Origin of the sequence: Roseateles subflavus, assembly GCF_030285365.1 — a bacterium.
Classification (GTDB): domain Bacteria; phylum Pseudomonadota; class Gammaproteobacteria; order Burkholderiales; family Burkholderiaceae_C; genus Roseateles_B; species Roseateles_B subflavus.
Genome location: NZ_JASVDS010000009.1, coordinates 54,460 through 109,940 on the forward strand (window position 1 = coordinate 54,460; position 55,481 = coordinate 109,940).

Annotated in this window: 44 protein-coding genes and 1 pseudogene (1 of these 45 running past the window's edge); 36 read left to right on the top strand and 9 right to left on the bottom strand. The window is 70.6% G+C overall.

The genetic code is table 11. The annotated features are described in order from the left end of the window. From QRD43_RS21620 to QRD43_RS21695, 16 genes are all read left to right on the top strand, one after another. A protein-coding gene (locus tag QRD43_RS21620) for an anti-sigma factor family protein (protein ID WP_285984591.1) crosses the window boundary here: on the top strand, positions 1-77 show its final stretch. The gene continues 151 nt to the left of window position 1, outside the view; the window shows 77 of its 228 coding nt (coding positions 152-228); the start codon falls outside the window, past its left edge; the stop codon is at positions 75-77. A gap of 166 nt (positions 78-243) precedes the next feature. Then, positions 244-2,772 (top strand): GspE/PulE family protein, encoded by a 2,529-nt coding sequence (locus QRD43_RS21625; RefSeq protein ID WP_342399052.1) that lies wholly within the window; start codon positions 244-246, stop codon positions 2,770-2,772. A gap of 5 nt (positions 2,773-2,777) precedes the next feature. Continuing rightward, positions 2,778-4,529: a GspE/PulE family protein gene (locus QRD43_RS21630; RefSeq protein ID WP_285984637.1), complete on the top strand. Its 1,752-nt coding sequence runs from the start codon at positions 2,778-2,780 to the stop codon at positions 4,527-4,529. A 2-nt stretch (positions 4,530-4,531) separates the two neighbouring features. Continuing rightward, entirely contained in the window at positions 4,532-5,767 is a 1,236-nt protein-coding gene (locus tag QRD43_RS21635) for a type II secretion system F family protein (protein WP_285984592.1), read from the top strand. Positions 5,768-5,955: 188 nt separating this feature from the next. Continuing rightward, entirely contained in the window at positions 5,956-6,333 is a 378-nt protein-coding gene (locus QRD43_RS21640) for a type II secretion system protein (protein ID WP_285984593.1), read from the top strand. After that, on the top strand, positions 6,330-6,794 hold the full coding sequence (locus QRD43_RS21645; protein ID WP_285984594.1) for a pilus assembly FimT family protein: 465 nt from the start codon (positions 6,330-6,332) through the stop codon (positions 6,792-6,794). The genes QRD43_RS21640 and QRD43_RS21645 overlap by 4 nt, the downstream gene beginning before the upstream one ends. Before the next feature lie 38 nt (positions 6,795-6,832). Continuing rightward, positions 6,833-7,432: a type II secretion system protein gene (locus QRD43_RS21650; protein ID WP_285984595.1), complete on the top strand. Its 600-nt coding sequence runs from the start codon at positions 6,833-6,835 to the stop codon at positions 7,430-7,432. Further along, positions 7,413-8,264 carry a type II secretion system protein gene (locus tag QRD43_RS21655; RefSeq protein WP_285984596.1) on the top strand — a complete coding sequence of 284 codons (852 nt, stop codon included), beginning with the start codon at positions 7,413-7,415 and terminating at the stop codon, positions 8,262-8,264. The genes QRD43_RS21650 and QRD43_RS21655 overlap by 20 nt, the downstream gene beginning before the upstream one ends. Continuing rightward, positions 8,261-8,731 carry an agglutinin biogenesis protein MshP gene (locus QRD43_RS21660; RefSeq protein WP_285984597.1) on the top strand — a complete coding sequence of 157 codons (471 nt, stop codon included), beginning with the start codon at positions 8,261-8,263 and terminating at the stop codon, positions 8,729-8,731. The genes QRD43_RS21655 and QRD43_RS21660 overlap by 4 nt, the downstream gene beginning before the upstream one ends. Beyond that, positions 8,728-12,480, top strand: coding sequence for a LamG domain-containing protein (locus QRD43_RS21665; RefSeq protein WP_285984598.1), 3,753 nt, complete (start codon positions 8,728-8,730; stop codon positions 12,478-12,480). Before QRD43_RS21660 ends, QRD43_RS21665 begins: the two co-directional genes overlap by 4 nt. Before the next feature lie 45 nt (positions 12,481-12,525). Further along, a complete protein-coding gene (locus tag QRD43_RS21670) occupies positions 12,526-13,563 on the top strand; it encodes a type IV pilus biogenesis protein PilM (protein ID WP_285984599.1) in 1,038 nt (345 codons plus the stop codon). Between the two features lie 6 nt (positions 13,564-13,569). Next, entirely contained in the window at positions 13,570-14,313 is a 744-nt protein-coding gene (locus tag QRD43_RS21675) for a PilN domain-containing protein (RefSeq protein ID WP_285984600.1), read from the top strand. Next, positions 14,310-14,978, top strand: coding sequence for a hypothetical protein (locus QRD43_RS21680; RefSeq protein ID WP_285984601.1), 669 nt, complete (start codon positions 14,310-14,312; stop codon positions 14,976-14,978). Before QRD43_RS21675 ends, QRD43_RS21680 begins: the two co-directional genes overlap by 4 nt. Beyond that, positions 14,975-15,403 carry a hypothetical protein gene (locus QRD43_RS21685; protein ID WP_285984602.1) on the top strand — a complete coding sequence of 143 codons (429 nt, stop codon included), beginning with the start codon at positions 14,975-14,977 and terminating at the stop codon, positions 15,401-15,403. The genes QRD43_RS21680 and QRD43_RS21685 overlap by 4 nt, the downstream gene beginning before the upstream one ends. After that, positions 15,400-17,226: a pilus (MSHA type) biogenesis protein MshL gene (locus QRD43_RS21690; RefSeq protein ID WP_285984603.1), complete on the top strand. Its 1,827-nt coding sequence runs from the start codon at positions 15,400-15,402 to the stop codon at positions 17,224-17,226. Before QRD43_RS21685 ends, QRD43_RS21690 begins: the two co-directional genes overlap by 4 nt. Positions 17,227-17,385: 159 nt before the next feature. Continuing rightward, positions 17,386-18,636, top strand: coding sequence for a sigma-54-dependent Fis family transcriptional regulator (locus QRD43_RS21695; protein ID WP_285984604.1), 1,251 nt, complete (start codon positions 17,386-17,388; stop codon positions 18,634-18,636). Positions 18,637-18,729: 93 nt separating this feature from the next. Here QRD43_RS21695 and QRD43_RS21700 read toward each other — a convergent pair whose 3' ends face one another. Together QRD43_RS21700 and QRD43_RS21705 are read right to left on the bottom strand one after the other, a co-directional pair. Then, positions 18,730-20,088 carry a 3-deoxy-D-manno-octulosonic acid transferase gene (locus tag QRD43_RS21700; RefSeq protein ID WP_285984605.1) on the bottom strand — a complete coding sequence of 453 codons (1,359 nt, stop codon included), beginning with the start codon at positions 20,086-20,088 and terminating at the stop codon, positions 18,730-18,732. Positions 20,089-20,092: 4 nt separating this feature from the next. Beyond that, positions 20,093-21,481, bottom strand: coding sequence for a phosphomannomutase/phosphoglucomutase (locus QRD43_RS21705; protein WP_285984606.1), 1,389 nt, complete (start codon positions 21,479-21,481; stop codon positions 20,093-20,095). 207 nt (positions 21,482-21,688) lie between these two features. Here QRD43_RS21705 and QRD43_RS21710 point away from each other — a divergent pair, with 207 nt between their 5' ends. From QRD43_RS21710 to QRD43_RS21750, 9 genes are all read left to right on the top strand, one after another. Then, positions 21,689-22,837 carry a sensor histidine kinase gene (locus QRD43_RS21710; protein ID WP_285984607.1) on the top strand — a complete coding sequence of 383 codons (1,149 nt, stop codon included), beginning with the start codon at positions 21,689-21,691 and terminating at the stop codon, positions 22,835-22,837. A 78-nt stretch (positions 22,838-22,915) separates the two neighbouring features. Next, entirely contained in the window at positions 22,916-23,728 is an 813-nt protein-coding gene (locus tag QRD43_RS21715; RefSeq protein ID WP_285984608.1) for a LytR/AlgR family response regulator transcription factor, read from the top strand. A 121-nt stretch (positions 23,729-23,849) separates the two neighbouring features. After that, on the top strand, positions 23,850-24,995 hold the full coding sequence (locus QRD43_RS21720) for a sensor histidine kinase (protein ID WP_285984609.1): 1,146 nt from the start codon (positions 23,850-23,852) through the stop codon (positions 24,993-24,995). Between the two features lie 42 nt (positions 24,996-25,037). Further along, positions 25,038-25,814: a LytR/AlgR family response regulator transcription factor gene (locus QRD43_RS21725; protein ID WP_285984610.1), complete on the top strand. Its 777-nt coding sequence runs from the start codon at positions 25,038-25,040 to the stop codon at positions 25,812-25,814. 82 nt (positions 25,815-25,896) lie between these two features. Continuing rightward, complete coding sequence (locus tag QRD43_RS21730; protein WP_285984611.1) at positions 25,897-27,486, top strand: Ada metal-binding domain-containing protein; 1,590 nt, start codon at positions 25,897-25,899, stop codon at positions 27,484-27,486. 4 nt (positions 27,487-27,490) lie between these two features. Continuing rightward, on the top strand, positions 27,491-28,390 hold the full coding sequence (locus tag QRD43_RS21735; RefSeq protein ID WP_285984612.1) for a DMT family transporter: 900 nt from the start codon (positions 27,491-27,493) through the stop codon (positions 28,388-28,390). Between the two features lie 212 nt (positions 28,391-28,602). Continuing rightward, positions 28,603-29,745 (top strand): FIST signal transduction protein, encoded by a 1,143-nt coding sequence (locus QRD43_RS21740; protein ID WP_285984613.1) that lies wholly within the window; start codon positions 28,603-28,605, stop codon positions 29,743-29,745. 7 nt (positions 29,746-29,752) lie between these two features. Then, the gene (locus QRD43_RS21745) at positions 29,753-32,884 is read left to right on the top strand and encodes a PAS domain-containing protein (RefSeq protein WP_285984614.1); all 3,132 of its coding nucleotides are present in this window, start codon (positions 29,753-29,755) and stop codon (positions 32,882-32,884) included. Beyond that, complete coding sequence (locus tag QRD43_RS21750) at positions 32,881-33,963, top strand: HD-GYP domain-containing protein (RefSeq protein WP_285984615.1); 1,083 nt, start codon at positions 32,881-32,883, stop codon at positions 33,961-33,963. Before QRD43_RS21745 ends, QRD43_RS21750 begins: the two co-directional genes overlap by 4 nt. Before the next feature lie 54 nt (positions 33,964-34,017). Here QRD43_RS21750 and ligA read toward each other — a convergent pair whose 3' ends face one another. Genes ligA through smc form a run of 4 tightly spaced genes read right to left on the bottom strand, consistent with a single transcriptional unit; the run spans position 34,018 to position 42,414 of the window. Further along, positions 34,018-36,390, bottom strand: coding sequence for an NAD-dependent DNA ligase LigA (gene ligA / locus QRD43_RS21755; RefSeq protein ID WP_285984616.1), 2,373 nt, complete (start codon positions 36,388-36,390; stop codon positions 34,018-34,020). Between the two features lie 31 nt (positions 36,391-36,421). After that, positions 36,422-37,726 carry a polyamine export protein PaeA gene (gene paeA, locus QRD43_RS21760; protein ID WP_285984617.1) on the bottom strand — a complete coding sequence of 435 codons (1,305 nt, stop codon included), beginning with the start codon at positions 37,724-37,726 and terminating at the stop codon, positions 36,422-36,424. A 58-nt stretch (positions 37,727-37,784) separates the two neighbouring features. Next, positions 37,785-38,849, bottom strand: coding sequence for a cell division protein ZipA C-terminal FtsZ-binding domain-containing protein (locus QRD43_RS21765; protein WP_285984618.1), 1,065 nt, complete (start codon positions 38,847-38,849; stop codon positions 37,785-37,787). A gap of 52 nt (positions 38,850-38,901) precedes the next feature. Then, positions 38,902-42,414, bottom strand: coding sequence for a chromosome segregation protein SMC (gene smc, locus QRD43_RS21770; RefSeq protein WP_285984619.1), 3,513 nt, complete (start codon positions 42,412-42,414; stop codon positions 38,902-38,904). Positions 42,415-42,770: 356 nt separating this feature from the next. Between smc and queF the strand changes: the two genes are divergently transcribed. From queF to QRD43_RS21810, 8 genes are all read left to right on the top strand, one after another. Next, positions 42,771-43,199, top strand: a complete 429-nt coding sequence (queF, locus tag QRD43_RS21775; protein WP_285984638.1) for a preQ(1) synthase — start codon at positions 42,771-42,773, stop codon at positions 43,197-43,199. A 55-nt stretch (positions 43,200-43,254) separates the two neighbouring features. Next, a complete protein-coding gene (locus tag QRD43_RS21780) occupies positions 43,255-43,680 on the top strand; it encodes an SET domain-containing protein (RefSeq protein WP_285984620.1) in 426 nt (141 codons plus the stop codon). 25 nt (positions 43,681-43,705) lie between these two features. Then, positions 43,706-44,914, top strand: a complete 1,209-nt coding sequence (gene dapC, locus QRD43_RS21785; protein ID WP_285984621.1) for a succinyldiaminopimelate transaminase — start codon at positions 43,706-43,708, stop codon at positions 44,912-44,914. A gap of 71 nt (positions 44,915-44,985) precedes the next feature. Further along, complete coding sequence (gene dapD / locus QRD43_RS21790; protein WP_285984622.1) at positions 44,986-45,810, top strand: 2,3,4,5-tetrahydropyridine-2,6-dicarboxylate N-succinyltransferase; 825 nt, start codon at positions 44,986-44,988, stop codon at positions 45,808-45,810. A 125-nt stretch (positions 45,811-45,935) separates the two neighbouring features. Continuing rightward, a complete protein-coding gene (locus QRD43_RS21795; protein WP_285984623.1) occupies positions 45,936-47,096 on the top strand; it encodes a PilT/PilU family type 4a pilus ATPase in 1,161 nt (386 codons plus the stop codon). Between the two features lie 11 nt (positions 47,097-47,107). Then, positions 47,108-48,289, top strand: a complete 1,182-nt coding sequence (gene dapE / locus QRD43_RS21800; RefSeq protein ID WP_285984624.1) for a succinyl-diaminopimelate desuccinylase — start codon at positions 47,108-47,110, stop codon at positions 48,287-48,289. Then, a complete protein-coding gene (gene prmB, locus QRD43_RS21805) occupies positions 48,286-49,158 on the top strand; it encodes a 50S ribosomal protein L3 N(5)-glutamine methyltransferase (RefSeq protein WP_285984625.1) in 873 nt (290 codons plus the stop codon). Before dapE ends, prmB begins: the two co-directional genes overlap by 4 nt. Positions 49,159-49,165: 7 nt before the next feature. Beyond that, entirely contained in the window at positions 49,166-51,115 is a 1,950-nt protein-coding gene (locus QRD43_RS21810; RefSeq protein WP_285984626.1) for an ATP-binding cassette domain-containing protein, read from the top strand. 83 nt (positions 51,116-51,198) lie between these two features. Here QRD43_RS21810 and QRD43_RS21815 read toward each other — a convergent pair whose 3' ends face one another. Beyond that, positions 51,199-51,549 (bottom strand): DUF1304 domain-containing protein, encoded by a 351-nt coding sequence (locus QRD43_RS21815; protein ID WP_285984627.1) that lies wholly within the window; start codon positions 51,547-51,549, stop codon positions 51,199-51,201. Positions 51,550-51,783: 234 nt separating this feature from the next. On the opposite strand from QRD43_RS21815, the gene QRD43_RS21820 reads away from it, so the two are divergent. Together QRD43_RS21820 and QRD43_RS21825 are read left to right on the top strand one after the other, a co-directional pair. Beyond that, complete coding sequence (locus QRD43_RS21820) at positions 51,784-52,272, top strand: MarR family winged helix-turn-helix transcriptional regulator (RefSeq protein ID WP_285984628.1); 489 nt, start codon at positions 51,784-51,786, stop codon at positions 52,270-52,272. Positions 52,273-52,333: 61 nt separating this feature from the next. Further along, the gene (locus tag QRD43_RS21825) at positions 52,334-52,759 is read left to right on the top strand and encodes an organic hydroperoxide resistance protein (RefSeq protein WP_285984629.1); all 426 of its coding nucleotides are present in this window, start codon (positions 52,334-52,336) and stop codon (positions 52,757-52,759) included. A gap of 116 nt (positions 52,760-52,875) precedes the next feature. Here the strand turns inward: QRD43_RS21825 and QRD43_RS21830 are convergent, their stop codons facing one another. Further along, a complete protein-coding gene (locus QRD43_RS21830; RefSeq protein WP_285984630.1) occupies positions 52,876-53,829 on the bottom strand; it encodes an asparaginase in 954 nt (317 codons plus the stop codon). 114 nt (positions 53,830-53,943) lie between these two features. Between QRD43_RS21830 and lexA the strand changes: the two genes are divergently transcribed. Further along, positions 53,944-54,636, top strand: a complete 693-nt coding sequence (lexA, locus tag QRD43_RS21835) for a transcriptional repressor LexA (RefSeq protein ID WP_285984631.1) — start codon at positions 53,944-53,946, stop codon at positions 54,634-54,636. Between the two features lie 722 nt (positions 54,637-55,358). Here the strand turns inward: lexA and QRD43_RS21840 are convergent. Beyond that, positions 55,359-55,481 (bottom strand): annotated as a pseudogene (locus tag QRD43_RS21840) (branched-chain amino acid ABC transporter substrate-binding protein); the annotation flags it as partial.

Genomic DNA, 55,481 nt, shown 5'->3' on the forward strand with positions numbered 1-55,481 from the left:
TTCGCCAACAACTGTCGCTGATGAAGCAGGCCAGCGCGCGCTGGCGCCGCTACAGCGAGGACGAAGGGCTCGGCTGATGCCAGCCTGCCCCGTCTGCGCGGCGGCGGCGACACAACAGCCGCCCCATCGGCCGCCAGTTCCGGCTATGCCCTCCCCGCCCTAGCGATTAGCATGCAGCCGTGGCCCGCCGCTTGGGGCAGCCGCCGCCGGTGTGCACGACCACCCCGCCTCTGGAGCGCCTTGATGAACGACCTTTCCGCGACGATTGACTGGCCCGAACCGGGTCAAGGATCGGGCGCGGGTCCCGGTGGCGGCTCCGGCACCGTCTTCACCTGGCCCTCCCCGCCCTTCGCCGCCTACGCACCGATCGTCCCCAGCGAGGCCCCCCAGCCCTGCGAGGTGCTGGGCCTGAACAACAGCCGCACGCAGGGGCAGCTGCTGCGCATGCTGGCCCGCGAGCGTGCCGCCCAGCTGCTGGTGCCGCCGGCGCGCAGCCCGGTCGCGCTGAAGTTCACCCAGTTCCGCGCTCTGAAGCTGCAGCAGGTGATCCCTGCAACACCGCGCCAGGACGCCCCTGCCTCGGCGCTGGCCCTGGACGAGCGCCCGCGGGTGGAATTCCGGGTGCGCTTCGCGGGCGGCGGCGAGCTCAAGGGCATGACCATCGGCCACCACGAGGACGCCATGGGGCTCTTCCTCTTCGTGCCGGTCAGCGAGTTCGACGACGCGGTGCGCTGCGTCTTCCTGCCCACCGAGAGCATGGCCGGCTTCGAGATCGGCGAACGCCTGGGCGACGTGCTGGTCAAGGAGCAGCTCGTCCGCACCGAAGACATCGAGGCCGCGGCCGAGGAGCAGCAGAAGCTGCGCAGCCAGCGGGTGGGCGACATCCTGCTTGCACGGCAGATCGTGACGCCGGAGCAGCTCCTGCTGGCCATCGAGCAGCAGGCCCGCATGCCCATGGTGCGCATCGGCGAGGCCCTGCTGGCCATGGAGCTGATCAGCTACGACCAGCTCGAGGACGCCCTCGCCCAGCAGCGCAGCGACCGCTCGATCCCGCTGGGCGAGCTGCTGGTGCGCAAGGGCATCGTGACGCGCCAGCAGCTGCAGTCCGCCCTCGCCCGCAAGATGGGCTACCCGCTCGTGGACGTGGATCGTTTCCCCGTCGAGCCGGACGCCGTGCGCAAGCTGCCGTATTCCGTGGCCCGCCGCCTGGAAGTGCTGCCGCTGGTCCTGCGGGACGGGCGGCTGATCGTCGCGATGGAGGACCCCACGCGGCGCGACGCGCTCGACGAGATCGAGTTCGTCACCCAGCTCAAGGTGGCGCCGGCCCTGACCAAGGTCGGCAGCCTGCAGCTGGCGCTGCCCGGCACCTACGACCGCTTCGGCAATGACGCCATCACGCCGCGCGACCTGCCCCAGACGAGCCTGCAGCCCGATTTCGAGTTCGACAACACCGACAAGCTGATCGAGAGCCTCGAGCGCGAGGTCAGCGAGCGCGGCGGCCGGGACGACGAGCCGCAGATCGAGCAGTCGGACAACTCGCTGGTGCGCCTGATCAACACGATGATCATCGAGGCCAGCCAGCAGGGCGTTTCCGACATCCACATCGAAACCCATCCTGGGCGCGAGAAGCTCAAGATCCGCTTCCGGCGCGACGGGCAGATGCAGCCCTACCTCGAGCTGCCGCACACCTACCGCAACGCCATGATCGCCCGCATCAAGATCATGTGTGACCTCGACATCTCGGAGCGCCGCAAGCCGCAGGACGGCAAGATCAACTTTGCCCGCTTCTCGCCGCAGCACCGCCTGGAGCTGCGCGTAGCGACCATCCCGACGAACAACGGCCTGGAAGACGTCGTGATGCGGCTGCTGTCCTCGGCCCGGCCGCTGCCGATGGAGAAGCTCGGCCTCACGCCCGACAACATGCGCCGCCTGACGAGCGCCATTGAGCGCCCTTACGGCATGGTGCTGTGCGTGGGCCCCACGGGCTCGGGCAAGACGACGACGCTGCACTCGGTGCTCTCCCACATCAACACGCCCGAGCGCAAGATCTGGACGGCGGAGGACCCGGTCGAGATCACCCAGGCCGGACTGCGCCAGGTGCAGGTGAATCCCAAGATCGACTGGACCTTCGCCAAGGCGCTGCGCGCCTTCCTGCGCGCCGACCCGGACGTGATCATGGTGGGCGAGATCCGCGACGAGGAAACGGCGCAGATCGCCGTCGAGGCCTCGCTCACGGGCCACCTGGTGCTCTCCACGCTGCACACCAACAGCGCCCCCGAGACCGTCACCCGCCTGCTCGACATGGGCATGGACCCCTTCAACTTTGCCGACTCCCTGCTGGCCGTGCTCGCCCAGCGGCTGGTGCGGCGGCTGTGCCCGCACTGCCTCAAGAGCTCGCCCCTGCCGGCGGCCGACCTCGAGGAGCTGGTGGAGGACTTTCTGCACGCCTTCCCGCAAGACATCCGGCCGGGCCGTGACGGGCTGCTCACGGAATGGCGCCAGCTCCATGGCAGCCAGGGCCAGCTGATGCACTATCACAGCGCAGGCTGCCCCCAGTGCGACAACACCGGTTTCAAGGGCCGGGCCGGGCTGCACGAGCTGCTGAGCGTCTCGCGCGAGGTCCGTCGCCTGATCCAGACCGGCGCGCGCGCCGAGCAGATCCAGCACCAGGCGCTCCAGGAAGGCATGCGCACCCTGCGCCAGGACGGCATCGTCAAGGTTCTGCAAGGCATCACCACCCTGGGCGAGGTCCGCGCCACCAGCAACGCATGAACCCGATGGACAGCAACAGCACCGCCACCGCCTCCAACCCCGACGCCGAACGCAACAGCGGCCGGCCGCAGAAGCTGCGGCTTGGCGATGTGCTCGTCCAGCAGGAACTGATCACCCAGCAGCAGCTGGAACAGGCCCTCGAACTGCAGCGCAGCAGCGGCAAGAAGCTCGGCCGCCTGCTCATCGACGCCGGCCTGATCACCGAGGAGGCGCTCGCGCACGTGCTGGCCCGGCAACTGCGCATCCCCTTCGTCAACCTCAAGACCTTCCCGCTCAAGACGGAGCTGGTCCGCCAGCTGCCTGAGACGCCGGCCCGTCGTTTCCGCGCGCTCGTGCTGGAAGAGCGCAACGACACCCTGCTCGTCGCGATGGCGGATCCGCTGGACCTGTTCGCCTACGACGAGCTGTCCCGCCTGCTGAAGCGCCGCATCGCGATGGCCGTGGTGGCCGAGAGCCAGCTGCCGGCGGCCTTCGACCGCCACTACCGGCGCAGCGAGGAGATCTCCGGCCTCGCCAAGGCGCTGGAGCGCGACATCGGCGACGCCGTGGACTTTGGCGCGCTGCAGGCGAGCGTCGGCCAGGAAGGCGCGCCCGTGGTGCGCCTGCTGCAGTCGGTGTTCGAGGACGCCAGCCAGGCGGGCGCCTCCGATGTCCACATCGAGCCCCAGGAAAGCGAGCTGCTGATCCGCACCCGCATCGACGGCCAGCTCCAGGTCCAGACCCAGGCTGACAAGCGCATCGCCCCGGCCCTCGCCCAGCGCCTGAAGCTGATGGCCGCGCTCGACATCTCCGAGAAGCGCCTGCCCCAGGACGGCCGCTTCACGCTGCGCCTGCGCGACAAGACCATCGACGTGCGCCTCTCCACCCTGCCCGGCCAGTACGGCGAATCGGTGGTGATGCGGCTGCTGGGCCAGGGCACCGCCGTGCGGCGCCTGCACCAGCTCGACATGCCCGCGGACATGCTCGCCCGCTTCCGCGAGATCCTCACGCAGCAGGCCGGCATGGTGCTGGTGACGGGCCCCACGGGCTCCGGCAAGACGACCACGCTCTATGCGGCCCTGGCCGAGCTCGATGCCGAGAAGAGCAAGATCATCACCGTGGAGGACCCGGTGGAGTACCGCCTCCCGGGCCTGACGCAGGTGCAGGTCAACGACAAGATCGAGCTGGACTTCGCCCGCGTGCTGCGCGCCACCTTGCGCCAGGATCCGGACGTCATCCTCGTCGGGGAAATGCGGGACGCCCAGACGGTGGAGATCGGCCTGCGCGCGGCCATCACCGGGCACATGGTGCTCTCCACGCTGCACACCCGCGACAGCCTCAGCACGCCCTTCCGCCTGCTCGACATGGGCGCCCCGCCCTTCATGGTGGCCAGCTCGCTGCAGGCTGTCTTCGCCCAGCGGCTGTTGCGGGCCGTCTGCCCGCAATGTGCCGAACCCCACCACCCCAATGCGCAGGAGCGTGCCTGGCTGGAGGCCGTGGCCGGGCCCGAGGCAGATGCCGTGCAGAGTGTGCGCGGCCCCGGCTGCTCCCACTGCAACGGCACCGGCTACCAGGGGCGCCGGGGCATCTACGAGATGCTCGAGATGAACGCCGACATGTCCCTCGCCGTGCAGCGCGGGGACGCCGGCGGCTTCATGGCGGCGGCGCGGGAATCCCTGCGCGGCCAGACGCTCGCCGACCGCAGCCTGGCCCTCGTCAAGGCGGGCAAGACCACGCTGGCCGAAGCCATGCGCATCGGCGTCGACCAGGGCGACTGACGATGAAGAGCTTCACCTGGGAAGGCCGCAACGGCCGGGGCGAGCGGGTCCGCGGCAGCACGGATGCCGACAGCAGCGATGCCGTCGCCGCGCAGCTGATGGCCGGCGGGGTGATCCCCGTGACCATCGAGGCGAGTCCGCAGAAGAGCCTCGCGGACACCTCGCCATCGTGGTGGGACCAGCTTCGCCGGGCGCCGGTGAGCACTGACGACTGCCTCATCCTGACCCGGCAGCTCTACACCCTCCAGAAGGCCGGCGTGCCCATCCTGCGCTCGCTGGCCGGCCTCGAGGCCTCGACCTCACAGGCCAGCCTCATCGCGCTGCTGCAGGACCTGCGTGCCAGCCTGGACCAGGGCCGCGAACTGTCCGCCGCCATGGCGCGCCACCCCGACATCTTCAGCCCCTTCTACATCGCCATGATGCAGGTCGGCGAGATGACGGGCCGCATGCCCGAGGTGCTGCTGCGTCTGGCCCAGCACCTGGAGTTCGAGCTGGACACCCGGGCGCGCATCAAGCAGGCCCTGCGCTACCCGGTCATGGTGCTGGCGGCGATCGCCATCGCCATCGTCGTCCTCAACATCTTCGTGCTGCCCACCTTCGCCAACGTCTTCGCCGGCTTCAAGGCCGAGCTGCCCCTCATGACGCGGCTGCTGCTGGGCTTCTCGGCCTGGATGGTGCGCTGGTGGCCGCTGCTGCTGGCCGGCGCCGTGGGCCTGCTGCTGGCGGTGCGGGCCTGGCTGGCCACGCCGGACGGCCGCTATCGCTGGGATCGGCTCAAGCTGCGCCTGCCCATCGCCGGCCCCATCGTGCTCAAGGCGACGCTGGCGCGCTTCGCCCGCAGCTTCGCGCTGGCCACCAAGAGCGGCGTTCCCATCAGCCAGGCCATGCTCGTGGTGTCCCGGACGGTCGAGAACGCCTTCATCGCGAGCCGCGTGGAGCAGATGCGCGAGGGCGTCGAGCGCGGCGAGAGCATCTCGCGCTGCGCCACCGCCGCGGGCGTCTTCACGCCCATCGTGCTGCAGATGGTCGCGGTGGGCGAGGAGACCGGCGAGCTCGACCAGCTGCTGCTGGAAATCGCCGAGATGTACGAGCGCGAGACCGACTACGCCATCAAGGGCCTGTCCGCCGCCATCGAGCCGCTGCTGCTGTTCGTCATCGGCGTGATGGTCTTCGTGCTCGCGCTGGGCGTGTTCATGCCCCTCTGGAACCTGGGCCAGGCCGCCATGGGCCGCCACTGATATCGAAGCGGAGCTTGATCTGGCGCCAGGAATTGCGATGCTGGCGCAACAGCTTAGCTCCGTTCGTGAAAGAAGTCCTTCACCCTGCGGCATGATTGCCGCTACCGTAGTCCTACATCCGGTCTTGGAGTGGAGGCGTGGGCCGTCACGCCGGATGCAGGCACAGCCTGAACAACGGAGCTATTCGCATGCGCAAGAACAATCAAGCGGGTTTCACCCTCATCGAACTCGTGATGGTCATCGTGATCCTGGGCGCCCTCGCCGCCATCGCCCTGCCGAAGTTCGTCGATTTCGGCAGTGACGCCAAGGCCGCCGCCGTCCAGGGCGTGGCGGGCGCGCTGAGCTCGGCCTCGGCCATCAACTATGCCCAGCGCAAGCTCAATTCGTCGAACGGTTCCGCCGTCACGAACTGCACGAGCGTGGGCCCCCTGCTGCAGGCAGGCGCGCTGCCGTCCGGCTACACCATCACCTCCGCCCCCATCGCCGCCGACGCGACCAACGCGGGCTGCGTGGTGACCGGCCCCGGCCCGGCCAGCGCCGCCTTCACCGCCACCGGCATCCTGTGATCCCGGCGGGAGTCCGCCCGATCCGTCAGGCGGGCTTCACGCTGATCGAACTGATCATCACCCTGGTGCTCGTCGCAGCACTGGCGGTGGTGGCAGTGCCCAAGTTCGCCGACCTCGACAGCTGGCGCCTGCGGGCTTTCGGGGACGACCTCCGCTCGGCCTGCCAGGACATGCAGCGCCGGGCGATGAACCAGCGCCGCGCCATCGTGGCCACGTTCTCGAGCACCGGCGCGAGCTTTGCCTACAGTGGCGGCACCGTCATCGCCACGGTGAACTGCCCGGCACGCAACAGCCCCTGTCTCAGTCTTGCCAGCCCCGTCACCGCGACCTTCTTCGCCAGCAGCGACGGTCTGAGCAGCAACAGCGCCGGCGGGGCCCAGGACCTCACCGTCAGCCATGGCAGCTACAGCAAGGGCTACCGCCTTGAAAACGAAACGGGCCTCTTTCACGCGCTTCCTTGAGGCGCCAGCACCGGCCCGCATGCACTAGCATGCCCGCCATGCCCGCCATGCACGCGCGCCCGCGACTCCCCCCACGTTCGCACCGGTCGGCTGCCGGGCTGACCCTGATCGAGCTGCTGATGTTCATCATGGTGGTCGGCCTCGCGCTGGCCGCCGTGCTGCAGGTCTTCGCGCTGGCCACGAAGTCGAGCGCTGATCCGCAGGTCCAGCGTCAGGCACTGGCCATCGCCGAATCCCTGCTGCAGGAAGTGCAGCTGCAGCCCTTCACCTTCTGCGACCCGGACGATGCCAACGTGGCCACGGCCACGAATGCCGCCGTGGGGGCAGGCACGTTGAACTGCGCCACGCAGGCCGAAAGCGCCATGGGCCCGGAAGCCGGTGAGACCCGCAGCGGCGTGCCCCAGTTCGACAACGTGAACGACTACCACGGCTTCAGCATGAACGGCATTGCCGACATCACCGGCACTGCCGTGACGGGCCTGGCCGACTACAACGTGAGCGTCACGGTCGCGCCCGCGGGGCTGGGCGGCGTGGCCGCCGGAGACGCCCTGCGCATCACCGTGACCGTCACCGGCCCCGGCAGCACCTCCGTCACGCTGCAGGGCTACCGCACTCGCCATGCCCCGAATGCCGCCTGACCGCCGCTCCTCTCCCCGCCAGCGTGGCTTCACGCTGATCGAGGCCGTCATCGTCATCGTGGTGATGGGCGGGATCATTGCGGGCGTCTCCGTGTTCATCGGGCCCGCCGTGCGCGCCTACCTGGACAGTGCCGCCCGCGCCGATCTGGCGGCCCGGGCCGACCTCGCCCTGCGGCGCATGGCCCGTGACCTCGCGGATGCCCTGCCCAACAGCGTGCGCATCGTCTCCACTGCCAGCAGCACGACGATGGAGCTCATTCCCACGACGGGTGCCGCGCGCTACCAGACCGAGGGCCCAGGTGCCCTGGCTTTCGGTACCGCGGCCACCAGCTTCAATCTCGTCGGCGCGGGCCTCACGATGAGCGCCAACCAGAACCTCGTCTGGTACAACCTCGGGCCGCTGATCCCCGACGCCAACGCCTACGCCGCCGTCAGCAACACCAGCAACCGACGCATCGCCAGCAACGCCGCCGGCCCTGCCAACGCCATCACGCTGGTCAGCAACCCCGGCCTGCCCGTGAGCCTCATGGCACCGCCCTTCCGCGTCTATGCCGTCGGCACGCCAGTCACCTACCGCTGTGATCTGACGGCCCGCACCCTGACACGCTACAGCGGCTACGGCTTCGTGGCCGCCCAGCCGGATCCGCCCGCGGCGGGCAGCAGCGCCCTGCTCGCCAAGGGTGTGACCGACTGCAGCTTCACCTACGAGGGGCTCGTCGTCGCCTTCCGGGCCGGCACCGTGAACCTGCGCCTCTCGCTGCAGGCGGACACCATGCTGGGCACCGAAACCGTCCGCCTCTTCCGGGCCGTGCACGTGGACAACCTGCCATGACGCGCCACCGCCAATCCGGCTTCACCATGGCCTCGCTGCTCTTCATCCTGGTCGTGCTGGCCGCGCTCGGCGCCGCCATGGCCCTGTTCACGCAGCGCCAGCACATGGGCTCGGCCGCCGAGCTCGCCGCCTCGCGGGCCTACCAGGCCGCCTATGCCGGGCTGGAGTTCGGCAGCTTCCAGGCCCTGCGCAATCCCGCACCGCCCGCCGCGGCCCCCGCCTGCTTCTCCCAGACCAATCTCAGCTTCGCGTCGTCTACGGACCCGGCGCTCGCCGACTTCACGGTCACGGTCTCCTGCGTCCGCACGCCCGGGACGGGCACGGTCAGCGACGGCGCGACGACGCTGGTCTTCTACGACATCACCGCCGTGGCCTGCAACCAGCCGGCAGGCGGCGTCTGCCCGGCCGGCGCGACGCCTGCTGCCACCTATGTTGAACGCAGCCTCAGCCGGAGGGTGAGCCGATGAGCCCTTGCCTGCCCCTGGCTTCCTGGCCCGCCTGGTCCCGGTGGACGCCCGTCGTCCGTATCCTGCGGGCCTGCCTGGCTGCCGCGCTGCCCTGGGTCGCCCTGTGGGCGCTGCTCACCGCCGGACCGGCCCGCGCGCAATGCGGCCCGCTGCCCACCACGAATGCGATCACCGCCGGCAGCGGCGGCAACCTCAACCTGGCCACGGATTTCATCGTCAACGGCAACCTCACGAGCGGCAGCGGCCCCAACCTGCCGACCACGGGGGTGCGCAACAGCAACGCGACGACCTTCCCCTCGCCGCAGCCTTCGGCCTTTCCCAGCTTCAGCGCCAGCACCAACGTCAACAGCGGCCCGGTGGCAGCCGGCACCTACAACAAGGTCACCCTCTCGGGCACCCAGAGCTTCAGCGGCGGAACCTACTACATCAACAACGTGGTCCTGAACGCCGGCTCGACCATCACGCTGGGCAGCGGCACCTACTTCGTCAGCGTGTTCCAGATGCTGGACAACGTCACGGTGAACACCAGCGGCGCCGTGCGGCTCTACATCGGCAGTGTCCTCAGTGGCGGCAACTTCGTGAGCGTCAACACGGCCGGCCCCACGGCCAATCTGATGGTCACGCTGGCCAACAATGCCAGCGTCAGCTTCTCCAACAGCGCCAACTTCCGCGGCGTGATCTACGGGACGTCGAACAACAACGTCAACATCAGCAATTTCGCAACCATCACCGGCATGATCGCCGTGACGGGCAGCGTCAGCCTGACCACCGGCTCCAGCATCACCCTCAGCGCGGCGGACCAGGCCGCCATCGGCAACAGCAGCACCTGCGACCCGAATGCCGTCGGCCTGGTCGCCGACTACCACTTCGACGAGTGCAGCTACAACGGCACCGCCGGCGAGGCCAAGGACAGCCGCGGCAGCTACCACGCCACGTCGAGCGGGGCCAAGCCGAACACGGCGGCGGGCGGCGTGGTCGGCCGCTACCTCAGCACCACGGCCCTGAACGCCTACCTGCTCACCAACAGCAAGGTGCCGCTGCCGGGCGCCTACACCATCTCCAGCTGGTACCGGACGCCCTTCACCACGGACGCCAGCAACCGCTACCACGTCCTCGGTTCGCTGGATGTCTCCGGCAGCAGCTGCATCGGCGACCTCATGTTCAGCGATGACCTGAACTCGTACCGCTGGGGCGTCTACAGCCAGCCGGGCGGCATCGTCAGCGGCACCCAGTCCGTCAACCTCGCGAGCGGCTGGCACCACGTGGCCCTCGTGGCGAGCGGCAGCACGACGCAGATCTACCTGGACGGCACGTTCCGCGATTCCGTGCCCCTGCGCATCAACAGCACCAGCGCGTCCCTCGGCATGCGCTACATCGGCACGTCCTGCGACAACGTCAACGTGCAGGCCTTCCGTGCGCCGATCGACGAGTTCATGGTGTTCAACTCGGCCCTCAGCAGCACGGACGTCAGCAACATCTACAACAACCAGCGCAACGGCAAGAACTGGGACGGCACGACCCGCAGCGCCACCTGCGCGCCAGCCGTCGGGAGCTTCCTCATCAGCGGCACGGGCCCGGCCTCCACCTGCAGCCCGCAGACGATCACCGTCACCGCGCGCGATGCCAGCGGCAACACCCTCACGGGCTACACCGGCACCGTCACGCTCCGGACCTCCAGCAACCTCGGCACCTGGGCCAAGGGCAGCAGCCCGACGCCCGGGGGCACCCTGACCGCGGGCGCCAACGACGGCCAGGCCACCTACACCTTCGTGGCCGGGGACCTCGGCGTTGCCAAGTTCACGCTGGCCCACCAGGCCGCGCGCGACCTCACCGTCACCGTCACCGACACCAGCACGCTCGTCGCCTCCACCTCCGCCACCGTGCAGTTCCGGGACAACGCCTTCGTGTGGACGGAGGACCTCAACAACAAGATCAGCGGCAACTGGATCGCCGTCGCGGGGCGCACGCACGACCTGCAGCTCGCCCTGTGGAAGAAGGACGCCTCGACCGGCCAGTGCAGCGTCGCCACGGACTACACCGGCAGCCGCAACCTCAAGATCTGGCGGACCGACAGCAGCGGCAGCTGGACGGACCCGACCGTGGCGCTGCCCTCGCCCGCGTCGCCCGTGAGCATCACCACGACCAAGCCCGGGGCGAGCAATCTCGCTCTGACCTTCGCTGCGGGCAAGGCCTCCGTCAACCTGGGCACGACGGACGTGGGCCAATACACGCTGAACGTGGCGGACGAGACCAATCTCTATGCCTCCAACGCCATCAGCGGGAGCAGCAGCGTGCTCACGGTACGCCCCTTCACGATCGTGGTGAACGGCATCGTGATGGGCGGCACGGCCAACCCCAATGGCAGCGCCGCGGGTGATGCCGTCTTCGGCGCGGCGGGGGCGAACTTCAGCGCGACGGTCGGCGGCTACCGCTGGAGCAGCGGTGCGGACAGCGCGGACGACGGCGTCCCGGATGCCAACATCAACCTGAGCACCGCCACCGCCGGCGGCCTTGCCCCCAAGTTCGCCGCCACGGTCACGCTCGCGCCGCTGGCGGGCTCCCAGACCCCGTCCGCCGGCGTGCTCGGCAGCTTGAACAACGGCGCGGTGAACGTCACCGGGGGCGCCAGCACGGCCGCCACGCTGCAGTACACCGAGGTCGGCAGCTTCCAGCTCGCCACCGTCGGCGCGCTGAAGGACTACCTCGGCGTGAGCGGCCTGAATGTCGACGCCCTGGTCTTCAACAGCGCCGGCGCGCAGAACACGACCGTCGGCCGCTTCATCCCGGCGAGCTTTGCCCTGTCCAACGGCAGCGTGAAGCATCGCAGCACCGCCAGCTGCGCGCCGGCGTCCGCCTTCACCTACCTCGGCGAGAACTTCGAGCTGAGCTTCGATCTCGAGGCCCGCAACGCACTCGGCGCGCGGACGCAGAACTACACCGGCACCTACGCCAAGCTCGCGCTCGGCACGCCGTCCAACTTCGCGCCGGCCGGCATTGCGGGCAGCACGCTCTTCAAGACCGGCGGCGGGCGCTTGACGGCCGTGAGCAGCACCGGCACCTGGGCGAACGGCCAGGCCACGGCCGTGAAGCTGGTCCTCAATGCGGGCCGGGCCACGGGTCCGGGCGGCGCCAGCGCTCCGGATGGCCCGTTCACGGCCAGCTTCGGCATCCTGCCCTCCGACGGCGAGGCCAGCGGCATCAGCACTGCCAACCTCGACACGGATTCGCCGGCCAATGGCAACGACCGAGGCTTGGTCGCGACAGTCGCCCTGCGCTACGGTCGCCTGCGCCTGCAAAATGCAATAGGCTCCCAGAATCGCAGCCTGAGCCTGCCGCTGCAGGCGTACTACTGGGACGGCAGCGTCTACCAGACCAACACCCTGGACAGCTGCACCAGCATCAGCAGCAACCAGATCAGCTTCGGGAACTACCGCAAGACCATGACCAGCGCGGACGCCACGGTACTCAGCAGCCCCGTCACCCTCAACCAGGGGCAGGCCCTGATCACCCTGGCCAAGCCCCTGACGGGCCACAACGGCAGCTACGACGTCGCCCTGGCCCTCGGCAGCGCCGCTACGGATGCCAGCTGCCTCAGCTGGACACCCCAGCCCGCCGCCGCCAGCGGCGCCAACCTCACCCACCTGCGCTGGCCCTGGTGCGGCAATGCCGCCGACAAGGACCCCAGCGCCCGCGCCAGCTTCGGCGTCTACGGCGGGGCCGGCACCACCCTCTATCAGCGGGAGAACTGACTTGACCCGGACATCGTGCGCCCACGTCCGCGCGGGAAGCGGCCGATGAAGCGGCTGCTGCAACTCCTCGGCGCCCCCTGGCGCAAGGCCCTCGGCCAGTCCGGCGTGCTCGCCTACCGGGCCACGCCGACGCAGTTCAGCTGGGTACGCCTCGGCGCGGGCAAGACCTGGCCCCGTGAACTGCTGGGCCTGGGCCATCTCGAGCGCGCCGACCAGGACGAAAGCCAGTGGGCCCAGCAGCTTGCGGGGCTCGGCCTCGGCGGCGAGCAGGTGATCGCGCTGCTGGAGATGGACGACTATGCCGTCTACAAGCTCCCCGCCCCCAACGTCCCGTCCAGCGAGCTCAAGGCCGCTGCGCGCTGGCAGATCAAGGAGCTCGTCGAGGGGCGCCTGGACCAGCTGACCCTCGACGTCCTCCAGGCCGGGGACGACTCCCGCAGCCAGAAGGAGATGCTGGTGTTCGCCGCCCGCAATGCCGCCATCGAGCGGGTCTGCCACACCGCGGCCACGGCCGGCTGCATGACGCAGGTGGTGGACGTGTGGGAGACCGCGGTCCGCAACCTCCAGACGGCCCGCGCGGCCCAGGACGATCTGTCCGGCAAGGCCACGGCCGCGCTGCTGGTGATGCCGGACCAGTGCCTGCTGACCATCTCCACGGGCGACGAGCTCTACTACACACGCCGCCTGGACGCCGACGACCGCCTCTTCGAGAGGGCCACGAGCACCGCCAAGGCAGCCGAGCGCGAGGAAGTGCCGCTGGGCTTCGAGTACATGCCGGGCGACGAGCTCGGCTTCACCGGCATGGAGACGGAGGAGTCCGGCCTGGTGCTCGAGCTGCAGCGCTCCATCGATGTCTGGGAGCGCTCCTGGCCCAGCCTGCCGCTCACCCGCCTGTACGTGCTCAGCGCCGATCACGACGAGGCCGTGGCGCGCTTCCTGCAGAAGGAGCTGGGCCTGCGCACGACGGCGCTGATGCCGGCGTCCCTGTTCAGCGGCGCGTCGCTCGGCACTGATTCCCGCCTGCTGGCCGCCTGCCTGCCCCTGCTGGGTGCCGCCCTGCGTGACGACACCGCCAGCCCCTAGACCGCCATGGCACAACAGATCAACCTGCTCACCCCCATCCTGCTCAAGCCCAGGCGCCACTTCACGGCCGTGGCGATGCTGCAGGCGCTGGGGCTCATCCTGATCGGCAGCCTCGCCCTGGCCGCCTGGATCGGCAGCCGCGCCGACCAGCGCCGCGCCGAGTTCATCAGCCGCTCGGCCGCGCAGAAGTCGCAGCAGGAGGCCCTGACCCGCACGCTGGCCGCTCTGCCAGGCGCCAGTGACCTCAAGGCCACCGAGGCCCAGATCGCGCTCCTGAAGCAGCAGCAGCAGAGCCAGTCGGCACTGCTGCAGTCCCTGACCCACGGCCAGCGTCCGGCCGGCGAACGCCACAGCGACCTCCTTGCCCTGCTGGCCAGCTCGGTGCCGGCCACCGTGTGGCTGCAGGGGCTGCGCTGGCAGGCCGGCCAGCTCGAGCTCAGCGGCGGCACGCTGGATCCGTCCGCGCTTCGCGGCTGGGTGTCCCGCCTGCAGACGCAGGCCCTGCTCCAACGGGTCGTGCTGGCGGAGGTGAAGCTGGAGCTCGTGTCGGCCGGCAGTGCAGGCGCCGACGCCGGGCTGGCGGGTCGGCTGCAGCTGCCGGCGGGTGCCGCGGCCGCCGGACAGCCGGTCTGGGCCTTCCAGGTGCGAGGCGTCGCCCCGGTCCTGCCCCTCACGCCGGCCGCGTCCGCGGCGCTGGCCGCCGCCGCCCCGGTCCAGGTGGCCACGATGCAGTCGGGAGGTCAGCCATGACGGCCCATGAGATCCACAGCGCGTGGCGCGCACGCTGGGAACGGTCCGCCGAGCGCATCGACGCCCTGAGCCTGCGCGAGCGGGTCTTCCTGTTCCTGTGCCTGACCGTCGTGCTGGTGCTGGCCGTCGACACGCTGGTGCTGGACCCGCTGATGCGTGAGCAGCGCGAACAGCAGGCCATCGTCCATCGGCAGGACGACGACCTGCAGCGCCTGCGCGACCAGATCACCCAGCTCAACGCGCTGAACCAGGGCGACACCGAACTGGCCCGACGCCGGCGCGAGCTGACGGCGCTCAACGAGGCGCTGCAGGCCCAGTCGCAGCGCCTGGAGCAGATTCGCCAGGGCAGCAGCGCGCTGCCGCAGCTGCCTCAGCTGCTGAGCCAGCTGCTGCAAAAGCATGAGCGCCTGCAACTCACCCGGCTGGACAGCGCCGCCAAGCCGGCCCCCGAGATGGCCGGCCGCCTGACCGCCCCGCCGGGCCTGCAGTGGCAGGCCGTGGACCTCGAGCTGCGAGGCGACTACCTCGACCTCCTGCGCTACCTCGCCAGCCTGGAGCAGGCGCTGCCCGAGCTGCGCTGGGGACCGCTTCAGATCCAGTCCGGCGGCCCGGACGGCGCCCACCGCATGAGCGTGCAGATGTATGTGCTGAGGCCCGACGCATGAGCCGCATGATCCCCTCCCGCCGCCCCGCCGCGGGCCTGTTCGCCCTCGCGACCGGCGCCCTGCTGCTGCCGGTCCTCGCGGAGGCCCAGGCCCCTCAGCGCGATCCCATGCAGCCGCCCGCCGCGCTGCGCCCCGCCGCCACGCCGGGCAGTGCCAACGCGGCGCCGGCCCTGCCGGAGAGCGCCCAGGTCCTGATCGTCGACGGCAAGGCCTATGCGCTGATCGGCAGCCGCCGCTACGCCTCCGGCACGCGCATCGGCAGCGGCGCCGACGCCCTGCTGGTGGAGCGCGTCAATGAACACGGCGTCTGGCTGCGCAGCCGCGACGGGCTGCACGCGCTGCCCATGCTCAGCGGCGTCAGCAAGAAGCCCAGCCCCGAATCCGGTTCGCCCGACAAGTCACAAGAGAAAAGGGATCGCCCATGAAACGCCCCGCCCAGTCCGCCTCCCGGCCCGCCGCTCGCCAGGGTCCGCAGCGCCTTGGCAATGCCGCCCTCGTGCTGGGCCTGGGTCTGCTGAGTGCCTGTGCCGAGAAGCCCCTGCAGGTCGCCCAGCCCGTCGCCGCACTGCGGGCCGAGCTGGACGCCGCCCGCGCCCGCGCCACCGAGGCCGAGGCGCAGGCCGCCGCACGTGCCGCCAGCGCGCCCGCCACCCCCGCGACGCCCCCGGTGAGCGCGCCCGCCGAGCCCCGCTTCGACCTCGTGGTGAACGGTGCCCAGGCCAAGGACGTCTACCTCTCGCTGGTGGCTGACACGCGCTACAGCATGATCGTGCACCCCGGCGTCAGCGGCCAGCTGTCCCTGACCCTCAAGGGCGTCACGATGCGCGAGGCGCTCGAGTCCCTGCGCGACGTCTATGGCTACGACTTCCGCATCGACGGCCGCCGCGTGACGGTCTACCCGGCCACGATGCAGACGCGGGTCTTCAGCATCAACTACCTGCCGGGCCAGCGCATCGGCCGCAGCGAGCTGCGCGTCAGCACGGGCGCCCGCATGACCGGCACCTCGAACGGCAGCAGCTCGAACGGCGTCGCGAACAGCGGCACGGGCACCAGCACGGATGGCAACAACGGCAGCAACGGCACCGTGCAGCAATCCGAAAGCAGCCGCGTCAGCACCGCCACGAAGGCGGACTTCTGGTCCGAGCTGCAGGAGGCGCTCAACAGCCTCGTCGGAGGCGGCGAGGGCCGCAGCGTCATCGCCAGCCCACAGGCCAGCACCATCGCCGTGCGGGCGATGCCGGAGGAGCTGCGCGCCGTCGAGAGCTTCCTGAAAGCCACGCGCATGGCCGTCGAGCGCCAGGTCATGCTCGAGGCCAAGATCGTCGAGGTGGAGCTGCGCGAGGGCTACCAGAGCGGCGTGGACTGGTCCATCCTGCGCTCGCGCACCATGGCCGGCCAGACCAGCGTCAACCCCTCGCTGCCGCTCATCACGCCCTCCGTCGTCAACCCGCTGGTGGGCAACACCGCCGGGCTGCCCACCCTGTCCACCGGCAACCAGACCCCGCTCTGGCCCGATCTCATCCCGCTGCCCTCGGCCGGCGGCGGCGCCTTCGGCCTGGCCCTGACGCGCGGCAGTTTCCAGGGGCTGATCAGCTTCCTCGAAAGCCACGGGGACACGCAGATCCTCTCCAGCCCGCGTGTGGCGACGCTGAACAACCAGAAGGCCGTGCTGAAGGTCGGCTCGGACGACTACTTCGTCACCGGCATCAACAGCGGCAACACCACCAACTCGACCAACACCAACAACACCACCGGCGTGGTGATGCCCACGCTGATCCTCACGCCCTTCTTCTCCGGCATCGCCCTGGACGTCACGCCGCAGATCGACGACGGCGACACCATCACGCTGCATGTGCACCCGTCCGTCACCAACGTGACAGAGCGCACCAAGCAGGTGGACCTCGGCGCCGCGGGCAACTACCGCCTGCCGCTGGCCTCCAGCAGCGTCAACGAGACCGATACCGTCGTGCGGGTGCCTGACGGCGCCATCGTCGCGATCGGCGGGCTGATGCAGCAGGAGAGCACGCGCCGCGGCTCCGGCCTGCCCGGTGCGGACCAGAACCCCATCACCGCCACGCTGCTGGGCAACCGGGCCAACAATGGCCGCAAGCGCGAGCTCGTGGTGCTGATCCGCTCGACCATCATCCGCAGCGCGCAGGACTGGGAGCAGGAGACCGCCCGCAGCGCCCAACGCCTGGAAGACACGGACGCCCGGCAGCGCAAGGTCATCCGCGTCGGCCAGCCCTGAGCGTGGTCGCCCTGCGCACGCGACGGCGTGGGGCTGTCCCTGCTTGCGGGGCCATGCCGGCCCCACCCTACCTGAGTTTCCCGCTTGTCAGCCCACGGGTCATCCGTGATAGTCGGCCGGTGATGAAAGTCAGGGGGAACGACATTGTCGACAGCATTTGTGTCCCAGACCCAGGCCGGCGCCTTGCCCGCGTCGGCGGCCACGGCGGCAGCCAGCGCGTCCATGCTGGCCGCTCAGCAGCTGCACCAGCAAGCCATCCAGCATTCGCATGAGCGCAGCCAGGCCTTCGGCCTGCATCCCGGCCAGGCGCCCGACCTCCACCGTCTGACCGATGGCGCGCTGACCGAGCTCCAGCACCGCAACGCGCGCCTGTGCACCCAGGCCCTGCCGGTCATGGAGATGCTCTACGAGCAGCTCGCCCATGCCCAGAGCATGGTCGTGCTGTGCGATGCCAGCGGCACTGTGCTGCACGCGCTCGGGGATCCCAGCTTCCTCGCCCGGGCGCAGCGCGTCGCGCTCAGCCCCGGCTCCCGCTGGGCCGAGGCCGACAAGGGCACCAACGCCATCGGCACGGCGCTCATGACCGAGGCTCCGACACTTGTGCACGGCACCGAGCACTACCTGCGCGCCATGCACTTCCTGACCTGCTCGGCCGCCCCCATCTTCGACCACAAGGGCGCGCTGCTGGGCGTGCTCGATGTCTCCGGCGACCGCCGCTCCTACCATCCGCACACGCTGGCCCTGGCCAGCCTCGCCGCGCGTCTGATCGAATCCCAGTGGTTTGCGGACCGCTTCCGGCAGTCCCCGCAGCTCCAGATGCACGCACGCCCCGAGGGGCTGAGCACCCTGCAGGAAGGCCTGCTGGCCCTGGCCGAAGATGGCCATGTGCTGGGCATCAACCGCCGCGGGCTGGACATGCTCGGCGGCGGCACGGCCACGCTGCACCGCGAATCCGTGCAGAGCCTCTTCGGCCTGAGCATGGAGCAGCTGCTCAGCGCCGCGCAGCAGGACCAGGCGCTGCCGGTTCAGATCCCCACCCGCAGCGAGCAGGAGCCAGCCACGCTGTACCTGAAGATGCGCTGGCCTTCGCACCGCCTGCTGAACTGGGCGGCGCCGGGGGCCTCGGCCGTGACGACGCCCTACGGCACCACGGTGCCCCTGGGCGGGCCGCTCAGCACCGGCTATGCCGGCACGCCGCCCTCGCCCCCGCCTGCCAGCCTCTCGCCCTCCCGCGCCGGGGGCATGGCCCTGCAGCCGCCGCCGCTGCGCGAGACGGAGGCGCTGGCCATCCGCGATGCCATCCGGGCCGCCGGGGGCAATCTGTCGCTCGCCGCACGGCAGCTGGGCATCGGCCGCAGCACGCTGTACCGCAAGCTGCGCCAGGACGGGCTGCTGGTGCCCAAGGGCTGATCCGCCCGGGTGCGCCGCTGATGGCGCGCAAGACCTGACCCCGGCGGCGGCCGGCTCACGCGGGCTTCGACGGCCCGCGGGGCGCCCTGAGCGTCAGCGGGACAGCGGCGCGGCCGCCAGCAGCGGCGCGATGGCATCGGCCATGCGCTGCGCGGCGCCCCGGTGGCGTGCGGCGAACGCCCGGGCCTGTGCGGCCTGGTGCGCGAGGGCCGGCGCATCGGCCAGCAGCGCGGCGGCGCGATCCAGGGCCTCGTCCAGGCTGCTCACGCGCACCGCGGCGCCCGCTTCCTCCGCCAGGGCGGCAGCTTCCTGGAAATTGAAGGTGTGCGGGCCCATCAGCAGCGGGCAGCCACAGGCGGCGGCCTCGATGAGGTTCTGCCCGCCCAGCGGCTCGAAGCTGCCTCCCAGCAGCGCGAGGTCCGCCAGGCCGTAGTAGAGCGGCATCTCGCGAAGGGAATCGCCCAGCCACACCTCTGCCGACCAGGCCTCGGCAGGGGGCAGGTCTTGCCCGGTCCAGTCACTGCGCCGGGCGAGGCTGAAGCCGGCCTGACGCACCAGCGCGGCCACCTCGTCGAAACGCTGGGGATGACGCGGCACGATCAGCAGCAGCGGCCGGAGCGCCCCCGTGCCGCGCCGCTCATGCCACGCGCGCAGCAGCGCCGCCTCCTCGCCTTCGCGGCTGACCGCCATCAGGAGCACGGGGCGCGTCGCTTGGGGGCGTGCGGCCGCCCAGGCCTCTCCGCGCGCCCGCACGGACTCATCCGGCTGCAGGTCGTACTTGAGATTGCCGCTGACCAGAACGCGCCCGACCCCGGCTGCCTCCAGGCGCTGGGCGTCGGCCTCGGTCTGGGCCAGCGCCAGCCACAGCCGTGCCGCCGCCGGATGCAGCAGGGCGCGCAGGCGTTGCCCCTGCCGGGCACTCTTGGGCGACAGGCGGGCGTTGGCGAGCACCACCGGCAGGCGTCGACGTGCGGCCTCCGCCATCAGGCAGGGCCAGATCTCGGTTTCCATCAGCACGCCCGCCACCGGTTGATGGCGCTGCAGGAAGCGGCGCACGGCGCCCGGCGTGTCCAAGGGCAGCCAGCGCTGCACATCCCCCTCGCGCAGCAGCTCGCGGCCGGTGTCACGGCCGGTTGCGGTCGAGTGGGTCAGCAGCAGGCGCAGGCCCGGATGGCGCTCGCGCAGCGCCGCGATCAACGGGACCGCCGCTCGCGTCTCGCCCATGGAGACGGCATGCAGCCACAGCGCGCCCGGCGGCGAGCGCTCCCCCAGGCCCAGGCGCTCCGCCCAGGCCATGCGGTAGAGCGGTTCGGCGGCACCGCGCCGCCAGAGCTTGAGGAAGTACAGCGGCGTCGCCAGGCGAAGCGCCGTGCCGTAGGCCCAGCGCGCCAGGCGCTCGGACCAGGCCGGCACCGCCGGCGGGGCGCGGTCGTGGGAGGAGGCCGTGGCCAAGCCCTCAGTGACCGGCCGCGAAGGTGGCGTCCGGCTTCACGCGCTTGAGCTGCGCCAGCACGGCGTGCTCGATGCGGGCCAGCGCCTCGGGCGTGTGGCCCTCGAAGCGCAGCACCAGCACCGGCGTGGTGTTGGAGGCACGCACGAGGCCGAAGCCGTCCTCGTACTCGATGCGCAGGCCGTCGATCGTGATGATCTCCTTCGCATCGGGGAACTCGGCCACTTCCTTGAGTTGGGCCACGACGCTGTGGTGTTCCCCCTCGGCGCAGGGCACGTTCAGCTCGGGCGTGGCGAAGCTGGTGGGCAGTGCGTTCAGCACGGCACTGGGGTCCTCGCTGCGCGAGAGGATCTCCAGCATGCGGCCGGCCGTGTACATGGCGTCGTCGAAGCCGTACCAGCGCTCGTTGAAGAAGATGTGGCCTGACAGCTCGCCGGCCATGGGCGCACCGGTCTCCTTCAGCTTGGCCTTGGCCAGCGAGTGGCCCGTCAGCCACATCAGCGGCTTGCCGCCGTGCTCGCGGATCCACGGAGCCAGGCGCTGCGTGCACTTCACGTCGAAGATGATCTCGGCACCCGGGTTGCGCTTCAGGATGTCGGCGGCCAGCAGCATGATCTGGCGGTCCGGCATGATCATCTGGCCGTCCTTGGTGACGATGCCCAGGCGGTCGCCGTCGCCATCGAAGGCCAGGCCGAGCTCAGCGTCGCAGGCGTGCACGATCCGCTTGAGGTCCTCGAGGTTCTCGGGGCGCGAGGGATCCGGGTGGTGGTTGGGGAAGTCGCCATCGACCTTGGAGTAGATGTCGATCACCTCGCAGCCCAGGGCGCGCAGGATGGCCGGGGCGCTGGCGCCGGGAATGCCGTTGCCGCTGTCCACCACGACCTTCATCGGGCGGGCCAGCTGGCAGTCGCTGACGATGCGGTGGCTGTACTCGGCGCCGATGTCCATGGTGCCCACGCGGCCGGCGCCGGTGGCGTAGTCCTCGGCCTCGATGCGGCGGCGGATGTCCTGGATCTGCTCACCGAAGACGGCGGCGCCCTTGAGCACCATCTTGAAGCCGTTGTAGTCCTTCGGGTTGTGGCTGCCGGTCACCTGGATGCCGGAGTTGCAGCCGTGCCGGCCTCGCGTGGCGGCCACGTAATAGAGCATGGGCGTCGTGACCGCGCCGATGTCCACCACGTCGATGCCCGTGGACTGCAGGCCGCGCACCAGCGCCGCCACGAGTCCCGGGCCCGACAGGCGACCGTCGCGCCCCACCGCCACGGCCTTCTCGCCGAGCTTCAGCGCCTCGGTGCCGAAGGCCCGGCCCAGGTGCTCGGCCAGGGTCTCGTCCAGGGTCTGGCCCACGACGCCGCGGATGTCATAAGCCTTGAAGATGGAAGCGTGAACTTGCATGCGTATTGCCTCTGCAGCCTGGGGCTGCCGGTCCTTGTAGATTTGTTTCAGCGCGATTGTAGGCATGGCCGGAACCGGGCTCCGTGATCGCGCTGTAACTCGCGCGCGGCGCCCGTCCGGCCCCGTCCGGCGTCGATTCGCGCCCCTTCGCGACGCCTGGTCCACCCGGGCGTCGCGAAGGGGCCAAGCGCTGCCTACACTGCCGCCATGAACCTGCGCCTCCTCGGTCCCTCCCTTGCGCTCTGGCACCTCGACAAGCACCGGTCCGTGCCCTGGTGGACCGGCCTGATGGTCAGCGCCGGCGTGGGGGGCGTGGTGGGGGTCCTCATCGTGTTCGTCGCGGCGCTGCTGTCCGGGCAGATCCTGGACGCCTCCTTCTGGCGGCCCGGCCTCCTGCCCTCGGCGCTGCTGGGCGTGGCGATCGCCCTGCTCACCCACGGCGCCTTTCGCCTGTTGGAGCGGCGGCTGCCGGCCGTGCAGCTGCAGCAGCTCAACGAGGGCACGGCCCGCGGCAGCCTGCTCGTCTTCATCGGCATCCCGACGGTCTGCAGCGTGCTCGGGCTGGTGATCGTGGACACCCTGCTGATGTCGTTCCGCCTGGGCCTGCCGGTCCCGCCGCGCGTGCCCAGCAAGGGGACGCTGATCACCTTCCTGTTCTGCGGCGCCGGCTTCGCCGGGCTCAGCCTGTGGCGACTGCGCAGCCAGCTGCGCGCGCAGAAGACGCGCAGCCAGCTCACCCAGGCCCAGCTGCGCCTGCTGCAGGCCCAGATCGAGCCGCACTTCCTCTTCAACACCCTCGCCAACGTGCAGGGCCTGATCGACTACGAGCCGGCCCAGGCCAAGCACATGCTGGACGCCTTCACCGACTATCTGCGGGCCAGCCTGCGGCAGATGCGGGCCGAGGACGTCAGTCTGTCCCAGGAGCTGGCGCTCGTGCAGAACTACCTCGCGGTGATGCACTGCCGCATGGGCGAGCGGCTGAAGTCCCGCGTCGACGTGGCGCCCGAGCTGCTGGACGCGCGTCTGCCGCCCCTGCTGCTGCAGCCGCTGGTCGAGAATGCCCTGCACCATGGCCTGGAGCCGCAGCTGCAGGGCGGGCTGCTGCAGATCCGCGCCCGCCCCCAGGACGACGGCCTGGTGGTCGAGATCGAGGACGACGGCATCGGCCTGGCCGGCAGCCGCCAGCGGCCCCGCCAGGGCCACGGCATGGCCCTGCAGAACATCCGCGAGCGCCTGCTGGCCTTCTACGGGCCGGGCGCCTCGCTGGTCCTCACCGACGGCGCCGGTGGCCGGGGCACGTGCGTCCGCCTGGTCCTGCAGCGCCGGCGGCCCCTGGGTCGGACCGACGGGGGATGAGTCGCCCCCGCCGCCCTGCCCCCGTCGATCACCCTGAGCTCGCCGCCCGAACAGCCCCCAATCCGCGACGCCACCGCCATGCCGACCCCGCCCCGCCCGATCTCAGCCCCGAACCCGGGACCGACCGCCCTCCTCGCGGACGACGAACCGCACCTCAACCGCGTGCTGCAGGACCGGTTGCGCGAGCTCTGGCCCGCGCTGCGGGTGGTGGCGATCGCGTCCAACGGGCAGGAGGCCGCGACGCTGATCGCCCAGCTGCAGCCGGACATCGCCTTCCTCGACATCCAGATGCCGGGCCTCACCGGCCTGGAGGTGGCTCAGGGCATCGAGGGGGCGACGCGGGTCGTGTTCGTCACGGCCTACGACCAGCACGCGCTGGAGGCCTTCGAGCAGGAGGCGCTGGACTACGTGCTCAAGCCGGTGCGGCCGGAGCGGCTGCAGCGCACGGTCGAGCGGCTCCAGCGGGCGCTGGCACCGGACGCCGCCTCGCCGCCGGAGGACCAGCTCGCGCGCCTGCTGTCCCAGCTGCTGCCCGCCAGCGCGGCCGCCGCGGCGCGCCCGGGCCCGCCCCTGCGCCATCTGCGCGCCAGCCAGGGGGCCTGCACGCACCTGATCCCGGTGGAGGACATCCTCTTCTGCCAGGCGGACGACAAGTACACCGCCGTGCGCACGGCCAGAGCGGAGTACCTGATCCGCACCTCGATCAGCGAGCTGCTCTCCCAGCTCGACCCGGCGCACTTCTGGCAGGTGCACCGCGCCACGCTGATCAACGTGGACCAGCTCCTGTGCACCCGGCGCGACGCCAACGGCAAGCTGCTGCTGCGCATGAAGGGGCTGACGCAGGAACTGGCGGTCAGCCGCGCCTACGTGCACCTGTTCCGGGCGATGTGAGGCCGCGGGCCGGGACCGCGCCCTTGCCATCCGGCGCCCGGGCTTGCGATTCGTCGCGCAGGCCCATTTCCGGAGACACTCGCCGCCTACGCTGACTCCATGTCCACTGCCTCGCCCTGACATGAGCCCGACTGCCCGCTTCACCGACGACGTCCGCTTCGCCCTCCGGCACTACTTCCGCTTGCGCAAGGTGCGTACGGAGTCCACGCTTGCGCGCTTCGCCATCACCAGCGTCTTTGCCATCGGCTTCCCCTCGCTGTTCCTGGCCTTCGGCGCGCTGTTCGGCTCGGTCCGGATGAGCGGCCCGCAGCTCCTGGCCAGCTACGTCTGCGGCTTCGTCGTGGCCTTCCTGATCCACGGGGGCTACCGCTTGACGGAGCTGGTGCTGTCCCAGCCGGCCCTGGACCGACTGCAGGCGGGCGGCTGGCGTGCCGGCCTGTACTTCACCTGCATGCCCATCGGCTGTATCGCGCTGGGCATGTGGCTCTTCAGCCAGGCGCTGGGCTGGTCGATGGACGTCACCGTGACGACGCCCTTTGACAGCGCCCGGGGGCTGAGCCAGTTCCTCTTCCTTTCGCTGATCGGCTCCCTGATCGGCTGGTATCTGGACCACCAGCGCCGCCGCCGCCAGGCCCTGCAGCTGCAGGCCTCCGAGGCCCGGCTGCTGCGCCTGCAGGCCCAGATCGAGCCCCACTTCCTCTTCAACAGCCTCGCCGCCGTGCAGAGCCTCGTGAAGCCCGCCCCGGATCGCGCGCTGGAGATGCTGGAGCACTTCACCGACTACCTGCGCGCCAGCCTCGGTGCCCTGCGTGAGGAAAGCTGCGCCCTGGCCACTGAGCTGCAGGTCGCTCGCAGCTACCTCGGGCTGATGCAGATCCGCATGGGCGAACGCCTGCGCTTCAGCCTCAGCAGCACACCCGAGGCCGACGCCCAGCGCCTGCCCCCGCTGCTGCTGCAGCCGCTGGTGGAGAACGCCATCGTCCACGGCCTGGAAGGCAAGGACGATGGCGGCGAGGTCCAGGTCAGCGCCCGGATCGTCAGCGCGGGTGACGGCCGCTGGCTGCAGATCGAGGTGCGCGACGACGGGCTGGGCGCGAACGCCCGCCAGCACCGCGCTCGCCCGGGCCATGGTCTGGCCCTGAAGAACATCCGGGAGCGTCTGGCCGCCCGCTACGGCGATCAGGCCTCCCTGGCCCTGACGCTCGACGAGGCCGGCGCGTGCGCGGTGATGCGACTGCCGCTGGCCCCGCCCTCGCCCCGGGGCTGATGCCGCCCTGTTCCCTCCAACCTTCCCAAGACAGCCCCCGACATGCCCCTGCGCGCCCTGATTGCCGACGATGAAATCCACCTGGCCGAGCACCTGAAGTCCGAGCTGGCCAGCCTGTGGCCCGAGCTGGAGATCGTGGCCCTGGCCCGCACCGGCCGGGAGGCGGCTGCCCAGATCGAGGCCCTGCAGCCCGACCTCGCCTTCCTCGACATCCAGATGCCGGGCCTCACCGGCCTGGAGGTGGCCGAGGGCATCGAGGGACGGACGCGGGTGGTGTTCGTCACGGCCTTCGACGAGTTCGCCTGCCAGGCCTTCGAGCAGGCCGCGCTGGACTACGTGCTCAAGCCCGTCAAGCGCGAGCGGCTGCACAAGACCGTGCAGCGCCTGCAGGACGCCCTGGGGGCCCCGGGCGCGGGCGACGCGGACGCCCCCGCCCTGGCCCAGGCGCTGCAGCAGCTGCAGGCGCCCGCCGGGGGGCTCGTGCCGCCGACCGCGCCCTTGCGCTACGTGCGAGCCAGCCAGGGCGAGCTGATGCACCAGATTCCCATCGGCGAGGTCATCTACTTCCATGCCGACGACAAGTACACCTGTGTGCGGACCGCCCAGGGCGAGTACCTGATCCGCACCCCGATCGCGGACCTGGCCCTGCAGCTGGACCCGCAGGAGTTCTGGCGCGTGCACCGCTCCACCCTGGTCAACCTCGCCCATCTCGCGGGGACGCGGCGGGACGAGCTCAGCCGCCTCTTTCTGCGCTTCCGGGGGCTGGCACTCGAGCTGCCGGTGAGCCGGGCCTACGTGCATCTCTTCAAGGCGATGTAGGCCCGGCGCGCGGCACAGGCGGCCTCGGGCACATGTCCGATTCCGTCCATCCTTCGGCCGCATGGCCGCCTAAGATGACGTCATGCCCCGCCTGCCCACGCCTCCCAACGCCGCCCCGGCCCCTGCCCTTGATGGCGCTCAGGGCGCTGGCGAACTCAGCACGGCGCAGTGCTATCCCGCGCTCCTGGCGCGCGATGCCCGGTTCGACGGGCTGTGGTTCGTCGGGGTGAGCTCCACGGGCATCTACTGCCGGCCGGTCTGCCGGGTGAAGACGCCGCGGCGCGAGAACTGCCGCTTCTTCGCCAGCGCCGCACAGGCCGAGTCCGCCGGCTATCGCCCCTGCCTGCGCTGCCGCCCCGAAACCGCGCCCGGCGCGCAGCTGCGCTGGAGCGTCACCGATGCCAGCCGCACGCTGGCGCGCCAGGCGGCCGCGCTGATGGCCGAGGACCCGCGTCAGAGCGTGACGGCGCTGGCCGCACGGCTGGGCATCAGCAGCCGCCACCTGCAGCGCATCTTCGAGGCGGAGCACGGCGTCCCCCCGCTCGCCTACCTGCACACCCGCCGCCTGCTGCTGGCCAAGCAGCTGCTGATGGACAGCCCGCTGGGCATGGCGGAGGTGGCCGCCGCGGCGGGCTTCGGCAGCCAGCGACGCTTCAACGCGCTCTTCCAGCAGCACTACCGGCTGCAGCCCGGCAGCCTGCGCAAGGCCGGCGAGCCGCCCCCTTCCGTGACGGCCTGCGGCGAGCCCGGTCTGCGCCTGGCCTACCGTCCGCCCCTGGCCGTGGACGCGCTGCTGGGCTTCCTGGCCGCCCGCGCGGTGCCGGGTGTCGAGCACGTGGACGCCCACGAACGGCTGATCAGCCGGAGCCTGCGCCTGCCGCACCAGGGCCGCACGCTCGCCGGGCGGCTCGTCATCCGCTTCCAGCCGGAGCGCGACACCGTGCTGCTCTCGCCCTGCTCTTCGCTGTGGGCGGCGGCCGGCAGCCTGATTCCCCTGGTGCGCCGCTGGCTGGACCTGGACGCCGCGCCCGACGCCATTCACCAGCACCTGGCAGGTCTGCCCTCGCTGGAGCCCGGGCTGCGACTGCCGGGCTGCCTGGACCGCTTCGAGCTGGCCGTGCGCGCCGTGCTGGGCCAGCAGGTCACGGTGGCCGCGGCCCGCACCCTGGCGTCGCGCTTCGTCGAGCGCTTCGGCGAGGACCTCCCGCCGGGCCACCAGACGCCCGAGGTGCGGCGGCTTTTTCCGCTGCCCGAGCGGATCGCCGGGGCGTCGATCGAGTCCATTGCCGAGCTGGGCATCATCCGCAACCGGGCACAGGCGCTCATCACCCTGGCGCAACGCTGGCCGACGCTGGCCTACGCCCGCCTGCAGGACGGGCATCTGGCCGGCGGGCAAGACCTGGCCCTGTCCGAGCTGCAGGACCTGCCCGGCATCGGCCCCTGGACCGCGCAGTACATGCTGATGCGCGGCTGGAGCGCGCCCGACCTGTTCCCACCCGGCGACGTGGTGCTGCGCCAGCAGCTCACCGAGCCCGGGCAGGCCGCCCCCACGCCCCGGGCCCTGGCCGAGCGCGCCCAGGGCTTCAGCCCCTATCGCTCCTACGCCGTCCTCCAGCTCTGGCACCATGCCGCCCAGCGCACGCCCGCCACCGCAGCCTCACGCAAGACCTGACCCCATGCAAGACCACGCCCGTCTGAACGCCGCCGAACTGCTGCTGCTCGCCGCCATCTGGGGCGCGTCCTTCCTCTTCCTGCGCCTGGGCGCCCCCGCCTTCGGCCCGCTCGCGCTGGCCTTTGTGCGCGTGGCGGGGGCGAGCCTCTTCCTGCTGCCCCTGCTGGCCTGGCAGGGCGGGCGCGAGGGCCTGCAGGAGCTGCGCCGGGGCTGGCGCCCGCTGCTGCTCGTGGCCGTGCTCAACAGCGCCCTGCCCTTCGCCTTCTTCAGCTACGCGGCGCTGTCCATCACGGCGGGTCTGTCGAGCATCCTCAACGCCACCACGCCGATCTGGGGCGCGCTCGTGGCCTCGGTGTGGCTCGGTCAGCGGCTGGACGCCGGGCGCATCCTCGGCCTGCTCGTGGGCTTTGGCGGCGTGGTCTTCCTGGCCTGGGAGCAGGCCAGCTTCAAGCCGGGCGGCAGCGGGTTCGCGATCCTCGCCTGCCTGGGCGCGACGTGCTGCTACGGCCTGGCCGCCAGCGCCACCAAGAAGTACCTGGGCGGCACGCGCTCGCTGGCCGTGGCGACCGGCAGCCAGCTCTTCGCGGCGCTGGCCCTGGCCGTGCCGGCGGCCGCCCAGTGGCCCTCGACGCCGCCGGGCCCCACCGCCTGGCTCAGCGCCGCCGCCCTGGCCCTGCTGTGCTCCGGTCTGGCCTACATCCTCTACTTCCGCCTGATGCAGCGCGCCGGGCCGACCTACGCGCTGTCCGTCACCTTCCTGATCCCGGTCTTCGCGGTGCTGTGGGGGCTGGCCTTCCTGGGCGAGGCCTTCACCCTGCACATGGCCGCCGGCTGCGCCATCGTGCTGCTGGGCACGGCGCTGGCCACCGGCATCGTGGCGCCCTTCGGCCGCGCCAAGGCCTGACGGCAAGGGGCCGGCGCCGGTCGCGTCCAGCGGGCCGCGAGGTCGGAAACGGGCCGGCCGGCGTCCCCGGCCCCAGCCTGGCCGCCCCTGGACTCGCAGCGGGCACATGCAGCCCGCGCAAGCGTGCATTCCGAACGGAACCGGTCCCCCGGGGCCGCGCCAAGCCATGCAGAATTTCCGGCATTGCCAGGCTGGCCTGAAAGGTGCCCGAGATGCAAGTCCAACAACTGTTGCTCCGGCCCGGTGCCGACGCCCTGACCCCTGACGCGCTGGCCGCCCTGCGCGCCCTCCACCCCAACCTGCTGCTGGTCTTCGGCTCCGCCGCCTGGCTGCAGCGCGTGGCCGGGCCGCTGGCGGAGGCCTTTCCCGAGGCCCAGCGCATGGGCTGCACCACCGCAGGCGAGATCTCGGCCGAGGGCGTGACCGACGACAGCTGCGTCATCACCGCCGTGCGCTTCGACCGGTGCCAGCTGGCGCAGGTGTCCACGCGCCTGGCCGGCATGGCGGACTCCGCCGAGGCCGGCCGCCGCCTGGCCCGCCAGCTCCCGTCCGAGGGGCTGCGCGCCGTCATCGTGCTGGGCCAGGGCGTGGCCATCAACGGCAGCGCCCTCATCGTCGGCATGGCCGAGGTCCTCGGCCAGCAGGTCCCCATCACCGGCGGCCTGGCGGGCGATGCCGCCGCCTTCACCGAGACCTGGGTGCTGAACCAGTCAGGCGTGCACCGCGACGAACTCGTGTGCCTCGGCCTTTACGGCGAGGCCCTGCAGTTCTCGCACGGCTCCTTTGGGGGCTGGTCCCCCTTCGGCCCCGCCCGCAAGGTGACCCGCTGCGAGCACAACGTGCTGTACGAGCTCGACGGCGAGCCCGCGCTGGACGTCTACAAGCGCTACCTCGGCGAGCATGCGCGGGACCTGCCGGCCTCCGGTCTGCTCTTTCCCTTCGCGATGCTGGGCAGCGATCACACCGAGATCGGGCTCATCCGCACCATCCTCGGCGTGGACGAGGCCAGCGGCAGCCTCACGCTCGCGGGCGAGATCGACCCGGAGGGCTATCTGCGCCTGATGCATGCGGGCACCGATGCCCTCGTCGAAGGGGCCGAGGCCGCTGCGCAGGCGGCTCGCAAGATGCACGCGGGCGACGGCCAGGGCCTGGCGCTGCTGGTCAGCTGCGTGGGCCGCAAGCTGGTGATGGGCGGGCGTGTGGACGAGGAGATCGAGGCGGTGGCCGACGTCTTCGGCCAGGGCGCCTGCATCGCCGGCTTCTACTCCAACGGCGAGATCAGCCCCTTCACCGGCAATCTGGAATGCAAGCTGCACAACCAGACCATGACGATCACCCACATCGCCGAAGCCTGAGTCCCGCATGACGAGTGCCCCGCCGCGCCCCCTGCACAAGCTGCTGGCCCGCCAGACCCGCCGCCTGCTGGGCTGCGAGGAAGGCCAGTTGCCCCAGGTGCTGGACGAGCTCAGGACGCTCGCCGCGCAGGGCGGTGTGTCGCCCGCGGCCGCGCGCCTGCTGGGCGGGCTCGACACCTTCCTGCTGCGCGTGGGCGAAGCCTACGAGCACAGCGACCGCGACATCGACCTCAAGACCCGCAGCCTGGAGCTGAGTTCGGTCGAGCTGACCGCCACGAACGAGCGCCTGCGCACCGAGCTGGCCAGCCGCACCCGCGCCATCGACTCGCTGCGCGACACCGCCCAGGAGCTGATGCAGTCCATCGACGCGGGCCTGCCGCCGCTGCGGGACGACAACCTCGAGTCGCTGTCGCGCCTGATGGGCGAGCTCGTGCGCGGGCGAGAGGAGAGCCAGCGGCGCCTGCAATCGGCGCTGACCGAGCTGGCCCACCAGAAGTTCGCGCTCGACCAGCACGGTATCGTGAGCATCACCACGCTTGCGGGCGAGATCGTCTATGTGAACGACAAGTTCATCGAGATCAGCGGCTATACCCGCGAGGAACTGCTCGGCACCAACCACCGCCTCATCAACTCCGGCCACCACCCGGCGGCGTTCTTCGCGAACCTGTGGGCGACGATCCGCGCCGGCCGGGTGTGGCACGGCGAGATCTGCAACCGCGCCAAGAGCGGCGGCCTGTACTGGGTGCAGGCGACCATCGTGCCGCTGCTGGACGCGCAGGGCCAGCCGGAACGCTTCATCGCCATCCGCACGGAAATCACCGAGCGCAAGCTGATGGAGGCCGCGCTCCAGGCCGCCGAATCCCGGCTGCGCCACGTCACGAATGCGGTGCCCGGCGTGCTGTTCCAGTGCCAGGTACCCGCCGAGGGGGGAACGCCGCGCTACACCTTCGTCAGCGACCGGCTCAAGGAGCTGCGCGGCCTCGAACCCGCCGAGCTGCTGGCGGACGGCAGCCTGTCCGGGCGTCAGCTCTTCCCGGAGGACGCCGAACGCTGCGCCCTCAGCGCGGCGCGGGCCGTGCAGCAGCGCACGCCCTGGAGCGACGACTTCCGCATCCGCCTGCCGGACGGCACGGTGCGCTGGCTGCGGGGCGAGAGCCGCCCCGAGCCGGAGCTCACACCGGACGGGCAGATCGTCTTCTCCGGCCTGTGGCAGGACGTCACGCCGCTGAAGGAGGCCCATGCCCGGCTGCGCGACATCACCGAGAGCATCCCGGTGGCCGTGTTCCAGATCCTGCGGCCGGCCGTGGGCGCCTCGCGCATCGTGTTCAGCAGCGCCGCGCTGCAGCGCATCTGCGGGCTCAGCCCCGAGGTCGCCATGGCCGACCCCGACGCCATGATGGCCCGCGTGCATCCCGAGGACCGCCAGCGCATGGTGCAGTCCTTCGAGCAGTCCGCGCGCCATCTGCAGGCCTGGTCCCTGGACTACCGCCTGGTGCACCGGGACACCGGGGCCGTCGTGTGGGTGCACGGCGAGGCCCGCACGCAGCAGACGCCCGAAGGCGGCATCGAGTGGAACGGCTACCTGGCCGACGTCACCGAGGCCCGCGCCGTGTCCGAGGAGCTGCGCCGCGCCAAGGACGGCGCCGAGGCCGCCAACCGCGCCAAGTCCGACTTCCTGGCCAATATGAGCCACGAGATCCGCACGCCCATGAACGGGATCATCGGCATGACCGAGCTCGCCCTCGACGGCGTGCTGGATGCCCAGCAGCGCGAGTACCTCAGCATCGTGCGCTCCTCGGCGGACGCGCTGCTGCGGGTGATCAACGACATCCTGGACTTCTCCAAGATCGAGGCCGGCAAGCTGCAGATCGAACACATCCCCTTCGCGCTGGAGCCGCTGGTGCAGGACGTGCTGAAGCCGCTGGCCGTGCGCGCGGCGGACAAGGGTCTCGTGCTGCGCTGCGAGACGGCCCCAGGGCTGCCGGCGCGGGTGCTGGGGGACGCGGGCCGCCTGCGCCAGGTGCTCCTCAACCTGCTGGGCAATGCCGTCAAGTTCACCGAACAGGGCAGCGTGACGCTGAGCCTGCGCCCCGGCCGCGCCGGCGAGGTGACCTTCACCATCGCGGACACCGGCATCGGCATCCCGGCCGAGAAGCTCGGCACCATCTTCGAGGCCTTCTCGCAGGAGGACAGCTCCATCACCCGGCGCTACGGTGGCACAGGGCTGGGGTTGACGATCTCCGCCCGGCTCGTGGACGCCATGCAGGGCCGCATCTGGGTGGAGAGCGCACCCGGCGAGGGCAGCCGCTTCCATGTCGCCCTGCCGCTGATGGCCGAGGGGCTGGACGAGCTGCCCGCCGAGGGCCTGCCCCCCGGGGACGGCAGCGAGCTGGAGCCGGCACCGGGCGGCGTCTCGCTGCGTGTGCTGCTGGTGGAGGATCACCCGGTGAACCAGCGCCTGGCGACGCAGCTGCTGCAGCGCTGGGGGCACCGGGTCACGCTGGCCGACAACGGCGAGCGCGCCCTCGCCCTGCTGGCCGACACGCGCTTCGACCTCATCCTGATGGACATGATGATGCCCGTGCTCGATGGCCTCGAGGCGACGCGGCGCTACCGCGCCACGGAGCAGGGACCACGCACGCCCATCGTGGCCATGACCGCCAAGGCCATGCAGGGCGACCGCGAGCGCTGCATGGCCGCCGGCATGGACGACTACCTCTCCAAGCCGCTGGACCTGCGCGCCTTCCAGCGCCTGGTGCACCGCTACGCCAGCGCCGGCACCCCATCGGCCGAGGCTGCGGCGCAGGAGCCGCCGTTCGACCTGGCCCAGGGCCTGGCCGGCGTCGACCAGGACATCGTCGGCATCATCGCGCCCATCTTCCACGAGCAGTGGCCCCTCGACGAGCAGCGCCTGCGCCAGGCCCTGTCGGCGGGCGATCTCGACACCCTCATGCACACCACGCACGCCCTGAAGTCCACCCTGCGCATGTTCGGCGCCACCCCCCTGGCCGAGCTGGCCGCCGCGATCGAGGCGCAGACCGAGTCGGGCGACCTCACCGGCGTGGCCGAGCGCCTGGATGCGCTCATCACCGGCATCCCGCCCTTGCTGGGCCTGCTGCCCGCCGGAGAGACGCCATGAGCCGCTCGCGCCAGGTCCTCATCGTCGACGACGCGCCGGTGAACCTCGCCCTGTTCGAAGCGCTCGTGAAGCGGCTGGGGGGCTGCGAGGTGAGCAGCTTCGGCGACGCCGTGCAGGCCCTGTCCTGGCTGAATGCGCACGACGTGGACCTCATCATCGTGGACTACATGATGCCCCTGCTCAACGGCCTGGACTTCATCCAGTCGGTGCGGTCCAAGCCCGGCCTGGAGACGGTGCCCATCCTGATGGTCACGGCCAATGACCAGAAGGAAGTGCGCTACCGGGCCCTGCGCGCCGGGGCCTCCGACTTCCTGACCAAGCCGGTGGACCGCGCCGAGTTCGAGGCGCGCGCGAGCAATCTGCTGTCGCTGGGCGATGCCCGCCGGCAGCTGGCCGACCGCGCCACCTGGCTGGCCGAGGAGGTGCGCAAGGCCACGGCACAGGCCGTGCAGCGCGAGCACGAGACGGTGATCCGGCTCTCGCGCGCGGCGGAGTACCGCGACCCCGAGACCGGCGCGCACATCCTGCGCATGGCGCACTACTCGCACCTCATTGCCCGCGCGCTGGGGCTCAGCCAGGCGCAGCAGGACCTCATCCTCGTCGCCGCGCCGCTGCACGACATCGGCAAAGTGGGCGTGGCGGACGCCATCCTGCTCAAACCCGGGCGCCTCACGCCCGACGAGTTCGAGGTGATGAAGCAGCACACCGTCTACGGCTACGAGATCCTGCGGGACAGCACGTCCGAGATCCTCCAGGCGGGGGCCAGCATCGCGCTGGGCCACCATGAGAAGTTCGACGGCAACGGCTACCCGAACCGCCTGCGGGGCGAGGAGATCCCGATCTTCAGCCGCATCGTCGCGGTGGCTGACGTCTTCGATGCGCTGACCTCGGCCCGGCCGTACAAGCCGGCCTGGACCCTCGAGGACGCGTCGCAATGGATCCGGAGCCAGTCGGGCTCGCACTTCGACCCGGCCTGCGTGGCCGTCTTCTTCGAGCACTGGGACGAGGTGCTGGGCATCCGCGAGCGCTTCGGCGACAGCGAGGACGACTGGCCGTCGATGATCTCGGACTTCGCCTGAGGGCCAGGCCCGGGGCCGCACCGGCAGCCCCGAACGGCCCGCCGGCCGCCGCGCTCAGCCGGCCTGCAGCAGCGCCTGCAGCCCCGCCTCGTCCAGCACCGGCACGCCCAGCTCGCGGGCCTTGTCGAGCTTGGAGCCGGCCTCCTCGCCGGCCACGACATAGTGCGTCTTCTTCGACACCGAGCCGCTGACCTTGCCGCCCGCGGCCTCGATGAGCGCCTTGGCCGCATCGCGGGACAGGGTGGGCAGCGTGCCGGTGAGCACGAAGGTGAGCCCGGCCACGCCGGCCGGGCCCGCCGCAGGCGCGGGCGCCGCCTCCCAGACATTGCCCAGCGCGGCCAGCTCCGCCACCACCGCGGCCCACGGCGCCTCCAGCAGCAGCTCGCCGAAGGACAGCCGGGCGGACTCCAGCGCGGCCTCCGCCTGCGGCGTCTGGACCAGCGCCTGCGGCGTGCCGCAGGCCTCGGCGAGACGCTCGATGGTGCCGCCGCCGATGCCCTTGAGCCGGCGCCCCCCCTCCTCGCCATCCACCGCCTTCACCAGCGCCAGCAGCTGCTTCAGCGGGACGCGCACGGCCGGCGCCAGCACGGACGGCTGCACCTGGGCCTCGGGGCCGGTCATGGCGGAGACCACGGCGCGGTTGTGCGGCTCGGCATTGAAGGCGGCGATGGAGTCCGCCACCTCCTTGCCGATGTCGGGGATCAGGCGCGGCGTGTGCCGCCCCGTGGCGACGAAGGCCTGCCAGGAGCCGTAGAACTTCGCGAGGGCCGCCGCGGTGCTCTCGCCCACATGCCGGATGCCCAGCGCGAACAGGAAGCGGCCCAGGGCCGGCGTGCGCGCCGCCTGCAGCGCAGCCAGCAGGTTGTCGGCGCTGAGCGCCTGCAGCGTGCTGCCGCCCGCCAGGCGCAGGCCGATGAGCTGCTCGCGCCCCAGCAGGAACAGGTCGGCCGGCGTCTTCACCAGGCCGCCATCCACCAGCGCGGCGACGATCTCATCGCCGAAGCCCTCGATGTCCATGGCGCGGCGGCTGGCGAAATGCAGCAGGGCCTGCTTGCGCTGGGCCGGGCAGAACAGGCCCGCCGTGCAGCGCCAGTCGGCCTCGCCCTCCTCGCGGGCAATGGCGCTGGCACACACGGGGCACTGGCCGGCGAGGCGCTTGTAGAGGTCGAAGGGCTCGCCCGCATCGGCCGGACGGCGCTCCAGCACCACACCCACGACCTCGGGGATGACGTCGCCCGCGCGGCGCACGATGACCGTGTCCCCCACCCGCACGTCCTTGCGCCGGGCCTCGTCCTCGTTGTGCAGCGTGGCGTTGCTGACCGTGGTGCCGCCCACGAAGACGGGCTCCAGCTTGGCCACCGGCGTGAGCTTGCCGGTGCGGCCGACCTGGATGTCGATGTCCAGCAGGCGCGTCATCTGCTCCTGGGCCGGGTACTTGTGCGCCACGGCCCAGCGCGGCTCGCGGCTGACGAAGCCCAGGCGCTGCTGCAGGGCGCGACGGTTGACCTTGTAGACGATGCCGTCGATGTCGAAGGGCAGCGCATCGCGGCGCGCGCCCATTTCGCGATGGAAGGCGATCAGGCCCGCCGCGCCCGCCACCACCGCGCGGTCCTGGCACACGGGCAGGCCGAAGGCCGCCAGGGCATCGAGCATGCCGCTGTGCGTGGCAGGCACGTCCCAGCCGCGCACCTCGCCGAGACCGTAGGCGAAGAAGCTCAGGGGACGCTGCGCGGCAATGCCCGGGTCCAGCTGGCGCACCGCACCGGCCGCCGCATTGCGCGGGTTCACGAAGGTCTTCTCGCCCTTGGCGCGCTGGCGTTCGTTGAGGGCCTCGAAGTCGTCGCGGCGCATGTAGACCTCGCCCCGCACCTCCAGCACCTCGGGCGCCAGGCCCTTGAGCTTCAACGGGATCTGGCCGATGGTGCGGATGTTCTGGGTGACGTCCTCGCCCGTCTGCCCGTCCCCGCGCGTGGCGGCCTGGACGAGCACGCCCTGCTCGTAGCGCAGGTTCATGGCCAGGCCGTCGAACTTGAGCTCGGCGGCGTACTCCACCGGGGCATCCTCCGCGCCCAGCCCGAGCTCGCGGCGCACGCGGGCATCGAAGTTCTCGGCGCCGCTGGCCTCGGTGTCGGTCTCGGTGCGGATGGAGAGCATGGGCACCGCGTGCTGCACCGGCACGAAGCTGTCGAGCACACGGCCGATCACGCGCTGGGTGGGCGAGTCCGGCGTCAGCAGCTCGGGATGCGCGGCCTCCAGCGCCTGCAGGGCCTGGAACAGGCGGTCGTACTCGGCGTCCGGCAGCTCCGGCGCGTCGAGGACGTAATAGAGATGGGCGTGGTGGTTCAGCTGCTCGCGCAGCCGGGCCGCGCGCTCGGCGGGCGTGGCCTCGTCTTCAGGGGGGGTGGCAAAAAGATCGTTCTGGCTCATGGGCAGCGATTGTGCCCAAGCCCGGGACGACTCAGGCGGCCGCCGGCGAAGGGCTTTCGTCCCGCGCGATCATGACCTGGTCCACGCGGTGGCTGTCGACGTCCATGACCTCGAAGCGCCAGCCCTCCCACACGACGTGGTCCGTGCGCTTCGGGATCCGGCGCAACATGACCATGAGGAAGCCCGCCAGCGTGTCGTACTGCCCCGCATGCGGCCAGGCCTCGAGGCCCAGCGCCCGCTGCACGTCGGGAATGGGCGTGATGCCGTCGGCGAGGAAGGAGCCGTCCTCGCGGCGCACGATCTGCTCCTCGTCGTGCGGGCTCACAAGGCTGCCCATCACCGTGCTCATCACGTCGTTCAGCGTGATCACGCCCACGACGAGACTGTACTCGTTGACGATGACCGCGAAGTCCTCGTGGGCCTGGCGGAACTGCGCCAGGACCTCGGACAGCGTGATGCGGTCCGGCACGATCAGCACCTTCTTGATCAGGCCGCTGCTGCCGCGCAGCTCGATGCGCTCGCCGCGCAGCACGCGCTGGAAGAGGTCGGTGGCGTCCACGTAGCCCACCACCTGGTCAATCTCGCCATCGCAGACGAGGTAGGTGGAATGCGGCTCTTCGGCGATGCGGTTGCGCACCAGCGCGTCGTCATCGTCGAGGCTGAAGAAGACCACGCGCTCGCGCGTCGTCATGCTGCTCTCGACCGTGCGGGTGTCGAGCTCGAAGATGTTCTCGATGGCCTGCTGCTCGGCGTCCGCCACCACGCCGGCCTCGTTGCCGGCCTCGGCCAGGGCGAGGATGTCGTGGTGGGTGATGCTGTTGTCCCGCGTGGCCGGCAGGCCCATCAGGCGGATCAGGCCTTCGGTGACGGCACTGAAGGCGAACGCCAGCGGCTTGAGCAGCGTGCACAGCCCCTGCATCGGGCCCACGAGCACCAGTGCCACGCGCTCCGGCTCGTTCATGGACAGGCGCTTGGGCACGAGGTCCGCCAGCACGATGAACAGCGCCGTGATCACGGCGAAGGAGGCCGCGAAGCCGAGCGTCTGGGCCTGCTCGACCGTCATCACGTAGGACAGGGCCTGCGCGAAGTGCGGTGTGAACGCGCCCTCACCCACGATGCCGCCCAGGATGGCGACGGTGTTGACGCCCATCTGGATGACGGTGAAGTAGTGGCCCGGTTGCTCCTGCACCTGCAGCACGCGCTCGGCCCGCTCGTCCCCCTCCTCGGCCAGCTGGCGCAGCTTCAGGCGCCGCGAGGCCGCCAGGGACAGCTCCGCCATCGAGAAGAAGGCGCTGGCGGCGATCAGCAGGGCGATGAGCAGGAGGCTGGTGCTCAAGGGCGGCTCAGGCAGTGTGGGGCCTCCAGTGTAGCCCTCGCACTGCCGGCGCGGGAGCTCAGCTGAAGAGGCGGCGGGCAGCCGGGCTGCCGGCGGCGAGGTCGCGCGAGGCCAGCGCCTTGTACAGCGTCGACAGCTCCACGCCGATGGTCTGGAAGGCCATCAGGGGCAAGACCTGGCCCCGGTCATCGCAGACGTCGGCCTCGAAATCGCGGGCCAGATGGCGGGCGCACTCCTGCCAGGCGGCGAAGGGCTCCAGGGACTCGGGCGTCTGCGGCACGTCGAGCGACAGCGTCAGCTCGCGCAGGCTGCTGGCGGTCGGATCCTCGGCCAGCGCGGCCTGCGACTCGAAGCTCAACAGCAGCACGGGCGGGGCGCCCTCTTCGTCAGCCGGCAGGACGAGCCGTCCCGGGAGGGCGCCCGGCACGAAGCCGTGGCGCAGTGCCATCTGCTGCACGTAGCCGAGCGTCCAGGCAGCGGTCTTGGCGCGCAGCACCACGGCCAGCTGGGCATCGTGTTCGCTGGCGAACTGGTCCAGCTCGCGGGCACGGGCGACCACGTCCAGCATGTCCGGCGCCTGCAGGAAGCCCGTGATGCCGTCGGCAAAGGCCTGCACCTTCTGCAGGAACTCCGAGTACTCGATCTCGTTCATGGCGCCGCTGCGGTTGGCCATCTGCACGCCGGCCTGGAACTCGCTGTAGCGCTGGCCGGGCGTGGGCAGCTCCCACTCGCCGGTCTCGGCATTCAGGCCCTCGATGTGGAAGGGCTTGGTGCCCGCCCGGCGGCTGCCCGGCAGGTGGGACAGCGCGAGCTCGCCGCTCACGGGCAGCTCGACCGTCACCGTGGCGATGGCGTCGATCAGGGCGTCGATGCGGGCCGAGGGTCGGCGCGGCAGCGTGCGGCCGGGCATGGGCACGGTGTCACCCATGCCGGGGTCGTCCTCGAAGGAGTCGCCGACGGCGGCGCGCGCCACGCCGAGGCCCGGCTCCTGGCGTTCGCCGCCCGGCTCCAGCGGCGGCTCGGCGCGCTTGGGGCCGGCCTTGCGGGCCGTCCACGCGCCATGGGCGATCACGGCGGCGAGGATCAGGCCGCCAAGAATGGCCAGCATCGCGGTCAGCGTCATGCCCGGACCTCCGTCATCTCGAACTCCCTGCCTTGCACTGCAAACATCGTCATCAGCTCTCTGCCATGGTCAGGGCGGCTTCCATGTCCACCGCCACGATACGGGACACGCCCTGCTCCTGCATGGTCACCCCGATCAGTTGTTCCGCCATCTCCATCGCGATCTTGTTGTGCGAGATGAAGAGGAATTGCGTGCCCGCACTCATCTGGGCCACGAGGCGCGCATAGCGCTCGGTGTTGGCGTCGTCCAGCGGCGCATCCACCTCGTCCAGCAGGCAGAACGGCGCCGGGTTCAGCTGGAAGATGGCGAACACGAGCGCGATGGCCGTCAGCGCCTTCTCGCCGCCCGAGAGCAGATGGATGGTGCTGTTCTTCTTGCCCGGCGGCTGGGCCATGACCTGCACGCCGGCGTCCAGGATCTCGTCCCCCGTCATCACCAGCTTGGCGTTGCCGCCACCGAAGAGGCTGGGGAACATGCGGCCAAAGTGCTCATTGACCTGGTTGAAGGTGGCGGACAGCAGGTCGCGCGTCTCCAGGTCGATCTTGTGGATGGCGTCTTCCAGCGTGTTGATGGCGCTGGTGAGATCTCCGAACTGCGAGTCCAGGAAGGTCTTGCGCTCGCGGGCCGCGGTGAGTTCGTCCAGCGCGGCCAGGTTGACGGCGCCCAGGGCGGCGATCTCACGGTTGATGCGGTCGATCTCGCTCTGCAGGCCCCACAGCTTGACCTCGCCCTCCTCCACCGTCCTGGCCAGCTGCTCCAGGTCCACGCCCGCGGCGCTCAGCTGCTCCAGGTACTGCGCGCCACCCAGCTGCGCGGCCTGCTCGTCCAGCTGCAGCTTGGTGATGCGCTCGCGCAGCGGCTCCAGGCTGCGCTCGAAGCTCAGACGCTGCTCCTCGGCGCGGCGCAGGCGCAGGCTGAGGTCGTCGTAGCTGCTGCGCACGGCGGCCAGCTGCTGCTCGCGCTCCATCTTGAGGGCCAGGGCGTCCTGCAGGCCGGCCTGCGCGGCGGCGTCGTTGAGGGTGTCCAGCTCCGCCTGCAGGTTCTCGGCGGAGGTCTTGTTCTGGGCGATCTGCTGGCCGGCGGTCTCGATGCTTCGCTGCAGCTCGCCCCGGCGCGCGGCGAGGCCGCGTGCGGCGAACTGCGATTCCTGCGCCCGGCGCTCCAGTGCCCGCAGCTGCTCGCGCGCCTCGGCCAGCTTGCGCTCGGCCGCGATCACGCCCTCTTCCAGCTGCGCGTGCCGCTCCTGGGTGTCGGCCAGCTGCAGGTCCAGCTCCTCGAAGCGGGCCTCGCCCGTCATGCGGCGCTCCTGCAGCTCCTCGGCCTGGGCGTCGATCTCGGCGATCTCGTCCTCCAGCTGCGCCTTGCGGCTGCTGGCGGCCTCCGCCTGCTGAGACAGGCGCAGCAGCTCGACGTGCAGCTGATGGGCCCGCGTCTGGGCTTCGCTGGCCTCGCGCCGCACCGTGGCCAGGCGCTGCGAAGCCTCGGTGTAGGCGGCCTCGGCGCGGATCAGGTGGGTCTTGGCATCGTCGGCGATGAGCGTCTGGGCGCGCAGCTCGCGGCCCAGGTTCTCGATCTCCTGCGCACGGGCCAGCAGGCCGGCGGCCTCGGAATCGGGCGCATAGAAGCTCACGGCGAACTGGCTCACCGCGTGACCGTCGCGGGTCATGATGACCTCGCCGTGCGAGAGCTTGCCCCGCCCGGCCAGGGCCTCGTCCATGGAAGCCGCCGTGTAGACGCCTTCCAGCCAGTCGTTCATCAGCGCCTTCAGGCCGGCATCGTCCAGGCGCAGCAGGTCGGTGAGGCGCGGCAGGGTCTCATGCGTATTGGCGATCGCCGCGGCGGGCGGCGAGAAGAAGGCCAGGCGGGCGGGCGGCGCGTCGGTGGCGAAGGCGCGCACCGTCTCCAGGCGGCCGACCTCCAGCGCGCCCATGCGCTCGCGCAGCGCGGCCTCAAGGGCGTTCTCCCAGCCCGTCTCGATGTGCAGGCGCGTCCACAGGCCGGCCAGCCCGTCGAGGCCGTGCCTGGCCAGCCAGGGCTTGAGCTTGCCCTCGGTCTGCACCTTTTCCTGCAGGGCCTTGAGCGCCTCGAGCCGCGCCGACAAGTCGGCCTGGCGGGCCAGCTGGCGGTTGGCATCGTCCTGCGCCGCGCGGCGCGACTCGTCCAGCTGCGGCACCTGATCCTGCAGCTCGTGCAGGCGGGCGTCGGCCAGGTCGCGCTGCTCGTCGGCATCCGCGCTCTGGACCTTCAGCTCGTCCAGCCTTCCCTGGTCCGGGAGGGTCAGGCCTTGCCTTTCGGTCGCCAGACGCTCGCGGCGCGTGCGCAGCTGGCGGTTCTGCTCGTCGATGTTGCGGCTCTCGGCGGCCAGCACCTGGATCTGCTGCTGGACCTGGCTGACCTGCACGCGCTGCTCGTTGGCCCGCGCCTGGTGCGCCCGCACCGCGTCCTCGTGATTGGGCAGGTTCATGGCCTGCTCCTCGGCCTGGGCGGCGAGGATCTCGCTCTGCTCCTCGGCCTCGGCGATCTTCGCGGCGATGTCCTCCAGCTCGGCGTCGGCCTGCGCGGCGCGCTCTTCCCACTGCTGGTTCTGTGCCTGCAGCTCGATCAGGCGGCTCTCGACGCGCTGGCGGCCCTCGACCACATAGCGGATGCGTTCCTCCAGGCGGCTCACCTCCAGCTGCGCCTCGGCCATGCGGCCCTGCGCGGCATGCAGTTCGTCCCCTGCGGCGTAGTGGGCCTGGCGCACGGTCTCGAGCTCGGCCTCGACGGCGCGCAGCTCGGCCAGGCGGGCCTCCAGGGCGTTGACGGCGTCCAGGTGCTCCTTCTTGACGCGGTCCTGCTCGGTGGCGGCGTCGCGGTGCTTGAGGAACCACAGCTGGTGCAGCTTCAGCGTGCCGGCGTCCTGCAGCGAGCGGTAGCTGGCGGCGACCTCGGCCTGGCGCTCCAGCTTCTCGAGGTTGTTGTTCAGCTCGCGCAGGATGTCTTCCACCCGCGTGAGGTTCTCGCGCGTGTCCTTGAGGCGGTTTTCCGTCTCGCGGCGGCGTTCCTTGTACTTGGAGACGCCCGCGGCCTCCTCCAGGAACAGGCGCAGCTCCTCGGGCTTGGACTCGATGATGCGGCTGATCGTGCCCTGGCCGATGATGGCGTAGGCGCGGGGCCCGAGGCCGGTGCCCAGGAACACGTCCTGCACGTCGCGGCGGCGCACCGGCTGGTTGTTGATGAAGTAGCTGCTGCCCCCTTCACGGGTCAGCACGCGCTTGACGGCGATTTCCGCGAACTGGTTCCACTGGCCGCCGGCCCGGGCGTCCTCGTTGCTGAACACGAGTTCCACGCTGGCGCGGCTGGCCGGGCGGCGGTTGCCGGAGCCGTTGAAGATCACGTCCTGCATGGACTCGCCGCGCAGCTCGCTGGCCTTGCTCTCGCCCAGCACCCAGCGCACGGCGTCCATGATGTTGGACTTGCCGCAGCCATTGGGGCCGACCACGCCGACCAGCTGCCCGGGCAGCTGGAAGTTGGTGGGCTCGGCGAAGGACTTGAAGCCCGAGAGCTTGATCGAGTTCAGGCGCATGGACGGCTAGGCTGGCTCAGAGAATCTCGAGGTCCGCTCCGGCCGGGGCTGGAGCCAGGGGCCCCAGCTTCCTCAATGCGAAGCTAAGGCGTTGATTTATTTACAGAAATGCCCCTCAAAGGGGGCAAATCTCGGGGCCGGATGATAACATCGCGCACCTCCCCGACATCCGTCGTCCGGGCGCCTGGGCTGACCCCTGAGTCAGTGGTGGGCGCCGGCCTGGAATCCACATGAGCAAGAACACCAAGTCCGCCGCCGCCAAGCCTGCCGCCAAGGCAAGCGCCTCGCCTGCAAAGTCCGCCACCAAGACCGTCGCCAAAGCAGCCACGAAGGCCGCTGCGCCCAAGATGCGCGAAATGCCGGTGAACCCGCCGTCGCGCCCCAGCAAGGAGCTGCACGTCTTCCCGAACCCGGCCCCGCAGCGCGACTACGTCATCCAGTTCCAGGTGCCCGAGTTCACCTGCTTCTGCCCGCTGACCGGCCAGCCCGACTTCGCCCACTTCACGATCGACATGATCGCGGACGACTACTGCGTCGAGCTCAAGAGCCTGAAGATGTACATGTGGTCCTACCGCGATGAGGGCGCCTTCCACGAGAAGGTGACCAACACCATCCTGGAAGACATCGTGAAGGTCACGAACCCCCGCTACATCCGCATCTCCGCCAAGTGGTACGTGCGCGGCGGCATCTACACGAACGTCGTCGTCGAGCACCGCAAGAAGGGCTGGAAGCCCCAGCCGCGCGTGGACCTGCCCCAGCACGGCGCCGAGACCGGCCTGCTGTAAGCCGGGCATCGCAGCATCGAGGGGGCTTCGGCCCCCTTTGTTCATTGACGTCCCGATGGCGTTCGACACCAGCTCCTTGCACCAGTACGCCGCCGTGCGCGTGAAGCGCAGTCGCATCGACGGCTTCGGCGTCTTCGCGGATGAAGTCATCGCCGCCGGCCGCCACATCGGCGACCTCACGGGCGAGGCCATCACCGTGGCCGAGGCCCGGCGCCGCGCCCAGGACCGGCAGCGGCTGATGCTGGTGGAACTGTCGCCCTCACGCGCCATCGACTGCAGCCGTTCCGACGACGCCATGCGCTTCACCAACCACAGCTGCGCGGCCAATGCCCGCATCGAGGTGGAGGACGGCGAGGTGCGCTTCTTCGCCCTGCGCGAAATCGCGATTGGCGAAGAAATAACCGTGTCCTACGGCCTGACGCACCATGAAGGCCGGCTGGAATGCCGTTGTGGGGCCGACAATTGCCAGCGTCGTCTTTGAGCCGCCACGAGCGGCGCCCCGCTGGATGCAAACGCCTCACAACCCCTTGCTGGATTCGCTGCAGCCCTACCCCTTCGAGCGCCTGCGCGCCCTGACGAAGGACCTGCAGCCCAACCCGGCCCTGCGCCCCATCAGCCTGGGGATCGGTGAGCCCAAGCACCCGGCCCCGAAGCTGATCGAGGATGCGCTGATGGCGCATCTCTCGGGTCTGTCCGTCTACCCCGCCACCGCCGGCGAGCCCCGGCTGCGCGAGGCCATCTGCGGCTGGCTGCAGCGCCGCTATGGCCTGACCCTCGACCCGGCCACACAGGTGCTGCCCGTCAACGGCTCGCGCGAGGCTCTGTTCGCCTTCGCCCAGACGGTGATCGACCCCACGCGTCCCGGCGCCACGGTCGTCTGCCCCAATCCCTTCTATCAGATCTACGAGGGCGCGGCCCTCTTGGCCGGCGCGAAGCCCGCGTTCGCCAACTCCGACCCGGCGCGCAACTTCGCGGCCGACTGGCGCCAGATCGACGACGCCACCTGGGCCCGCACGCAGCTGCTGTACGTCTGCTCGCCCGGCAACCCCACGGGCGCCGTCATGCCCCTGGAGGAATGGCGCCAGCTCTTCGAGCTCTCGGATCGCCACGGCTTCGTGATCGCCTCGGACGAGTGCTACTCCGAGATCTACTTCCGCGACGAACCCCCGCTGTCCGGCCTGCAGGCCGCCGTGCAGCTGGGCCGCCCGGACTTCCGCAATCTCGTGGCCTTCACCAGCCTCTCCAAGCGCTCCAACGTGCCGGGCCTGCGCTCGGGCTTCGTGGCCGGCGACGCCGCCTTGCTGAAGAAGTTCCTGCTCTACCGCACCTACCATGGCAGCGCCATGAATCCCATGGTGCAGGCGGCCAGCGTCGCCGCCTGGAACGACGAGGCGCACGTCGTTGCCAATCGCGAGGCCTACCGCGCCAAGTTCGCCACGGTGACGCCCCTGCTGGCCGAAGTGCTGGACGTGGCCCTGCCCGACGCCAGTTTCTACCTCTGGGCCGGGGTGCCCGGCGGGGACGACGTCCGCTTCACCCTCGAATTGCTCGCTCAATACAATGTGGCGGTCCTGCCCGGCAGCCTGCTGGCCCGCGAGGCGCACGGCGTCAACCCGGGCCGCGGCCGCATCCGTCTGGCGCTCGTGGCCGAGGAGGCCGAGTGCCTGGAAGCCGCCCGCCGCATCGTCGAATTCACCCGCGCCTACCAGCCCTGACGCCGGTTCGCGCCCCGGCGCCGCCGCCGGGTGGCGCCTCCCCCCTCACCTCTCCCTGACTCGAGAACACCATGAGCCAAGACCTGCAGACCCTGATCGACCAAGCCTGGGAAGACCGCACCCAGTTCAGCCCCAGCAGCGCGCCCGCCGCCGTGCGCGAGGCCGTGGACCACGTGCTGGCCGAGCTGGACGCCGGCCGTCTGCGCGTGGCCGAGCGCCAGGGCGTGGGCCAGTGGACGGTGCACCAGTGGATCAAGAAGGCCGTGCTGCTGTCCTTCCGCCTCAACGACAACCGCGCCATGGGCGGCGGTGACCTCGGCTTCTTCGACAAGGTCCCGACCAAGTTCGGCGGCCTGAGCGAGGACCAGCTGCGCGCCACCGGCGTGCGCGTGGTGCCCCCCGCCGTGGCCCGCCGCGGCAGCTTCATGGCCAGGAACGTGGTGCTGATGCCCTCCTACGTCAACATCGGCGCCTACGTCGATGAAGGCACCATGGTCGACACCTGGGCCACCGTCGGCTCCTGCGCGCAGATCGGCAAGAACGTCCACCTGAGCGGCGGCGTGGGCATCGGCGGGGTGCTGGAGCCCCTGCAGGCCAACCCGACCATCATCGAGGACAACTGCTTCATCGGCGCCCGTTCCGAGGTCGTGGAAGGCGTGATCGTCGAGGAGAACTCGGTGATCTCCATGGGCGTCTACATCGGTCAGAGCACCCCCATCTACGACCGCGAGAAGGACGAGGTCAGCTATGGCCGCGTGCCCGCCGGCTCCGTGGTGATCAGCGGCTCGCTGCCCAAGGCCGACGGCAAGTACAGCCTCTACGCCGCCATCATCGTCAAGAAGGTCGATGCCGGCACCCGCGCCAAGACGAGCATCAACGAACTGTTGCGCGCCTGACGAGGGTTCTGCAGGCAGCCGCCTGCAAAACTAGGCGATGATTCGGGCTTCGCGCGCCTCCCCCAGGCGCCGGAGCCCGTTTGATTTTTGAATTGCGTCGTTGACACGCGTTGGAGGCCGGTGGCATGAGCGGAAACATGGAGCGCATCCTGCGCCTGATGGCGGACAAGGGCGCCTCGGACATCTATCTCTCGGCCAACATGCCGGTGCTGATCCGCATCAACGGCCAGATGCTGCAGCTCTCCGACCAGCTCCTGACGCCCAGTCAGCCGCGCCAGCTGATCGCCGAGGTGCTGGACCCGAAGAACCTGGCCGAGCTGGACGAGAGCGGCGAGCTCAACATGGCCGTCTCGATCTCCAAGGTCGGCAGCTTCCGCCTCTCCGCCTTCCGCCAGCGCGGCACGATCGCCGCCGTGTTCCGGCACATCCCGCACATCATTCCCTCGCTGGACAGCCTCAACCTGCCCCCCATCCTCTCCAAGCTGGTGATGGAGAAGCGCGGCCTCATCCTGATGGTGGGCGCCACCGGCACCGGCAAGAGCACGACGCTCGCCGCCATGCTGGAGCAGCGCAACATGAACATGGCCGGGCACATCCTGACCATCGAGGACCCGGTCGAGTTCCTGTTCAGCAACAAGCGCTCCGTGGTGAACCAGCGCGAAGTCGGCCGGGACACCGCCTCGCTGCACGTGGCCCTGAAGAATGCCCTGCGGCAGTCGCCCGACTGCATCCTGATCGGCGAAATCCGGGACCGCGAGACCATGACGGCGGCAATCTCCTATGCGCTGTCGGGCCACCTCGTGCTCGCCACGCTGCACGGCAACAACAGCTACCACGCGCTGAACCGGATCCTGTCCTTCTACACGCCGGAAAGCCGCCCCGCGCTGCTGAATGACCTCGCGGCCGGCCTCAAGGCGGTCGTATCGCAGCGCCTCGTGCGTGCCCACGCCGGCGGCCGCGTGCCGGTCACCGAGATCCTGGTCAACACCAAGCTGACGGCCGAGCTGATCGAGCACGGGGACTTCAATGGCGTCAAGGAGGCCATGGAGAAGTCCATTGCCGAAGGCTCTCAAACCTTCGAGGAGCACTTCGCCCACCTCATCAACGAAGGCATCATCAGCAAGGAAGAGGGCCTGGCCTTCGCCGACTCGCCCACCAACCTGCTCTGGCGCCTGCAGAACGAGGGCTCGGCCCTCGGCAAGGGCGAAGGCGCCAAGAAGAAGGAAGAGCCGGCCGAGGACGTGGCGAGCTTCACCTCCATCACGCTGGACGTGCGTCACGAATGATCCCGAGTGGCATGAACTCCGCAAGCACGCTGGCCGAGCGCCTGGCCGAACCCACCCTGCAGCTGCTGGAGCAGCTCATCAGCCGCCCGTCGGTCACGCCGCGTGACGAGGGCTGCCTGGACCTGATCGGCGAGCGCCTGGCCCGCCTCGGCTTCCAGCTCGAACGCATGGACAGCGGCCCCGAGGACGGCCGCGTGAGCAATCTCTGGGCGCTGCGCCCGGGGGCCGCGGCAGACGGCCCGGTGCTGGTCTTCGCCGGCCACACCGACGTGGTGCCCACCGGCGCGCTGGGTGCCTGGTCCAGCGACCCCTTCGTGCCCAGCTACCGCGACGGCCGGCTCTACGGCCGCGGCGCGGCGGACATGAAAACCTCGCTGGCCGCGATGGTCACCGCCTGCGAGGCCTTCCTGGAGCGCCACCCCGCCCCGGCCGGCAGCATCGCCTTCCTGCTCACGAGCGACGAGGAAGGCCCGGCCAAGGACGGCACCGTGGTCTGCGTGGAGCGTCTCAAGGCCCGCGGCCAGCGCCTGGACTTCTGCATCGTCGGCGAACCCACCTCCGTGCAGCAGCTGGGTGACACCGTCAAGAACGGCCGCCGCGGCTCGCTCTCCGGCCGCCTGCGCGTGATCGGCGTGCAGGGGCACGTGGCCTACCCGCAACTCGCCCGCAACCCGGTGCACCAGGCCGCCCCGGCGCTCGCCGAGCTGGCCGCCACCGAATGGGACCGCGGCAACAGCTACTTCCCGCCCACCACCTTCCAGATCTCCAACCTCGCCGCTGGCACCGGCGCGACCAACGTCATCCCCGGCGAGCTGGTGCTGGACTTCAACTTCCGCTTCTCCACCGAGTCCACCCCGGACAGTCTCAAGGCCCGGGTGCACGCCCTGCTGGACCGCCACGGCCTCGAGTACGCCCTCGACTGGCATCTCAGCGGCGAGCCCTTCCTCACGCCGGTCGGCCGCCTCAGCGACGCGCTGGGCACGGCCATCCGCGAGGTGACGGGCGTGCAGACGGAGCTGTCCACGACCGGCGGCACCTCGGACGGCCGCTTCATCGCCAAGGTCTGCCCGCAGGTGGCCGAGTTCGGCCCGCTCAACGCCAGCATCCACAAGATCGACGAATACGTCCCCGTCGACCAGGTCGGCCCGCTGGCCGCCATCTACTGCCTCTGTCTGGAACAATTGCTCCCGTGAAGCTCATCGACTGCATCGAAGCCCAAGCCGCCCGCCTCGTGAAGGCGGGCGTCGCATTTGGGCATGGCACCACCAACGCCTTCGACGAGGCCGCCTGGCTCGTGCTGTGGAAGCTCGGCCTGCCGCTGGACAGCCTCGGCGACCACGAGGAGCGCCTGCTGTCCGCCCCCGAGCAGGCCGGCATCGAGGCCCTCGTCAGCGAGCGCATCGAGAGCCGCAAGCCCGCCGCCTACCTCACCCGCGAGGCCTGGCTGCAGGGCGTGCCCTTCTATGTGGACGAGCGCGCCATCGTGCCGCGCAGCTTCATCGCCGAGCTGATTGCCGAGGCCACGATCGACCCGTGGCTCTCCGAGCACACGGCGCGGGCCCTGGACCTCTGCACCGGCAACGGCAGCCTCGCGGTGCTTGCCGCCATGGCCTGGCCGGACCTGCGCGTGGATGCCATCGACCTGTCGCCGGACGCCCTGGCCGTCGCGCGCATCAACGTCGATCGGCACGGCCTCGGCGAGCGCATCCGCCTGCTGCAGGGCGATGCCCTCGCCCCGGCGGACGGCCCCTACGACCTGATCCTGTGCAACCCGCCCTACGTCAACAGCCAGTCCATGGCCGCCCTCCCCGCCGAGTACCGCGCCGAGCCTGAGCTGGCCCTGGCCGGCGGCAGCGACGGCATGGACTTCGTGCGCCGGCTCTTCGCCACCGCCCCGCAGCAGATGGCGCCGAACGCCGTGCTGGTGCTGGAGATCGGCAACGAACGCGACTTCTTCGAGGCCGCCTTCCCGCGCCTCGAAGTGGCCTGGATGGAATGCAGCGCCGGCGAGGACCAGGTGCTGCTGGTGACCCGCGAGGCCCTGCTCGCCGGCCTGAACTGAACAAGACATGATCACCCTGAAGAATGTGGTGCTGCGACGCGGCACCAAGGTCGTGCTGGACGACGCCAGCGTCGTGCTGCAGCCCGGCGAGAAGATCGGTCTCGTGGGCCGCAACGGCGCGGGCAAGTCCAGCCTCTTTGCCCTGCTGACCGAGCGTCTGCATGCCGACCGCGGCGATGTCGAGGTGCCCCGGCACTGGCGCATGGCCGAGGTCGCGCAGCACATGCCCGAGACCGAGGCCTCGGCCACCGACTTCGTGCTGGAGGGCGATACCCGCCTGATGGCCGCGCGCGAGCTGCTCGCCAAGGCCGAGGCCGCGGGCGATGGCCACGGCATCGCCGAGGGCCATGTGGCCATGAGCGATGCCGGCGCCTTCGATGCCCGCGCGCGTGCGCAGGCCCTGCTGATGGGCCTGGGCTTCAAGGGCGCGCAGGTGGATGCGCCGGTGAACAGCTTCTCCGGCGGCTGGCGCATGCGCCTGCAGCTGGCCCGCGCGCTGATGTGCCCGGCGGACCTCATGCTGCTGGACGAACCCACCAACCACCTGGACCTCGACGCCCTCGTCTGGCTGGAAGCCTGGCTGCAGCGCTACGAGGGCACGCTCCTCATCATCAGCCACGACCGCGAGTTCCTCGACGCCATCACCCGCGTCACGCTGCATCTGGACGAGGCCAAGCTGACGCGCTACGGCGGCAACTACACCGCCTTCGAGGCCATGCGCGCCGAGCGCATGGTCCAGCAGCAGCAGGCCTTCGACAAGCAGCAGGACCGCATCGCCCACCTGCAGAAGTTCATCGACCGCTTCAAGGCCAAGGCCACCAAGGCGAAGCAGGCGCAGAGCCGCGTCAAGGCGCTGGAGCGCATGGAGCGCCTCGCGCCGGTCCTGGCCTCGGCCGATTTCGCCTTCGAGTTCCGCGAGCCCGTCTCGCTGCCCAATCCCATGCTCTCGCTGCGCGACGTGGCCTGCGGCTATGGCGAGACCACCATCGTGCGGGACATCAACCGCACGGTGCTGGCCGGCCAGCGCATCGGCATCCTCGGCGCCAACGGCCAGGGCAAGTCCACCCTGGTCAAGACGGTGGCCCGCATGCAGAAGGCGCTCGGGGGCACGCTGACCGAGGGCAAGGGCCTGGCCATCGGCTACTTCGCCCAGCAGGAGATGGACGTGCTGCGGCCGGACGAAGGCCCGCTCGCCCACATGATCCGTCTGGCCAAGGAGGTCAGCCCGCAGGCGCGCGAGCAGGAGCTGCGGGACTTCCTCGGCCAGTTCCGCTTCACGGGGGACATGGTCAACCAGGAGGTCGGCAGCCTCTCCGGCGGGGAGAAGGCGCGGCTCGTGCTGGCCATGCTGGTCTGGCAGCGCCCCAACCTGCTGCTGCTGGATGAGCCGACCAACCACCTGGACCTGCAGACCCGCGAGGCGCTGTCGATGGCGCTCAACGAGTTCGAGGGCACCGTGATGCTGGTCAGCCATGACCGCGCGCTGCTGCGCGAGGTCTGCGACGAGTTCTGGCTCGTCGCCAAGGGTCAGGTCTCGCCCTTCGACGGCGACCTCGACGACTACCAGCGCTGGCTGCTGGAGACCGCCCGCGAGGTCGCCAAGGCCATCAAGGAGGCCAGCCGCAGCGCCGCCGAGGCCCAGAAGGCGCAGAGCAGCACGGCACCGGCCAATCAGCGCGAGGACCGCAAGGCCTCGGCGCAGGCACGGGCGAAGCTCAACGAGCAGACGCGGCCGATGCGCAAGGAGATCGAGACGATCGACAAGCAGCTGGCCCGGCTCACGCAGGAGCGCGAAGCGCTGGAGGCCGAGCTGGCCGCCGGCACGCTCGCGCCGGCCGCCATCGCCGACAGCGGCCGCCGGCTCAAGGCGGTGGGCGACGAGATCGACGAGCTCGAAATGCGCTGGCTGGAGCTCAGCGAGCAGATCGAGGCCCTGACGACCGCCGCCGGGCTCTGAGCCCGGCAGCACGGCCCGGGGCCGGCGTCATCGCGACGCCCCCCAGGCCCGCTCAGTGAAAGCGCCTGGGTTCGGATCGGCACTCAGGCCAGGCAGACGGCGATGGCCGCCAGGGCCGCCGGCACGCTCTGGATGAAGAGAATCTTGCGGCTGGCCGTGGCCGCGCCATAGACGCCCGCCACGAAGACACAGCCCAGGAAGAAGAGCTGCGTGGCCCCCTCACCCCGCGCCAGCCCCCAGAACAGGCCTGCCGCCAGGAAGCCGTTGTAGAGCCCCTGGTTGGCCGCCAGCACCTTGGTCGCGTCCGCGAACTCCTGTGTCAGCCCGAAGGCCTTGCGGCCCTTCGGCGTGGTCCACCAGAACATCTCCAGCACGAGGATGTAGACGTGGATCAGGCCCACCAGGCCCACCAGCACGGCGGCGGCTGCTTGCATGTGTTCGCTCCTTCCCGAGGCATTCGATGTGATGGGCGCGATCTTGTCACAGCCACCGCCCCCTGCGTGTCACCTGCGGCACGCGGGATATCCCGTCCCCGCCCGCTTCATCCCGCCGTCTTCATCCCGCCGATCTCACCCCGCCGCCCCCGGCCCGCTGCCCCCTCCCCGGCTGCCGCACGGGAAAGACCTTTTAAATTGTGTGCAATTCAATTGCGCACTACATTAATCCCCATGCCGACACGCAAGAGCCCCCCGCAAGCCGCCGCCGATCCCCGCGATCACTGGCTGAAGCTGGACCACCAGCTGTGCTTCGCCCTGTATTCGAGCTCACTGGCGATGACCAAGCTCTACAAGCCCCTGCTGGCGCCACTGGGATTGACCTACCCGCAGTACCTGGTGCTGCTGGTGCTGTGGGAGCAGGACGGTCAGCCCGTCAGTGCGCTGGGCGAGCGCCTGAGCCTCGACTCCGGGACGCTGACTCCCTTGCTCAAGCGCATGGAGCAGTCCGGCCTGCTGCAGCGGCTGCGGGATGCGAACGACGAGCGCCGCGTGCTGATCACGCTGACCCACGACGGCCGCGCCCTGAAGAAGGCGGCGCGCAAGATTCCGGAATCGCTGGCCTGTGCCAGCGCCTGCGGGCTCGACGAGCTGCAGGCCCTCACGCAACGCCTGCATGCCCTGCGGGACCAGCTCCAGCGCAGCGTGCAGGCCGCGGCCTGATCCCGCACACCCACTCACCCTGACCACCCCGCCCCCGAGGCATCACCCGAAAGGACCCATCATGGCTCTCGACAAAGTGCTCTACACCGCCACCGCCACCGCCACGGGCGGCCGCCAAGGCAGCGCCGAATCCAGCGACGGCAAGCTGAAGATCGAACTCTCCACGCCGCGTGAGCTCGGCGGCGCCGGCGGCGACGGCACCAACCCCGAACAGCTCTTCGCGGCCGGCTACTCGGCCTGCTTCATCGGCGCCATGAAGGCGGTCGGCGCCAAGCAGAAGATCGCCGTGCCGAACGACGTCTCCATCACCAGCGACGTCGCCATCGGCCCGATCCCGCAGGGCTTCGGCATCCAGGTCGCCATGCGCATCAGCCTGCCCGGCATGGAGCGCGCCGCCGCCCAGGCCCTGATCGAGGCCGCGCACCAGGTCTGCCCCTACAGCAACGCCACGCGCGGCAACATCGACGTGAGCCTGACGCTGGTCTGAAGCTCGCGCACGCCGAGGTCCGCGCCTCGGCCACCCGAAGGCCGGTCCCCTGCGGACCGGCTTTTTTCATGAGGGTTCGCGCGTCAGGCGACGGTCGGACGAAGCGCGCAGGCGCTTCAGGCGCCCGGCGCGGCGGCCAGGAGCTGCAGCAGCAGCTCGACGCGCGCCTTGACCGGGCTCAGCGCGCCCGCGCTGAGCAGCCCGCGGCCGTTCTCCGCCACCGGCCCGCCATCGCAGCGCGTGCTGCGCAGCACCTTCACGCCCGCCTCCTGCGCGTCCAGCAGCGCCTGCTCCAGGGCCTCGCTGAGGGTGCCATTGCCCGTTCCGGCCACCACGAGACCGTCGACGCCGTCCTGCTGCAGCAGGCGCACCACGCGGCCGTCGGCATGGGCGTGGTTGAGCACCAGCTCGACCCGCGGCCAGGCGCCGCCTTCTGGGGGCAACACGCCGGTCCCGAGCGCCGCGCGGGCCGCCACGGGCTGCGCCAGCCAGCGCACCCGCCCTTCCTCCACCTGCGCCAGCACCGTGCCGTCCCGGCCTCGGAAGGCGTCCACGCGGTAGCTGTGGACCTTCTGCACCTGCTCGGCGCCATAGACCTGCCCGGCCACGCAGACCATCACCCCCTGCGAGCCGGGATCCTGCAGCAGGTGGGCGGCGTCCAGCATGTTCTGCGGGCCGTCCAGCTGCAGCGCCGTCGCCGGCCGCATGGCCGCCGTCAGCACGACCGGCTTGCGCGGCGCGAGCACGCGCTGCAGGAAGTAGGCGGTCTCCTCCAGCGTGTCCGTGCCATGGGTGATGAGCACGCCCCGCACCTCGACCCGCGCCAGGTGCGAGGCCACGGCCAGCGCCAGGCGGCGCCACGTGGGGAAGTCCATGTCCTTGCTGTCCAGCTGCGCAATCTGATGCGCCTCCAGCCGGAAGGCCGACAGGCCGGGCACGCCGGCGACGAGCGCCTCGACGTGGATCTCGCCCGCCTTGTAGCCCACGTTGTCATGCGCCTGGGCCGCCTTGCCGGCGATCGTGCCGCCGGTGCCGAGGATGACGATCAAGTCAGCGACTTTGCTTTGCAATTTGTGACGTCCTGGATAAAAATACAGATACTGGATGGATATCCAGATCGCGATCAATTCAACCGCCGGCGCGTGCCCTGTCACCCTGGCGGAGCCCACATCGAAAGGTCACCCGTGGACGCAAGCCCCAAACTCACCGCCCGGCAGCAGCAGATTTTCGATCTGGTGCGCCAGAGTATCGAGGAAACTGGCGCTCCGCCCACCCGTGCCGAGATCGCCGCCGAGCTCGGCTTCAAGTCCGCGAATGCCGCCGAGGAACACCTGCAGGCGCTCGCACGCAAGGGCGTCATCGAGCTGGTAGGCGGCACGTCGCGGGGCATCCGGCTGCCGGGCGCCGCGCTGAAGGCACTCAACCGCGCCCGCGAAGTGCGCGAAGCCCTCAGAAGCGATGCGCAATTTGCATTGCCGCTGCCGGGCCTGGCCCAGCTGACCCTGCCCCTGATCGGCCGCGTGGCCGCCGGTGCGCCCATCCTGGCGCAGGAGCACATCGAGCAGCAGTACAGCGTCGAGCCCAGCCTCTTCGCCCGCAAGCCCGACTACCTGCTGCGCGTGCGCGGCCTCAGCATGCGGGACGTCGGCATCATGGACGGCGACCTCCTGGCCGTGCAGAAATGCGCCGAGGCCAAGAACGGGCAGATCGTCGTCGCCCGCATTGGAGACGAAGTCACGGTGAAGCGCTTCCGCAAAGAGCGCCAGCACATCAGCCTGCTGCCCGAGAACCCCGACTTCGAACCCATCCTCGTGACGGGCGACGAGCCCTTCGCCATCGAGGGGCTGGCCGTCGGGCTCATCCGCAATCAGTTCTGAGGGCGCGCCGGCACCGCCCGCAAAGCCGCCAACGGGCCGCGGCGCTGCAGCTTGCCCGCGCTCCTTCATGGCCTGGCTGGCCCGTTCGATGGCCCGGATGGCGTCCCCGGCCTGGCCATCGCTGAAGCCGATCACCCTCAGCGTGGCCCCGGGAATCCCCAGGAACAGCCGCATGAACCTTGCCAGGGTGGCGTGCTTGCAGCGGGCCGGTGCCACCCCATCGGGCATGGCCTCGAGCGCCGCCCCGAAGCGCCTCACTTGCGCGTTGACCATCGCCCAGCCGAAGCAGGCCCGCAGCACCACCGCCAGACCCGCCAGGCAAAGGCCTGATCCAGCCACCGCCAGTGGACGAGGCCGGCCACTGCCATCGGTAGTTGCAGCCATGCGGGCCGGGCCCGCAGCGTCTGGAACGACGCAGGCTGCGGATGGCGTCATCGGGTCGAAATCGGGTCGAAATCGGGGCGCAATAGGGGCGCAACAAGGTCGCAGTCGGGTCGGAATCGGGTCGAAAGCGGGGGCCTCAGGACTTGAAGCGGCGTCATCAACAGATGCGTCAGCACGCGCCTGGCATCAGCCGCCTTCGCCGCCGCCGGGGATGCAGGCATGCCAAGTGGCATGCAAAGGGGCAGGTCTTGCCTGCCCCATGAAAAACGCCCACCGAGGTGGGCGTTCGTACGTTCAGCGGCCGGCAGGCCTGTCGGCCTGCAGAACCGCAAAAAGCATCAGCGCACGACCGCGATCTGCTCGCGGGCACCGCCCTTGTAGGTGTACAGCGTCAGGGCGCCGTTCTTGATGTCGCCCTTGCCGTCGAAGCTGATCGTGCCCGTCACGCCCTTGTAGCCTTC

Bases quoted from the DNA above. Each gene is read 5' to 3' on its own strand.
- ligA (WP_285984616.1), bottom strand. From the start codon at position 36,390: ATGAGCCAGAACGATCTTTTTGCCACCCCCCCTGAAGACGAGGCCACG.
- QRD43_RS21715 (WP_285984608.1), top strand. From the start codon at position 22,916: ATGCCGACCCCGCCCCGCCCGATCTCAGCCCCGAACCCGGGACCGACC.
- QRD43_RS21730 (WP_285984611.1), top strand. From the start codon at position 25,897: ATGCCCCGCCTGCCCACGCCTCCCAACGCCGCCCCGGCCCCTGCCCTT.
- QRD43_RS21640 (WP_285984593.1), top strand. From the start codon at position 5,956: ATGCGCAAGAACAATCAAGCGGGTTTCACCCTCATCGAACTCGTGATG.
- smc (WP_285984619.1), bottom strand. From the start codon at position 42,414: ATGCGCCTGAACTCGATCAAGCTCTCGGGCTTCAAGTCCTTCGCCGAG.
- dapE (WP_285984624.1), top strand. From the start codon at position 47,108: ATGAACTCCGCAAGCACGCTGGCCGAGCGCCTGGCCGAACCCACCCTG.
- QRD43_RS21675 (WP_285984600.1), top strand. From the start codon at position 13,570: ATGGCACAACAGATCAACCTGCTCACCCCCATCCTGCTCAAGCCCAGG.
- QRD43_RS21650 (WP_285984595.1), top strand. From the start codon at position 6,833: ATGCCCGCCATGCACGCGCGCCCGCGACTCCCCCCACGTTCGCACCGG.
- QRD43_RS21635 (WP_285984592.1), top strand. From the start codon at position 4,532: ATGAAGAGCTTCACCTGGGAAGGCCGCAACGGCCGGGGCGAGCGGGTC.
- QRD43_RS21710 (WP_285984607.1), top strand. From the start codon at position 21,689: ATGAACCTGCGCCTCCTCGGTCCCTCCCTTGCGCTCTGGCACCTCGAC.
- QRD43_RS21690 (WP_285984603.1), top strand. From the start codon at position 15,400: ATGAAACGCCCCGCCCAGTCCGCCTCCCGGCCCGCCGCTCGCCAGGGT.
- QRD43_RS21750 (WP_285984615.1), top strand. From the start codon at position 32,881: ATGAGCCGCTCGCGCCAGGTCCTCATCGTCGACGACGCGCCGGTGAAC.
- QRD43_RS21665 (WP_285984598.1), top strand. From the start codon at position 8,728: ATGAGCCCTTGCCTGCCCCTGGCTTCCTGGCCCGCCTGGTCCCGGTGG.
- QRD43_RS21745 (WP_285984614.1), top strand. From the start codon at position 29,753: ATGACGAGTGCCCCGCCGCGCCCCCTGCACAAGCTGCTGGCCCGCCAG.
- QRD43_RS21810 (WP_285984626.1), top strand. From the start codon at position 49,166: ATGATCACCCTGAAGAATGTGGTGCTGCGACGCGGCACCAAGGTCGTG.
- QRD43_RS21705 (WP_285984606.1), bottom strand. From the start codon at position 21,481: ATGCAAGTTCACGCTTCCATCTTCAAGGCTTATGACATCCGCGGCGTC.
- QRD43_RS21725 (WP_285984610.1), top strand. From the start codon at position 25,038: ATGCCCCTGCGCGCCCTGATTGCCGACGATGAAATCCACCTGGCCGAG.
- QRD43_RS21680 (WP_285984601.1), top strand. From the start codon at position 14,310: ATGACGGCCCATGAGATCCACAGCGCGTGGCGCGCACGCTGGGAACGG.
- QRD43_RS21625 (WP_342399052.1), top strand. From the start codon at position 244: ATGAACGACCTTTCCGCGACGATTGACTGGCCCGAACCGGGTCAAGGA.
- QRD43_RS21670 (WP_285984599.1), top strand. From the start codon at position 12,526: ATGAAGCGGCTGCTGCAACTCCTCGGCGCCCCCTGGCGCAAGGCCCTC.
- QRD43_RS21660 (WP_285984597.1), top strand. From the start codon at position 8,261: ATGACGCGCCACCGCCAATCCGGCTTCACCATGGCCTCGCTGCTCTTC.
- QRD43_RS21815 (WP_285984627.1), bottom strand. From the start codon at position 51,549: ATGCAAGCAGCCGCCGCCGTGCTGGTGGGCCTGGTGGGCCTGATCCAC.
- QRD43_RS21780 (WP_285984620.1), top strand. From the start codon at position 43,255: ATGGCGTTCGACACCAGCTCCTTGCACCAGTACGCCGCCGTGCGCGTG.
- dapC (WP_285984621.1), top strand. From the start codon at position 43,706: ATGCAAACGCCTCACAACCCCTTGCTGGATTCGCTGCAGCCCTACCCC.
- QRD43_RS21820 (WP_285984628.1), top strand. From the start codon at position 51,784: ATGCCGACACGCAAGAGCCCCCCGCAAGCCGCCGCCGATCCCCGCGAT.
- queF (WP_285984638.1), top strand. From the start codon at position 42,771: ATGCCGGTGAACCCGCCGTCGCGCCCCAGCAAGGAGCTGCACGTCTTC.
- QRD43_RS21765 (WP_285984618.1), bottom strand. From the start codon at position 38,849: ATGACGCTGACCGCGATGCTGGCCATTCTTGGCGGCCTGATCCTCGCC.
- QRD43_RS21735 (WP_285984612.1), top strand. From the start codon at position 27,491: ATGCAAGACCACGCCCGTCTGAACGCCGCCGAACTGCTGCTGCTCGCC.
- QRD43_RS21720 (WP_285984609.1), top strand. From the start codon at position 23,850: ATGAGCCCGACTGCCCGCTTCACCGACGACGTCCGCTTCGCCCTCCGG.
- QRD43_RS21825 (WP_285984629.1), top strand. From the start codon at position 52,334: ATGGCTCTCGACAAAGTGCTCTACACCGCCACCGCCACCGCCACGGGC.
- QRD43_RS21685 (WP_285984602.1), top strand. From the start codon at position 14,975: ATGAGCCGCATGATCCCCTCCCGCCGCCCCGCCGCGGGCCTGTTCGCC.
- QRD43_RS21655 (WP_285984596.1), top strand. From the start codon at position 7,413: ATGCCCCGAATGCCGCCTGACCGCCGCTCCTCTCCCCGCCAGCGTGGC.
- dapD (WP_285984622.1), top strand. From the start codon at position 44,986: ATGAGCCAAGACCTGCAGACCCTGATCGACCAAGCCTGGGAAGACCGC.
- QRD43_RS21740 (WP_285984613.1), top strand. From the start codon at position 28,603: ATGCAAGTCCAACAACTGTTGCTCCGGCCCGGTGCCGACGCCCTGACC.
- QRD43_RS21630 (WP_285984637.1), top strand. From the start codon at position 2,778: ATGGACAGCAACAGCACCGCCACCGCCTCCAACCCCGACGCCGAACGC.
- QRD43_RS21795 (WP_285984623.1), top strand. From the start codon at position 45,936: ATGAGCGGAAACATGGAGCGCATCCTGCGCCTGATGGCGGACAAGGGC.